The following is a 57,671-nucleotide window of genomic DNA, read 5'->3' as shown; positions in this document are numbered from 1 at the left end:
ATCGGCACTGCGGCAGCCGTTGCGCACGCCGATCAAGCCATCGTCGCGCAAGGTGTAGCTGGCGGTGATGTCGCTGCGACACTTCTTCTGGAACGACACCGGAAGATGCGCGATCTCGTGCCACTGCCCGGCGTAGCGGGAGATGTCCAGTTGCGGCACTGCGCGTACCGGCTGTTGGGCCGCGGCCATCAACGGCAGCAGCAAGGCGAACGACAACAGCAGGCAGGGCAGGCGCATGGCACTCTCCTCGGGATCTGCGCAGGCTAGGCCATGCCGCCTTCCGCGCGGTGTGAACCGAGGCAGGAAAGCGCGGTCGCCGCGCCGGCCCGCAACAAAGTTCATCGCAACGCTTGCTCAAACTGCGCCTGCTCGCTATGATGCGCGTCCTCGCAACGCAGGCAGCATGTTGCGATAGTGGCCGAGTAGCTCAGTTGGTAGAGCAGGGGATTGAAAATCCCCGTGTCGGCGGTTCGATTCCGTCCTCGGCCACCATTTCCACGCCTTCGTTCGCAAGGCGTCCCGGCAATCGCCGGATGTGCACACTCTCTTCCTTGTTTTGTCGATGCCACGTTGCGGCGACTGCTGCGGATGGACTTGTTGCGTTTGCCGGCAGACCTGGCGCCTGCGGCGGCGGTTTTCCACGTGGTCTTCAACTGCGCGTGGCGATACTTCCGGGCATGACGCACAGAACACTTCGACGCACGTTGATTCACGGCTACTGCGGTGAGTTCCGCGTGGAAACGATGGAAAGTCAGGCCCCTGGGCAGACGCAGTGGTCGTCGACGGCGTTTGTGTATCACCGCGACCATCCTTCGCCGATCGCCACGATCGAAGGCGCAGGGCAGGGCGAATACCGCGGCGATGCGCGCGAGCAGGCACTGCGCGTGGGTTCCTGTCTTGCCGAGTTTCTGGACCCGAAGGAATACCGGCTCTGACGACTTGGCGCCCGCTCTGCGGCGCCAGGCTCCGCCGATGCGCATGAGCGGGCGCCAGAAGCGCAAGGCCGATCCGTGCAGGCCGATCGCGCTGTCTGCCGATACGTCTGCACCCGAGTCACGCGGCAGGGACACTTAACCCGCTGCGGGCCACCAGTTGTCCATGTTGCGCCGGTAGACGAACAGGCGCGGCGCCTTGGCCACCTGCGCTGCGGCCTGGCGTTCGCCGGCGACCAACGAAAACCCGATGTCCGCCAGCATGCGCGAGAGCGCGTTGGCGTTGCCGCGGCCCGGATCGCTGATGACGATCTCGCACGAAGGCCTGGCCAGCGCGGGAATGAGGCTGGCCAACATGGTGGCGTGGCGGGTTTCGTACAGCACGTCGCTGGCGATGATCATGTCGAACTGGCCCATGTTCAGCGCGCCGGCGTCCCAGTCGAGCCGGCGATACGGCACCGAGTCCAGGGAGTTGAGTGCGGCGTTGTACGCCAGGAACACCTCTGCCAGCGGGTGATGATCGCTGGCGACCACGTCGGCGCCGCGCCGGCGCAACACCAGGCTGGCCAGCCCCAGGCCGCAGCCGAGTTCGAGAATGCGCCGGCCTTCGATCGGGCGCGTGGCCATTGCTTCGGCCAGTAGCTGGCCGGCAGGCCAGACCTGTCCGAACAGGCTCCACTGCGCCGAGGAGATGCCGGCATCGGCCGCACTCTCGTCCGGATCGGCGTATTGCTGTTTGTCGGCAAGTGCGCGGATGACGTAGGTCAGTTGCCCGAAGGTCAACTCGTGAATCTGGGTCTGGTAGCCCGGCATGGTGGCATCGCATGATTGCCAGAGCCTGCGCTGGCTGGAAAGACGCGCGCAACAGCGCCAGAACGGCCGAATGAAGCGCAAGAGCTGCTTGCTGCCTGCGCATGCTACGGCAAAACGACCGATGCACCTGCCTGCCAGTGCCGGTCCACCGTGCCTGCATTAGCCTGCTTTCAGCAAGCGACGGCGCAGGCAATGGCGCACAGCGACGCGCTTGCAAGCAAGCCGGTGCCTGCCGCTGTGGTCGCCGCATTCCACGGGCAAGGTGCGGCGATGAAGAACTGGATATTCCTGGCAATCGCGATCTGCGCAGAAGTCACCGCCACGGCGGCGCTCAAATCGAGCGAAGCCTTCACGCGCATGTGGCCATCGCTGCTCACCGTGCTGGGCTACGGCATTTCGTTCTATTTTCTGGCGCTGACGCTGCGCGTGATCCCGGTCGGCATCGCCTACGCCATGTGGTCGGGCGCGGGCATCGTATTGATTTCGCTGGTGGCCTGGGCCGTGCACGGACAACGGCTGGATGCGCCGGCGCTGCTGGGCATGGGCCTGATCGTGGCCGGTGCGGTGGTCATCAACGTGTTTTCCAAGGTGGCGCCGCATTAGCGCGTGCTGCCTGCCGCACGCCGGGTTGCATCGGCGGGCGCGGCCGTACGGGAAAGGCTCATGGATGTGAGGAATCAACTCACCGGCCCCAACTAGACTATCACCACGGGAATGGCCCCGCGGAGAACATGCACTTGAACGATCCTGGTAACGGAGAGCTGCGGGCGCCTCATATCAGCGAATCTCGCAGCCTGCCTGTGGAGAAGCATCGCTCGGATATCTTTTTTGCCGCGGTGGAAACCACGCGCATGCCGATGACGGTCACCGACCCGCATCTGCCCGACAATCCGATCGTGTTCGCCAACCGGGCGTTTCTGGAAATGACCGGGTATTCGTCCGAGGAGATCATCGGCAACAACTGCCGTTTCCTGCAGGGCCCGGAAACCGATCCGGCCAGCGTGCAGGACGTGCGCGAGTCCATCGAGCAACGCCGCGAATTCGCCACCGAGGTGCTGAATTACCGCAAGGATGGTTCCTCGTTCTGGAACGCGCTGTTCGTCTCGCCGGTGTTCGACGAGCAAGGCAACCTGGTCTACTTCTTCGGTTCGCAGCTGGACGTGAGTCGTCGCCGCGATGCCGAAGATGCCTTGCGCCAGGCGCAGAAAATGGAAGCGCTGGGGCAGTTGACCGGCGGCATCGCGCACGATTTCAACAATCTGCTGCAGGTGATGTCCGGGCATCTGGAAGTGATCCAGATGATGGTTTCCGGCGATGCCGCCAGGAATGCCGAACGCATCGCCTTCAGCGCCGAACATGCCGCAACGGCCGCGGCCAAGGCGGCCACCCTGACCCAGCAATTGCTGGCGTTTTCGCGCAAGCAGAAATTGCGGGGGCGGGTAGTCAATCTCAATGGCCTGGTGTCGGGCATGAACAACATGGCCGAGCGCACGCTGGGGGGCGGCATCAGCCTGCGGCAGTCGCTGGAAGAGGGGCTGTGGAACTGCCAGATCGACACCACCCAGGCCGAAGTGGCGCTGTTGAACGTGCTGATCAATGCGCGCGATGCGATGGCGCAGTCCGAGCGCAAGGAAGTGACCGTGCAGACCCAGAACGTGGAAATCACCAGCCACGATCTGGCCATGCACCACCAGTTGGCGCCGGGTCGCTATGTGAGCATTGCCGTCAGCGACACGGGCTTGGGCATGCCGCCGGAGGTGGCCAGCCGCGTCATGGAGCCGTTCTTTACCACCAAGGACGAGGGGCAGGGCACAGGCCTGGGTCTGTCGATGGTGTACGGCTTCGTCAAGCAGTCCGGCGGCACCGTGCGCATCTACAGCGAAGTGGGCGAAGGCACCACGGTGCGGTTGTATTTCCCCGCATCCAACGAATTCGAGAACGACCTGCAGGCCGTCAAGAGCCGTGCCATCGACAAGGGCGGCAGCGAAACCATCCTGGTGGTGGAAGACAAGCAGGACGTAGCGGTGGTGGCCAGGATGTTCCTGGAAAACGCCGGTTACCGCATTCTCTCTGCAGCCAGCGGGCGCGAGGCGATCGAGTTACTCGAGCAGCATGCGGAAGTGGATGCGCTGTTCACGGATCTGATCATGCCCGGCGGCATGAATGGCGTGGTGCTGGCCCGCGAGGCGCGGCGCATGCTGCCCAGGATCAAGGTCCTGCTGACCACCGGCTATGCCGATGCCAGCATTCAGCGCACCGACGTGGGCGGCGCGGAGTTCGACGTGGTCAACAAACCGTATACGCAGAAGGAGCTGCTCAAGCGGATCCGCATGCTGCTGGACGGGCCGACCGGCGTCGGTTGAGGCGCACGCATCCGGGCGGTGCGATTCAGGGCGGTGCGATGCCCTGAAGTCGCCTGCAGATGGTCGCTGCGATCGTGTAGCGGCTGCTGCGTTGCAGGCCTGTCCTTCGCTGCGCTCGCTCTGTCCTGTCTGACAACGGCTAAAGCCGCGGCCAGCAGTGCCCGGCCCGAAGGAAGTGTTGCGCAGGATCTGGAGGGCAGATGTGATGCACGCCGATCCCGGTCACAGGCCGCGCCGGTCCGGCAGTGAGCGCAGTGGTCTGTTGGCCGCGCTGAATCCCGACGTGCTTACTCTTCGCTCATCGGCGCGACATAGCCATCCGGCTTGTCGGCGTTGCGTTCGAACAGGAACTTCTGCAACTCGGCTTCGAGAAATGCGCGGTGCTTGGGGTCGCGGGGCGACAGCCGATTTTCGTTGATCAGCATGGTCTGATGCGCCAGCCAGGCCTGCCATGCGCTCTTGCCGATCTGCGCGAACACGCGCTGGCCGAGCTCGCCGGGATACGGCACAAAATCCAGGCCTTCGGTGTCGCATTGCTGGTACTGGCAGAACACGGTGCGGGACATGCGGATTCCTTTGAGTGCGTGCCTAGAGGGCGTCGAGCAGTTTGCGGATCGGCGCCGGCAAGCCCAGCGATGCGAGATCGGCGCGGGCGACCCAGCGCAGGTCGTCATTGTCGCGTACCGCCGGGCGCAGTGCGACCTTGCCGAGGCGCAAGGGCTGCAGATGCAGCCGGTAATGACTGAAGGTGTGCACGATCAGCGGCAGTTCGTCGGCGCGGTCGTAGTTGCCATCGATGTGTTTGTCGAACCATGCGCGCATGCCGCTGTCGGTCTCGGCCTGCGGCAGCGTCCACAGCGAGGCCCAGATGCCGGTCGGTGGGCGGCGCTGCAGCAGGATCTGCCTGTCAGCATTTTCCAGCAGCAAGGCGGTGGCTTCGCGCTCGGGCAACGCCTTGCCGGGCTTGGGCGTGGGCAGTGCCTCCACCAGTCCATCGCGGCGCGCCACGCAATCGTCCTGCAGCGGGCACAGCACGCAGGCCGGTTTGGCGCGTGTGCATAGCGTGGCGCCGAAATCCATCTGCGCCTGGGTGTAGTCGGCCAGGCGGCCGGCCGGCACCTGCGCCACATGCGTCGTCGCCAGTTGCCATAACTGCTTTTCGATCGCCGGCAGGCCGGGGTAGCCGGCAATGCCGTGGAAGCGCGTCAGCACGCGTTTGACGTTGCCGTCCATGATCGCGAAGCGGTCGTTCCAGGCCTGGCTGAGGATCGCGCCGGCGGTGCTGCGGCCGATGCCGGGCAACGCCAGCAAGGCATCGACATCGCGTGGCAGCTCGCCATCGTGCAGGGTGACACATTGCCGGGCTGCGGCATGCAGGTTGCGTGCGCGTGCGTAGTAGCCCAACCCGGCCCAGTGCGCCATCACGGTGTCGTTGTCGGCTGCGGCCAGGTCGGCCAGGGTCGGAAAGCGGGCGACGAACTTGTGGAAATACGGAATGACCACCGCAACCTGGGTCTGCTGCAGCATGATTTCCGACAACCACACCCGGTAAGGCGCGCGCGGATGTTGCCAGGGCAGGTCGTGGCGGCCGTGGCCGTCGAACCAGTGCAGCAGGCGGTCGACGAAGGCGTCAGCGGTGGCAGTGGCGTGATCGGCTGGCATGGGGTCTGCTGGCGAAGGAGGGCGATGACGGCGGGCGGATGACGCCCGGCTGTGCGCGTATGGCGGTAGGCCGATCAGTGCAGCGGAAACGCAAGTCCAACCCGGCATTGGTCGCAGAAGAAGCCTTCATCGCCAGGCCAGTGCGGTGCGGCCGGTGCATGATAATGAACCAGCTCTGCATGGCGCCGCGCCTGCTTGCGCAACGCCGCCGGCAACGGCTGGGCGAACTCCAGCACACGCTTGGCGCGCGACCAGTCGCCGGACACGTCCCGCACCGTGCAGCCTAACTGCAGCGCCTGCGCGCACAGCGCTTGCAGATGCGGGCAGGCCTCTGCCACTCAGCTGCCCAGGGCTTCCGGCAACAACGCATCGACGAAGGCGACCGGGTCGAACACGCGTAGATCTTCCGGGCGCTCTCCGATGCCGGCGAAGCGGATCGGAATGCCGAACTCGCGCGCCAGTGCGAACACCACGCCGCCCTTGGCGGTGCCATCGAGCTTGGTGACGACCAGGCCGGTGACGCCGACCGCGGCATGGAACTGGCGCAGCTGCGAGATGGCGTTCTGACCGGTGGTGCCGTCGATGACCATCAGCACCTCGTGCGGTGCGGCGGCATCGATCTTGCCGAGCACGCGACGGATCTTGCCCAGCTCGTTCATCAGCCCGGTCTGGGTGTGCAGGCGGCCGGCGGTGTCGGCGATCAACACCTCGGTGCCGCGCGCCTTGGCGGCCTGCAGCGCGTCGAACGCCACCGAGGCGGCATCGGCATTCTGCCCCTGCGCGATCACGGCCACGCCGTTGCGATCGCCCCAGGCCTGCAGCTGCGCCACCGCCGCGGCGCGGAAGGTGTCGCCGGCGGCCAGCATCAGGCTGTTGCCGTCGTCCTTGAAGCGCTTGGCCAGCTTGCCGATGGTGGTGGTCTTGCCGACGCCGTTGACGCCGACGGTGAGCACCACGAAGGGCTTGGCCGAGCGGTCGATGACCAACGGTTTGGAAACCGGCTGCAGCAGCGCGATCAGATCGGCGCGCAAGGCCTTGAACATCGCCTGCGCATCGGCGAACTCGCGCGACTTCATGCGCTTGCGCAGCCCTTCGACCAGGGTGGTGGTCGCGCCGATGCCGACGTCGGCGGTGATCAGCGCGGTTTCGATCTCGTCGAGCAGGTCGTCGTCGAGCTTGGGGTTGCGCGAGAACAGACCGCCGAAGCTGCGCGCGAAGCTGCTGTTGCGCAGACGGTCGCGCCAGCCCGGCTTGCCGGCCGGGGCGGCCGGTAGCGCATCGCGCTGGCCGTTGATGCTGTCGTTGTCGGAACTGGCCGGCACTGGGGCGCTGATCACGGCCGGGGCGACGACGTTGGGCGCGGCGGTGGGCAACGGGGCGACGGCCGGTTGCACTGTGGGCGCAGCTGTTGCGGCGGCAGGCGTCACGACAGCGGGTGTCACGACGGTAGGCGTGGCAGCAGGCGTTGCGGTCGACGGTACGACTGCGGGCGCGGCGCCTTGCGCAGGCGTCGGTGCCGGCGTGCCTGCCGGCTGCGCGGGTGCACTGTGTGGCGGCACGACCACCGGCGGCGGTACCACTACCGTGGGTGCGTGCGGCGCGGCAGACGGAAGCGGATCGGGCAGCCCCTGCAAGGCCGCAGGTGCCGGCGTGGCCGGCGGCGTGGGTGCATTGGGGACTGCGGCAATGCTCTGCGCCTGGCCAGTGCGCGCGGCGATGTCCTGGGCAAGCTGGTCGGCCGGTGCCGCGGCCGGCGGCGTTGCGGCTGGCGTCGGCGTTACCGCATCGCTGCGTGCCGGTGCAGCAAGCGCGGGCGACGCTGGTGTGGCCGATGTGCCGGGTTCGGCAGTCGGCATTGCCTCGACCGGCGATGCCGGGGTGGCGGCAGACGGCGCGGTGGGGAATGCGGCTGCCAGTTCTTCCAGGCTATAGCGCGAGGTACGCGCGCTGTCGGGCGTGGTGGGCTTGTTACGGCGGAAAAAGCTGGCCATTGGCAACGCGGTAGGGGAAACCAGAAATTCTACCATCCGGGCCCAGGGTCGCCTTGACGCGACCTTCAGCGCGGCCCTGCCTGTGCCAACTCCTGCGCGTCGCGACAGCGGTGCAACGACCTGCGCAAACCGCATCACCGCAGTATCGCCAATGCTGCCGAATTCGGCATTTGTGCCAGCGGTGTGTCAGCGTGTGTTTGCGCGCCTACAACTGCCCCTTGAGCGCTCGGTAATCGCGCGGGGTCATGCCGACGGTTGCCTTGAACTGGCGCGCGAATGCGCTCTGGTCGGCAAAGCCGCAGCGTTGCCCGATGCTGGCGATGCTGTCGTCGCCGTACAGCAGCCGCATCGCCGATTCGATCCGCAGCTTGGTCAGCAGTTGCTGCGGGGTCACCTGGAACACGCGGCGGAAGTGCCGTTCCAGCTGCGCCACCGACAGGCCGGCCAGGTCGGCCAGGCTCTGCACCCGCAGGTTGTCGCCGAAGTTGGCCTGCATGTGATCCATCACCTGGCTCAGGCGCTCGTACGCCGAGTGCCGGCTGTCGGGCTGGCCCAGATCGCGCGAAATGCCGACCACGCCAATCACTTCATTGGCCTCGCACAGCGGGCGCTTGAAGGTCAGACACCAGCCGGGCAGGCGGTTGGGATACAGATGCACCTCCAGCTGGTTGTCGATGAGCTCGCCACACAGCACGCGGCGGTCCTGCATCATGTAGCTGCCGCCCAGCGGCAGCGGGAACACTTCCAGTGGCGAGCGGCCGATGATTTCGCTGCGCAGTTTGCGTCCGAGCCGGCGCACCAGCGTCAGGTTGCAATGGGTGTAGCGGCCCTCGCTGTCCTTGATGAAGAACACCACGTCCGGTAGCGCATCGAACAGCGTCTGCATTTCCAGCGCGGGAAGGTTGAGGTCCATCGGCGTCATGGTGGCGGTCACGATTGACGGCTGCACGAAAGGCGCGGCCCTGTATTGATCCTAGCGCAAACGCGGGGCTGTGAAGCGGGTTGTCGATTGTGCGGATTTCCGCATTTGCAACTCGCATTGGACGCTAGTCGTCCGCCAGCCGGCAGTGGGAGCATGAGCCATGCACACCATCGACGTCATCGACTCCCATACGGCCGGCGAACCTACCCGCGTGGTCCTCTCCGGCTTCCCCGATCTGGGCGATGGCGATCTGGCGCAATGCCGCGAGCGGTTTGGCCGCGATTTCGACCAGTGGCGCAGCGCGATCGCCTGCGAACCGCGCGGCTCGGACACCATGGTCGGCGCCTTGCTGCTGCCGGCCCGCGACCCCAGCGCCTGCACCGGGGTGATCTTCTTCAACAACGTCGGCTACCTGGGCATGTGCGGGCACGGCACCATCGGCGTGGTGCGCACGCTGGCCGAGCTGGGGCGCATCGCACCGGGCCAGCACCGCATCGAGACGCCGGTCGGCACGGTCGGCGTGGAACTGGCCGAAGACGGCACGGTGTCGGTCGACAATGTCGACAGCTATCGCGTCGCGACTGAGGTGGACGTGGACGTGCCCGGTTACGGGCCGGTGCGTGGCGATGTGGCCTGGGGCGGCAACTGGTTCTTCATCACCGGGCAGGCGCCGTGTGCGCTGGACCTGGCACATCAGCGCGAGCTGACCGCCTATACCGAAGCGATCCGGCTGGCGCTGGAAGCGGCCGGCATCACCGGCGAGGCCGGCGGCGAGATCGACCATATCGAAATCAACGGCAGCGCACCGGACGGCAGCGGCGTGGCGCGCAACTTCGTGCTGTGCCCGGGGCTGGCCTACGACCGTTCGCCGTGCGGCACCGGCACCAGCGCCAAGCTGGCCTGCCTGGCCGCCGACGGCAAGCTGGCCGAAGGCGAGCGCTGGGTACAGCAGGGCATTCTGGGCAGCGCCTTCGAAGGCAGCTATCGCCTGAGCGGGCGCGGCATTGCGCCACGCATCCGCGGGCATGCCTACATCACCGCACGCGCGCAGCTGCTGATCGACCCGGCCGACCCGTTTGCCTGGGGCATCGTGGCCTGATGGACGACGTGCGGCCCGCATCGGAGGGAGTTGGCAGCGCGCCGGCCGCCGATGCGGGGCCGTCGGCAGCGTCCACGCGACGCAGCTACGACCTGATCGTGGTGGGCGCGGGCATCGTCGGCGCGGCCTGCGCCGAGGCGGCCGCGTGCGAAGGGCTGCGCGTGGCGATCGTCGAGCCAGGGCCGATCGGTGGCGGTTCCACCGCGGCGGCGATGGGGCACCTGGTGGCGATGGACGACGACCCGGCCGAGCTGGCGTTGTCGGCGTATTCGCTGCGGCTGTGGGAGCGCTTCGCACAACTGAGCGAGGCCGAGTTCAGCCGCTGCGGCACGCTGTGGGTGGCCCGCGATGCGCGCGAACTGGCGGCGGTGCCGGCCAAGATCGCGCGGCTGGCGGCGGCCGGCCTGCATGCCGACGCCATCGATGCCAGCCAGTTGTATGCACTGGAGCCGCAACTGGTGGCGGGCCTGGCCGGCGGCATGCTGGTGCCGGGTGAGGCCGTGGTGTATCCGCCGCGGGTGGCGCGGCATCTGGTGAGCCTGGCCTGCAAGGCGGGCGCGCAGCTGTTTGCCGGCCGCAAGGTGGAGCAGTTGCAGGCGCATGGGGTGCGTCTGGACGATGGCCAGCTGTTGGCCGGCCCGGTGCTGGTGGCCAGCGGAGTAGCTTTGCCGCAGTTGTTGCCTGAGCTGGCGCTACGCCCGCGCAAGGGCCATCTGGTCATCACCGACCGGCATCCTGGTTTGATCCGGCATCAGCTACTGGAACTGGGCTATGCCGATTCGGCGCATGGCGCCGACGCCACCAGCGTGGCCTTCAATGTGCAGCCGCGGCCGACCGGGCAGATCCTGATCGGCTCCTCGCGCCAGTTCGGTGAGCACGACCGCGCGCTGTCGCTGCCGGTGTTGCAGCAGATGCTGCAGCGCGCATTCGCCTATCTGCCGGTGCTGCGCGAGTTGCAGGCGATCCGGGTGTGGACCGGACTGCGCCCGGCCACGCCGGACGGGCGCCCGTATCTCGGGGCGGTGCCCGGCCGGCGCGATGTGTGGGTAGCCGCCGGTCACGAAGGGCTGGGCGTCACCACGGCGCTGGGGAGCGCCCGGGTGATCGTGGACAGCCTGCTTGGGCGCACCCCGGCCATCGACCCCAGCCCGTACGCTCCGGCGCGCGCCGTGCATGGTGCAGCCGCATGAGCGCGACGGTGCGCCTGCACGTGGATGCGCAAGCGGTCGAGGTGCCGGCCGGCGCCAGCGTGGCCGCTGCGGTGGCGCAGGCGACGCTGCAGTTCCGGCAGTCGTGCAGCGGCCAGCCGCGCGCGCCGTTGTGCGGCATGGGCGTGTGTTTCGAATGCCGGGTGCGCATCGATGGCATCGGCCAGCAACGCGCCTGCCTGGTGGATGCGCGCGACGGCATGCAGGTACGCACCGATGGCTGAGCGCGTGCAGCATTTCGATGTGCTGGTGATCGGCGCCGGCCCGGCCGGCCTGGCGGCAGCGCAGGCAGCGGCCAGTCATGGCGTGCGGGTGGGCGTGGTCGACCTGCAGCCGCGTGCCGGCGGGCAGGTGTGGCGCAACGATGTGCGGCACGGCGCGCCGGCCGATGCGCGCGCGCTGTTGCGGCAGGTGCAGGGCGCTGCGTCGATCACGTTGTTGACGCAAACGCAGATCCTGCTGGCGCAGCCGGGCTGGCTGCTGGCCGATGGCCCGCACGGTTCCCTGCAACTGCATTACGCCGCCCTGGTGCTGGCCACCGGCGCGCGCGAATTGCTGCTGCCGTTTCCGGGCTGGACCTTGCCCGGCGTCACCGGCGCCGGCGCGGCGCAGGCGCTGGCCAAACAGGGCTGGCCGCTGGTCGGCAAGCGCGTGGTGGTCGCCGGCAGCGGCCCGCTGCTGCTGGCCAGTGCGGCCACCTTGCAACGGCATGGCGCGCAGGTGCTCGGCATCCACGAACAGACCTCTCAAGTTGCGTTGCGGCAGTTCGCATTGCAGTTGTGGCGCTGGCCGGGCAAGGCGGCGCAGGCGGTGGCGCTGCGCCTGCAATTGCGCGCGGTGGCGTATCGCGCCGGCAGCTTTGTCGTTGCCGCACACGGCGACACGCAACTGCGTGAAATCGAGATCGAAGGGCCCACCGGCCGCACGCGTGTTGCCTGCGATCAACTGGCGGTGGGCTATGGCCTGGTGCCGAACACCGAGCTCGCACAGCTGCTCGGTTGCCGGCTGGACGCGTACGGCGCGCATCAACAGCTGCATGTGGACGCGCTGCTGCGCACCAGCGTGCGGCAGGTCTTTGCAGCGGGCGAGGCCTGCGGCATCGGCGGGCGTGATTGCGCGCTGATCGAAGGCGCGATGGCCGGGCATATGGCTGCCGACGCGCCGGACGCTGCGCTGCGCCTGCAGCCGCGGCGGCGTGCCGCGCGTGCGTTCGCCGGGGTGCTGCAACAGCAGTTCGCGCTTGATCCACGCATCCGCGCGCTGGCGCAGCCGGACACGCTGGTGTGCCGCTGCGAAGACGTGCCGCTGGGCGCGCTGGACAACTTCGACGATGCACGCGATGCCAAGCTCGCTTCGCGCTGCGGCATGGGCGCCTGCCAGGGCCGCATCTGCGGCACCGCGCTCGCCGAGCTTGGGCGCTGCCCGCCCGCGCTTTCCACCGACGCCGGCCGCCGGCCGCCGTTGTTCCCGGTCCGCCTCGCGGCGCTGGCCGACCCGTTCACTTCCGACTCGCAAGGGAATCATCCATGAGTATTGCTGCGTTCTGGCATGGCGTGCTGCCGGCCATCACCACCCCGTTCACCGCCTCCGGCGAGATCGATCACGACTTCCTCGCCAAGCACGCCAATCAACTGGTGGATGCCGGCTGCACCGCGATCGTGCCGCTGGGCTCGCTGGGCGAAGCGGCCACCTTGAGCGTGGACGACAAGCTGGCCGTGCTCAAGACGCTGGTCGGCGCACTGAACGGCCGCGTGCCGGTGGTGCCGGGCATCGCCAGCCTGGCGACCGGTGAGGCAGTGGCGCTGGCCAAGGCGGCCAAGGACCTCGGTTGCGGCGGGCTGATGGTGTTGCCGCCCTACGTCTACTCCACCGACTGGCGCGAGATGGGCGCGCATGTGCGTGCGGTGATTGCCGCCACCGACCTGCCGGTGATCCTGTACAACAACCCGGTGGCCTACAAGACCGATTTCGGCCCGGCGCAGATCGCCGAGCTGGCCGCCGAATTCCCCAACCTGCAGGCAGTGAAGGAGTCTTCGGGCGACGTGCGCCGCTTCGCCGCGCTGCAAGAGCTGCTGGGCGATCGTCTGGCGCTGCTGGTGGGCATGGACGATGCCATCGTCGAAGGCCTGAGCATGGGCGCCAAGGGCTGGATCGCCGGTCTGGTCAACGCCTACCCGAAGGAATCGGTGCGCCTGTTCGAACTCGCGCGCGACGGCGGCTACCCGGCGGCGAAGGAACTCTACGACTGGTTCCTGCCGCTGCTGCGCCTGGATACCGTGCCCAAGTTCGTGCAGTTGATCAAACTGGTGCAGGAAAAGGTCGGCCTGGGCAGCGAGCGCGTGCGCGCGCCGCGCCTGGTGGTCGACGGTGCCGAGCGCGAGGCCGCGCTCAAGGTCATCGACCACGCCATCGCCACTGCGCCCACACTGTCCTGACGATGAGCTCGCGCTGCACGCCACCGGATGAGCGCCGCGCACGGATGCACGCGCGGACGCGGTGGCCGGCGTAGCGCGAGGTGGGTCGATGAGGATGTCGCATCAGCGCGGCATCCTCGTCGTTTTTTGGTCGGCCGCTGCCGCACAGTGCGCAGGGTCTGTCCTCATGCAACCGAAGGTGCCGCAATGAACGAGACGCTCCAATCCCCGCCCATCCAGCAGGCCGAGGTGTTGCTGGCCGGCCGGTGGCAACCCAGCCGCGCGGCGAGCGCCAGCTTCCGTGCCGCCGACCCGAGCACGGGCGAGGCGATCGGGCCGCAGTTTCCGGTCAGCGGTGCGGAGGATGTCGAAACCGCGGTTGCGGCAGCGCAAGCGATTGCAGCGGAACTTGCCGCGGCACCGGTCGAGAAGATTTCGGCGTTTCTGGACGCCTACGCCGACGCGCTGGATGCCGATGCCGACACCCTGGTGGCGCTTGCCCACGCAGAAACCGCATTGCCGGCGCCCACACGCTTGCGTGGCAACGAGCTGCCGCGCACCAGCGGGCAGTTGCGTCAGGCCGCCCAGGCGGTGCGCAGCTATAGCTGGACCCAACCCATCATCGACACCGCTGCCGATCTGCGTTCGCATCTGGCGCCACTCGGCAAGCCGGTGGTGGTGTTTGGCCCGAACAATTTCCCGTTCGCCTTCAATGCGATTGCCGGCAGCGATTTCGCCTCGGCCATTGCCGCGCGCAACCCGGTGATCGCCAAGGCGCATCCGCTGCATCCGGCCACCAGCCAGCGCATGGCGCAGCTTGCGCACACAGCCTTGCTTGCGGCGGGCCTGCCGGCTGCGACGGTGCAGTTGCTGTATCACTTTGACAACGCCACTGGCCTGCGGCTGGCCGGCGATGCGCGGCTGGGGGCGATCGGCTTCACCGGCAGCCGTGCGGGCGGGCTGGCGCTGAAGGCCGCCGCCGATGCGGCCGGCGTGCCGTTCTATGCCGAGCTGTCCAGCGTCAACCCGGTGTTCCTGCTGCCGGGCGCACTGGCCGAACGCGGCGCGGCGCTGGCGCAGGAATTCTTCTCCTCGTGCACGCTGGGCAGCGGCCAGTTCTGCACCAATCCCGGGGTGGTGGTGGTGCCGCAGGGCGAGGCCGGCGATGCGTTCGTGGCCGCGACCACGGCGCATTTCGAAGCCGCCATACCGATGGTGTTGTTTTCCAGTGCAGGCGTGGAAGGCGTGCAACACGGTGTGGCAGCGCTGCGCGCTGCCGGCGCCGCGCTGCTTGCCGGCGGGCATACCGGCGAAGACGGCTATCGCTACGCGCCGACCTTGTTGAGCGTGGATGCGCAGGCCTTCCTCACCAGCCCGCATGCGTTGCAGACCGAGGCCTTCGGCCCGGTGAGCCTGCTGGTGCGTGCACGCGACGTGGCGCAGATGACGCAGATCGCCGCTGCATTCGAAGGCAACCTCACCGGCACCTTGTACCGCGCGGCCGATGGCAGCGACGATGCGGCTTGGCAGGCCATCGCTCCGGTGCTGCGGGCGCGGGTGGGGCGCTTGATCAACAGCAAGATGCCGACCGGCGTGGCGGTGAGCGCGGCGCAGAATCATGGCGGGCCGTTCCCCAGCACCGGGCACCCGGGCTTCACCGCGGTGGGCATGCCCGGTTCGATCCGCCGCTTCGCCGCCCTGCACAGCTACGACGCGGTGCCGGACGCCTTGCTGCCGGCCGACCTGCGCCAGCGCAATCCGGGTGGCGTGGCGCGCCTGGTCGATGGGCAATGGAGCACCGCCGACCTTGGAGCCGGCGCATGAGCAGCCAGATCGGCGGGCTGTCGCTGGAACAGGCGCGCGCGCAATTGACGCCGTGGACGCAGCGCGCCGCGCCGATCGCCGCGCAGGAATACGCACAGCGCATCGAACGCGCACGCCGCCTGATGCGCGCGCACGGCGTGGATGCGCTGTTGATCGGCGCCGGCACGTCGCTGCGCTATTTCACCGGCGTGCCCTGGGGCGCGAGCGAGCGCCTGGTCGCGCTGCTGCTCACGCTGGACGGCGACCCGGTGCTGATCTGCCCCGCGTTCGAAGAAGGCTCGCTGGATGCGGTGCTGAAGATCGCGGTCGCCAAACATCTGTGGGAAGAACACGAGGACCCGTACGCACTGGTGGTGCAGGTGATGGACGACCGCCACGCGCATGCACTGGCGCTGGATCCAGGCATTGCCTTTGCCGTGCACACCGGCCTGCGCGCGCACCTGGGCACGGCGATCCGCGATGCCGCGGCCATCATCGACGGCTGCCGCATGTGCAAGTCACCGGCCGAGCTGGCGCTGATGCAGCAGGCCTGCGACATGACCTTGCTGGTGCAGCGGCTGGCCGCCGGCATCGCGCAGGAAGGCATCGGCACCGACCAGTTGGTGCGCTTCATCGACGAGGCGCATCGCGCGCTGGGCGCGGACAACGGCTCGACCTTCTGCATCGTGCAGTTCGGCCATGCCACCGCATTCCCGCACGGCATTCCAGGCGTGCAGCACCTGCGCGCAGGCGAGCTGGTGCTGATCGACACCGGCTGCACCGTGCAGGGCTATCACTCCGATATCACCCGCACCTGGATCTACGGCGCGCCCGACGACGCGCAACGGCGCATCTGGGACCTGGAGCAGGCGGCGCAGGCAGCGGCGTTTGCGGCGATCCGCCCCGGGCTCGCCTGCGAAGCGGTGGACCAGGCCGCGCGCAGCGTGCTGGAGGCCGCTGGGCTGGGGCCGGACTACCGCTTGCCAGGATTGCCGCACCGCACCGGCCATGGCTGCGGCCTGGCGATCCACGAAGCGCCGTATCTGGTGCGCGGCAATGCGCAGCCGCTGCAGCCGGGCATGTGCGCCAGCAACGAGCCGATGATCGTGGTGCCCGGTGCGTTCGGGGTGCGCCTGGAAGACCACTTTTACGTCACCGATACCGGCGCGCAGTGGTTTACCCCGCCGTCGCCGGCGATCGACCAACCGTTTGCATGAGCCGTTACAGGCTCACGCACGCGTAGGAGCGCGCCCGGGCGCAACGGGCAGTCCCGATAAAGCCGTCGCGCTCAGGCGCGCTCCTACAGCCGCCATTGCCTCTTGGAGTAACTGCATGAACCACCTGCGTCCCGTCGCCATCGGCCTGCTGGCCGCCGCCTTGTTCACTGCCTGCAAGCCGGCGCCGCCGGCAGCGGAAACGGCGGCTGCAGCCACCGCTGCGCCAACCGGCGAGCAAGCCGCCAAGGCCTTCGATGCGCTGCTGGACAAGCAATGGCAGTACCAGTTGCAGCACAACCCGGAGTTCGCCAGCATCATCGGCGACAAGCGGTACAACGATCGTTGGAGCGACTATTCGCTTCAGGCCGTGCAGGCCGAACGCACGGCCACCGCCGAGCTGCTCACGCAATTCGAAGCGATCGACAGCAAGACGCTGGACGAACAGCGCCAGCTCAGCCTGCAGATGATGCTCGGCCAGTTGCGCGACAAGCTGGAAGGCATCGACCTGAAAACCTATGCGATGCCGCTGGAGCCGATCGGCGGCATCCAGCTGGGGCTGGCCGGTTATGGCGATGCGTTTCCGTTCGAGAACGCCAAGGATTATCAGGACTACATCAAGCGCCTGCAGACCATTCCGACAGTGATCGACCAGGTGATCGCGGTGTCGCGGCAGGGCGCCAAGGAGGGGCTGGTGCAGCCGCGTTATCTGCTGGAGCGCCTGCCCGAGCAGATCGACAAGATCGCCGCGCTGACCGGCGAGCAGAGCCCGTTCGCCTCGCCGCTGAAAAAAGTCGATGCCGCGGTGCCGGCCGAGCAGCGCGCTGCGCTGCGCACGCAGTTGCTGGCCGCGATCGAGCAACAGGTGCGCCCGGCCTACGCCAAGCTGGCCGCGTTCGTGCGCGACGAGTACGCCGCGCAAGGGCGCGCGCAGGAAGGGGTATGGTCGCTGCCCGATGGCGAACGCCGCTATCGCTATGCCATCCACACCCAGACCACCACCGACATGGCGCCGGAGGAGATCCATCAGATCGGCCTGAAGGAAGTGGCGCGCATCGAAGGCGAGATGACGGTGATCGCCAAGGCGCAGGGCTTTGCCGACCTGGCCAGCTTCCGCAAGGCGGTGGACACCGACAAGCGCCACTTCGCCAGCTCCGGCGAGCAGATCCTGCAGCAGTACCGCGATTACATCGCCGCGATGGAACCCGAGTTGCCCAAGCTGTTCGGTCACCTGCCGAAAACGCCGCTGGAAGTGCAGGCGATGCCCGCATTCCGACGCAGCGCGCCCGGCGCCGAATACTGGCAGAGCAATCCGGAAGGCACCAAGCCGGCCATCGTCAAGGTCAACACCAGCGACTTCGCCAGCCGCACGCTGGTCAATATCGAAACCACCGCCTATCACGAGGGCGTGCCGGGCCATCACCTGCAGATCTCGCTTGCGCAGACGTTGCCATTGCCGCCGTTCCGCCAGCAGGCCGGCTACAACGCCTATATCGAAGGCTGGGCGCTGTACGCCGAGCGCCTGGGCAAGGAGATCGGCTTCTTCAAGGACCCGTACAACGATTACGGCCGGCTGTCCGGCGAGCTGTTGCGCGCCAATCGCCTGGTGCTCGACACCGGCGTGCATTACAAGCGCTGGAACCGCCAGCAGATGGTGGATTTCTTCCACGCGCATCCGTCCGATGACGAGCCCAGCATCCAGTCCGAAACCGATCGCTACATCGTCTGGCCGGGCCAGGCGTTGGGCTACAAGTTGGGGCAGCTGCAGATTCTTGCGCTGCGTGCGGAGGCGGAAAAAGAACTCGGCGATCGCTTCGATGTGCGCGCCTTCCACGATGCGGTGCTCGGCGGCGGCGCAATGCCGCTGGCGATGCTGCAGCAGCGCGTGCGCCAGTGGATCGCGCAGGCCAAGGCGGCGCCGGAGGCACGCGGATGAGCACCAACAGCGTCTGGCGCGCGAGCGCATTGAGCGTGCTGATTGCTGCCAGCCTGGGCGGCACGGTGTCGCAAGCACAGGCCGCAGCACCTGCACCCGCAGCAAGCACGCAAGACAGTGCAGCGGCACGCTTCAAGGCGCTGTACACGCGCGAATGGCGCTGGCGGCAGGCGCAGCTGTCCGGTGCGGTGGATGAAGACAACCAGGCCACGCAGGACAGGCAGTCCGACCATCTGCCCAAGGTCGATGTGGCCACGCAAAATCTGCGCACCGCGTACTGGCAACAGACGTTGAAGGAGCTGGATGCGATTCCGGCAGCGCAGTTGCCGGCCGAAGATCAGGTGAGCTACCAGGTGTACCGGCAGCAGTTGCTGGTGCTGCTGGATCAGCAGCACTTCCGCGCCTGGGAAATGCCGTTCAACAGCGACTCGGCGTTCTGGAGCGACCTGGGCTTCAGCGCCGAAGCCAAGCTGCGCACGCGCGAGGACTACCAGCGTTATCTCAAGATGCTGGCCGATATCCCGCGCTATTTCGCCGAGCACACCGACAATATGCGTGCCGGCCTGGCGCGCGGTTTCAGCCAGCCCCGGGTGACCCTGACCGGGCGCGACCAGTCCATCGCCGACGTGGTGCAGGCCAAGGGCGAGGCCAATCCGTTCTACGCACCGTTCAAGCAGATGCCGGCCACGCTGCCTGCCGATGTGCAGGCGCAATTGCGCCTGCAGGCAGTGCAGACCATCGATACGCAGGTGCTGCCGGCCTACGCGAGCTTGCTGGACTTCATCCGCAACGAGTACCAGCCGCGCGCGCGCACCACGCTGGCCGGCGAAGCCTTGCCGGACGGGCAGGCGTATTACCGCGCGCAGATCCGCGAATTCACCACGCTGGAGTTGAGCCCGGAGCAGATCCACCAGATCGGTCTGCAGGAAGTGGCCAAGCTGCGCACGCAGATGGATCAGACCATCGCCGACAGCGGCTTCAAGGCACCGGCCGGGCAGGCGGTGTTTCCGGCCTTCCTGCAGTTCCTGCGCAGCGACCCGCAGTTCTATGCCAAGACGCCGGAACAGTTGCTCAAGCAGGCCGCCTGGATCGCCAAGCGCGTGGACGCCAAGGTGGGCGATTACATCGGCCGGCTGCCGCGCCGACGCTTCGCGATCGAGCCGGTACCGCCGGAGCTGGCGCCGTTCTACACCGGCGGGCGCGGTGGCCCGGGCATCTATCTGGTCAACACCTACAACCTGCCGTCGCGGCCGCTGTACAACCTGACCGCACTGACGCTGCACGAGTCCTCGCCCGGCCACGCGCTGCAGATGCCGCTGGCGGCAGAAGCGCAGGGGCTGCCGGAGTTTCGCCGCTACGCCTACATCTCTGCCTATGGCGAAGGCTGGGCCCTGTATTCGGAGTACCTGGGCCAGGAAATGGGCATGTACGACACGCCCTATGACCGCTTCGGCTATCTCACCTACCAGATGTGGCGCGCCTGCCGCCTGGTGATCGATACCGGCATCCACCACAAGGGCTGGACGCGCGCGCAGGCGCAGGCCTACCTGCGCGACAACACCGCCTTGAGCGAGCACGAAGTCACCACCGAGGTGGACCGCTACATCGCCTGGCCGGGGCAGGCGTTGTCGTATTACCTGGGCGAGCTGAAGATCCTGGAGCTGCGGCGCAAGGCCGAAGCCGCCCTGGGCGAAAAATTCGACCTGCGCCATTTCCACGATGCGGTGCTGCAGACCGGCTCGGTGCCATTGCCGGTGCTGGAGGCGCGCATCGACCGCTTCATCGCCGACGGTGGTGTCTCGCCGTATGCCGCCGAAGATGCTGCCGGGCCGGCGGCAGCAGCGGCCAAGGCCGCTGCCAGCGACTGATCCGGGACATCACCAGCCGACGTTCTTCGCTACACCAACCGCGTATCCACGCTTCGGGGCGACCAATGACCACACACGGTGCGACCACGCAAGGCAAGTTCCACAAGCGACTCAGCCTGACCGACCTGACCTTTATCGGGCTGGGTTCGATCTTCGGCTCGGGCTGGTTGTTCTCTGCCAGCCATGTCTCTGCCATCGCCGGGCCGGCCGGCATCCTATCGTGGATCCTCGGCGGCATCGCGGTGTTGCTGCTCGGCCTGGTGTATTGCGAACTCGGCGCCGCGCTGCCACGCGCCGGTGGCGTGGTGCGCTACCCGGAATATTCGCATGGCGCCTTGCTCGGCTCGTTGACCGGCTTCATCACCCTGATCGCGTTTTCCAGCCTGATCGCGATCGAGGTGGAGGCTGCGCGCCAGTATGCGGCGGCGTGGTTTCCGCTGCTCAACCAACCCGGCGGTAGCCATCCCAGCGTGTGGGGCTGGTTGGTGCAACTGGCCTTGCTGGTGCTGTTCTTCCTGCTCAACTATTTCAGCGTCAAGACCTTCGCGCTGGCCAACAACATCGTCAGCATCTTCAAGTTCCTGGTGCCGATCCTGGTGATCGTGCTGCTGATGAAGCACTTCAACCCGGGCAACCTGAGCGTGCACGGGTTTGCGCCCTCGGGCATGGCCGGGGTGGAGGCGGCGATCTCCGCCGGCGGCATCATCTTTGCCTACCTGGGCCTGACCCCGATCGTGTCGGTGGCCAGCGAGGTGCGCGACCCGCAGCGCAATATCCCGATCGCCCTGATCCTGTCGGTGGCCTTGTCCACGGTGATCTACGTGCTGCTGCAGCTGGCATTCCTTGGCAGCATTCCCGCCACGCAACTGGCACCGGGCTGGAGCGGCATCGACAAGGTGTTTGCGCTGCCGTATCACGACATCGCGCTGGCGTTGGGGATGGCGTGGCTGGCTGCGCTGGTGATCTGCGATGCGATGGTCTCGCCCAGCGGTACCGGCAACATCTACATGAATGCCACCCCGCGCGTGGTGTACGGCTGGGCGCGTAGCGGCGGGTTCTTGCCGGTGCTGACGCGGGTGGATCCGCAATCGGGCATTCCGCGTCCGGCATTGTGGTTGAGCCTGGGCTTGTCGATCTTCTGGACGCTGCCGTTCCCCTCGTGGGAGACCTTGATCGGCGTGGTGTCGGCGGCCCTGGTGCTGAGCTACGCGGTGGCGCCGGTGACGGTGGCGGCGTTGCGCCGCAGTGCGCCGGACTTGCCGCGGCCGTTTCGCGTCCGTGGCCTTGCCGTGCTGGGGCCGCTGTCGTTCATCGTCGCCGCCTTGATCGTCTACTGGTCGACCTGGCCCACCTTGTCGTGGTTGCTCGGCCTGCAGGTGGTCGCGTTCGTGCTGTATGTGCTGTATCGCCTGCCATCGCGCCAGGGCCGGGCACGCCTGCTGCGCCAGGTGCGCGCATCGCTGTGGTTGATCGTGTTCTTCGTGCTGGTGATGGCAGTGTCCTGGGCCGGCACGTTCGGCGGTCACGGCTGGATCGCGCATCCGTTCGACACCTTGAGCGTGGCGGTAATTGCATTCTTCATCTATCACTGGGGCGCGCGTAGCGGCTTGCGCGGCGATGAGCTGGCGTTGGAGGAGGACGATGGCGAGTGAGCTGCGCCGCAGCGCGGGTGCATCGCGCTGGTTGCGTGGCTGCTTGAACGGGGTGGCTGCGTGCATCGTGTTGCTGTCGACGGCGGCACAGGCCGCGCCCAGTGTGGCCGACTACCAACGCGCGCTGGGCTTGCGCGCGCACTGGAGCACGCTGACCGAGAACGTGGCCTGGCCGGCGCAATGGCAGGACAACGGCACGTTTTATTACCGCAAGACGGTGCCGGGCGGATTCGCCTTCGTCCGTATGGATGTCGCCACGCTGCAGAAAACGCCGGCGTTCGATCAGCTGCGCGTGGCGCAGGCATTGAGTGCAGCGACCGGCACACCCTACACCGCGTTGCAGTTGCCGTTCGAGCGCTTTGCCTATGCGCCGGACGGCGAGCGCAGCGACGGGGCGATTCGCTTCGCACTTGGCGAAGCGCCCTGGCGTTGCAGCCTGACGGACGACCGCTGCGCCCGCGATGACGCCGCCACGCAGCAGCGTCCACGCGGCTTCGGTGTGGTGCGCGACCCTGCGGTGCCAGCCGACACCACGCCGCGCCGTTCGCCCGATGGCCGCTGGGAAGCGCTCGCCGATGGCTGGAACCTGCTGCTGCGTCGCGTTGCCGATGGCCAGCTGACCCGGCTCAGCGACGATGGCCGCGCAGACGATTACTTCGACCCGCAAAGCATCGCCTGGTCGCCGGATTCGCAGCGGCTGGCGGTGTATCGCGTGCGTCCCGGGTTGGCCCGCCGCGTCACCCGCGTGGAAGCGGCGCCTGCAGGCGGCGGCCAGCCGCGCGTGCGCACCCAGCTGTACCCCAAGCCCGGCGATGCGGTGGATGTGGAGCGGCCGGTGCTGTTTGCCGTGGACGGCACACGCCGCGAGGTGGACACCGCCTTGTTCGCCAATCCGTATGCGTTGTCGCCGTTGCAGTGGCGCAGCGATGGCCGCAGCGTGAGCTTCGATTACGTGCAACGCGGCTTTCAGCGCATGCGGGTGATCGCGGTGGATGCGCAGAGCGGTCGCGCGCACGTGGCGGTCGGCGAAGATGCGCGCACCTTCGTCTATGCCGACCGCAGCTTCCGGCATGACGTGGATGGGCGCGGCGACGCGTTGCTGTGGATCTCCGAACGCGACGGCTGGCGGCACCTGTACCTGGTCGATGGCCGCAGCGGCAGGTTCAAGCGGCAGCTCACGCGTGGGCCGTGGATCGTGCGCGATGTGCTGCGCGTGGACGACGCGCAGCGGCGCATCTGGTTCACCGCCAGCGGCATGGATGCGGGCAAAGACCCGTACTACCGGCAGCTGTACAGCGTGGATTTCGACGGCCGCCAGTTGACCCGGCTGACCCACAGCGATGCCGATCATGATGTGGCGATCGCCGACGACGGCCGGCATTACGTCGATGTCTATTCGCGACCGGATCTGCCGCCGGTGATGGAACTGCACGCAATCGATGGCCGGCTGCTGCAGCAGGTGGAGCAGGGCAAGATCGACAGATTGCTGGCCGCCGGCTGGCGCGCGCCGGAGACCTTCGTTGCCAAGGGCCGCGATGGCCGCACCGACATCTGGGGCATGGTGGTGCGCCCACGCGATTACGACCCGCACAAAAAGTATCCGGTGATCGAGAACATCTACGCCGGCCCGCACGACTCCTTCGTGCCGAAGACGTTCTGGCCGTTTGGCTATCACTCCGGTGGCGACAAGCAGATCGGCATGCAGGCGCAGGCGGATCTGGGCTTTATCGTGGTGATGATCGACGGCATGGGCACCGCCAACCGCTCCAAGGCCTTTCATGATGTGGCGTGGAAGAACCTGGGCGATTCCGGCTTTGCCGATCGCATCGCCTGGCACCGTGCGTTGGCGGACAGGGACCCTTCCTACGACATCGGCCGGGTCGGCATCTATGGCGCCTCTGCCGGCGGGCAGAGCACGCTGGGCGCGCTCGAACGCCATCCGGACTTCTACAAGGTGGGCGTGGCGTTCGCCGGGTGCTACGACAACCGCATGGACAAGATCAGCTGGAACGAGCAGTGGATGGGCTGGCCGGTGGATGCCGGTTATGCGCAGGCCTCGGGCGTGGTCAATGCGGCCAAGTTGCAGGGCGACCTGCTGCTGATCGTCGGCGAGCAGGACAGCAATGTGGACCCGGCCTCCACCGCGCAGGTGGTCGATGCGCTGATCAAGGCCGGCAAGGACTTCGAGCTGCTCAACGTGCCTGGCGGCGAGCATTCGGTAGGCCGCTCCAGCGGGCCGATCGACTATGTGCAGCGTCGCCAGTACGACTTCTTCGTGCGCCATCTGCGCGACGAACCCACGCCGCATTGGAATTCACTACCGTCGGAGGCGCGATGATGCGTTTGCTTGCCCTGAAGATGCCCCGGCCGCGCGGCCGCATCGCAGCCCTGCTGTGGTCGCTGGCGATGTTGGCCGGTTGCGTGCCATTGCTGGCCAGCGCGGAAGAACTGCCGCGCTTCGTTACCCAGAATGGCCGCCATGCGCTGTTCGTCGATGGCGCGCCATACACCGTGCTGTCCGCGCAGCTGCACAATTCCAGCGCCTGGCCGGCGGTGCTGCCCAAGGCGCTGGACGAGGTGGTCGCGCTGCACGCCAACACGGTGGAAGCGCCGGTGTACTGGGAGCAGTTCGAGCCGGCGCCCGGGCGCTTCGATACCACCAACGTGGATGCCTTGATTGCCGGCGCGCGCAAGCGTGGCCTGCGCGTGGCCCTGCTGTGGTTCGGCAGCTGGAAGAACGGCCAGATGCATTACGTGCCGGAGTGGATCAAGCGCGACGACGCCACCTACCCGCGCATGCGCGATGCCAATGGTGAGCCCGTGGATGTGCTGTCGCCGCATGTGGCCGCCAACGTGCAGGCCGATGTGCGTGCGTTCACCGCATTGATGCAGCACCTGCGCAAGGTCGATGGCGACCGCCACACGGTGATCCTGGTACAGGTGGAAAACGAGCCCGGCGCAATCGGCACGGTGCGCGACCATGGCCCGGCAGGCGAGGCGGCGTTCGCGCAACCGGTGCCCGCCGCGATCGCGCAAAAACTGGGCAAACCGCAGGGCAGCTGGCAGCAGCTGTTCGGTGCCGAAGCGGCCGAAGCCTTCAATGCGCATGCGACGGCGGCGTACATCGAACAGGTGGCCGCGGCCGGCAAGCGCGCCTATCCGCTGCCGCTCTACGTCAACACCTGGCTGCGCTACAAGGGCAAGCGTTACCCGGGCATGGATTATCCGTCCGGCGGTGCGACGGTGAATGTGTTCGCGCTGTGGCGCGCGGCCACGCCGTCGGTCGACTTCATCGGCACCGATATCTACACCAGCGACTACAACGAGTACACCAAGGTCATCGGCCAGTACGCGCGACCGGACAACCCGGCCTGGGTTTCGGAGACCGGCTTCGAGGCGGCCACCGCGCCGTATCTGTTCCATGTGCTGGGGCAGGGCGGGATCGGCTTTTCGGTGTTCGGCATGGATGGCAACCAGGACAGCCAGGCCAACCGCGACGCGATCGCTGCACACGCCGCCAACTTCAAGCTGCTGGCGCCGCTGCAGCGCGTGATCGCCCAGGCCGCCTTCGACGGCCGGCTGCAGGCGGTGGCCGAACAGCCCGGCGCGCCGCAACGCACGCTGCGCTTCGGCGATTGGCAGGCCAAGGTGTCGTTCGGTGCGCCGATGTGGGGCGATGCGCCGGCGATCCTGCCCGGCAACGACGACCACGCCGGCCGGCTGCTGGTGGCGCAGCTGGGGCCGGAGGAGTTCCTGGTCACCGGAATGGCCGCGCGGATTGAATTTTTCCGCGAGGCGGCCGATACCCGTCATGGACAACTGTTGCGGGTGGAGCAGGGGCGGTACGTGGACGGGCGCTGGCAGGTCGAAAGACAGCTCAACGGCGACCAGACCGACTACGGGCTCAACGTCGGTCGTGTGGATGCGGCGGGAGAGGTTCCAGTGGTCTTGCGTGTGCGGGTAGGCACCTATTGAGCCTGCGTGAGGCGGCTGGGCAGCCGTGAGGTGGGCGTGATCGGAATCGGTGGGTGGGACACGTCATTGCGGTTCCTGTGAGCTGATTCCAACCCGTGAGACACGCTCGCCACGCGCCTCGGTGGGCGTAAGAACAACAGCAGTGCGGCGCGATCGCCGGCAACGATTGTGTTGATTGGTTGGTAAACAAACGTCATTGGTTATTTCTCTGTTCTGCACCGGAGCCATCATGAGCATCAGTAGCATCGCCAGTTCCGGAATGCAGGTCGCCGCACTGCGCCAGCAGGTGGCCGCCAGCAATGTGGCGCGTCAGCCGGTGGACGGCAGTCCGCGTCAGGCCGTTGCAGCCAGCACGCAGCTCAATGGTGGAGTGGCAGCCAGCGTGGTCGACGCCAACGCCGATCCATCGGCACCGGCCACCGATCTGGTCGAAGGGCTCTCGGCACGCAACGACTTCCAGGCCAACGCCACTGCGCTGCGGCGCTCCGACGAGATGCTGGGTAGCTTGCTGGATGTGCTGAGCTGAGAGCCTGGATTGACGAAGGCCGGTTGTCGATCTAGTGCATTAGGTGCGCGGCCTTCGCCTTGATGCCGCATCTGGCTGCACCTGAAACCGGATACGTTCAGCATTTTGTGGAGTCAGCGAATTGATGGCTGCTGCTTATGCCGGTATCGATAACTGCAGTTGTCTTGTCTGCGGGTGTTAGGACCGTGCGGGCAGCTCGCAAGCGTAGAGCGGCCGATCTGTTACCTGGCTGCCGGGCCCTTGCCCGCCCACCATCGCGGGACACGCCGTGAATCCGTCCATGGAGGCTCTTACGCGGCATCCATGCCGCGTAAGGTCCCGCGACGGTAGGCGGGCAAGGACCAGTCGAGATGGTCGGCGCGCAAGGTCGCGAGCAGAACATGATGTGTGTTGTTTGGATAGCGTCGCCTCCGATCAGCCTTCTAATGCACCCGAGCAACAAGCAGATTTTTGCCAAATCACCGACCAACTCTCTGATGCGGTGTCCTCGCCGGTTGCGGGACCGTATGGCGGCATGGATGCCGCCGCCGAGCCGCCAGGGAAGGATTTACGGCGTGTCCCACGAGCGGCGAAGGCACCGCGCCCTCGGCCAATCAGGCTTTTGACTTAGAGCGTCACGCTGAGGCCGTTGTACTCACTGCCGCTCACTTTCCGTCGGCACCCAACACCTGCGCCGCATCCACGATATCCACGCCCTGCAGCTGTCCCAACCAGTTGTCGAACCAGGGCTTGTGCATGGCACCGACCACTGCCAGCACCTTCGCACCGGGTTGTTCGGCAAAGCTGGCACGTACATTGGAAACCATGCGCAGGTTGCGGATCTCCCAGCCGGACACGTAGCGATAGCCGTAGCGCTGCGGCGAACCCTCGCTCAGTGCGGCGCGAAAATCCACCGCGATGGCCAGCTGCTGGCTGGCCGGCAGGTTGATCGCGCGATAGAGCTCCAGCAACCTGCCTTGACTTGCCAGCTGGTCCTCGCGCTCACGCATGGCGCGCGCCCGCGGCGCGGCCTTGTCCCAGGCGGCCTGGATCGCCTTGCCGTACGCCGCCGGGTCGGCCAGGTCCACGTTGTCGCCGGTGTGATCGTCGGCCGGATGGACGCGCTGCAGGCCAAGGCGTGCAGCCAGTCGCGCGGCGATCTGGTAACTCTCATTGGGGCGCTGTTCCATGCTGCGCAGTCGCGCCACCAGCGCCGCATCCAGGCCATCGCCGCTGCGCTGTTCGGCCGGCGCAAGCTGCAGCCATTGCACCAGCGCAGATGGTGGCTCGCCCGAGGCCAGAAACAGCGCAGCCAGGTGCCGACGCTGTGCCGGTGTGGGCGCGCTGGGCAAGCTGCGGAGCGCTGCACGGACCTGGCCGAGAGCGGTGGGAACGTCCAGCCCGGTGGCACGCGCTGCCTCGCTGGTGTCGGGGCAATAGGTCGTGGTGTCCTCGGGCAGATACACCGCCGGATGGCGCCGCATCAGGTCGCAGGTTTCGCCCGACAGGTCCTCTGTGGTGATGATGGTCGGCGCGTACGCGGCCAGCCGGTCCATCAGCGGTTGCAGGCGTGCTGCACCGATATCGCTGTCCTTGGGCAACTGCGACAGATGCACGCTGCCAAGCACCAGCACCTGGGTGCGTGGCGCGGCCATCTCGGCATCCAGTTGCGACAGATCCACCTGCGCCTGCGCGATGCAGGGCGCGATCAAGGCCAGCCACAGCCAGCAATGCGCCGGACGTTGCAACCGCCTGGCGGACGCGCTGCCGGCATCGAAAAATCGCGCTGCGGAGCGGGCAATGTGCGCAATGCGCGGTAGGGATGGCTGCATGACGGTCCTTGTGGGTGGGCTTGGGTTGCGTGGCGCTCTGGCGACGATGTCGCCTGCGTCTGTGCAGCCAGTGTGGCTGCCACCGCAGATGCCGGCGTGGCCAGAAAGTCACGTGGCTAAATGGCAGGGGGCGGCAACTGGGCGCTGCGCCGTTGCTGCGATGGCAGCGCAGCAACAGCTGCTTGTGTGCGGATTTCCGCATACGTGCCAGACAGCTGCCACAAGACGCAAGCCGCGCCGTCGCGCAGGATGTGGATGAGATCAACCGAGGGCGCGACGATGGACCGCAGAAGCTTTTTGCGTCAGGGCATGGCGGCAACCGCGGCGGTAGGCGCAGGTGCCGCGCTCGCGCTGCCGGGCACGTCGCACACCCCGGCGCCGTTGCCGCCACCGGCGCTGCCGCGTCTTGAGGCGCTGCCGTCGGCCGCGCATGTGGGCAGCAAGCTGTGCAGTTTTGAACACCTGCAGCAGCAGTGGACCGTCTACGAGCACCTCGACAACCCGCAGGGCCAGCTGACGCTGTGGACCGACAGCGGCATGCTGCGCCTGGACAAACGCACCGAGCCGGCCTATCCCGCCGAGGGCAAGCCGTACTTCGGGATGTCGCTGACCGAGGTGGCGATGGCCGAGGCGGATCTGCTCGCCGACCGCCTGCTGCGCGATGGCGACCCGGACGAGGCGCAGGTGCGCGATGTCGCGCCGCCGCCGGCCTCGCTGCTCGACCCCAAGGACAATGGTGGCCGCTGGCCGTGGACCACCTTCGTCGGCACGCGCGAAAGCCTGGACACCATGCCGATCCTGCCCAACGGCCGCAGCCGCACCTCGCGGCCGGAACACGCCTTCGCCGAGTTGGGCGAAGAGGCGTTGATCAAACGGCGCGAGGAAGGCCTGCTGGGTGGCTGGATGCCGGCGGTACGCAAGGTGATGCGGCACGAAGGCGAGGCCGATAGCTGGTACGACGTGCTGGTGTTCGCCGATGTGCGTGCCAGCGATCGCTTCGTGGTGCAGACCTGGCATCGCACGATGCAGGTGCGCGGCGGCGAGATCGTCGGCGTGCATTACACCCACAGCTATCCCGCGTTTGCACCGTCGCGCAAGCCGGCCACGGCTGAGCAGTTCTACGCGGGATTGATCGATTTCGCCGCGTATTGGCAGCAGGCCCTGGACGGCACGGTGCAGGCGCAGCTGCCCGATGCCAGCTGGAACGACATGGCGCAGTTCGCCTTCGCGCGCGAACTGGTGGTGCGCCCCGGTGGGGACTATCCGAAGTACGGTGCGGTGGAGCGCGACTACTACGGCAACGAGTACGACGGTTTCCAGGACACTTTCACCAGCTCGTTCTACGCCAACCTGGAATGGGGCCGCTTCGCGCAGGCCGCTGCGGTACTGGACAACTACTTCGACGACTTCGTGCAGGACGATGGCCTGCCGAACATGCGCGGGCCGGAGGTCGGGCAGTTCGGGCTGACCCTGTCGCTGCTGGCGCGCTATCTGCGCTATACCGGCGATGCGGCACGGCTGCGCCGCCTGCTGCCCAAGATCGCCGCCACCGCGCAGCTGCTGTGCGAGCTGCACGACCAGGCGCTGGCATTACCGCGCAATGCGCATGGCCATGGCCTGCTGCACGGCTGGAACGAATCCGATGCCTGCCTGTTTCCCGATCCGTCGCTGTGGTGGAAACCGTATTACGCCAATAGCGCGCTGACGATACGCGGCTGGGAAGACATCGCCCAGGTCTGGAGCACGCTCGGTGGCGATGCCGGTCTGGCCACGCAATGGCAGCATCGCGCCAGGCAGTTGCGCGCACGGCTGGAGGCCAGCCTGCGTGCCAACGTGCGCCGCGATCTGTCGCCGCCGTATATCGGCCCGTTGCCGGGCACCAAACTCACGTTTCGCCAATCGCTGTTGCAGGAAAAGCCCAGCGAGCAGCAATGGCCGCACCGCGCGTATGCGGAATTGCTGCAGGCCGATGTGCTGCCCGACGACCTGGCCAACCTGGTGATCGATTGCCTGCGCGGCCATGGCGGTACCAGCATCGGCGTGGTGGCCAACATCGCACCACCGGAGCCGGGCAGCCGCGATCTGCTCGGCTTCATTTCCTACGGCTATGCGCAACAGCTGCTGCGGCTGGATCGCATCGAAGAGTATCTGTTGTTCGTCTATGCGCACCGCTACCAGGTGCATACGCGCGGCAGCTGGACCGCCGGCGAGGTCAGCGGCATCACCGGTGGCATGCCGCTGTTCTGCATCCCCGCGCAGATGACCATCCCGTTGCTGCTGCGCTGGATGCTGGTCAGCGACAACAGCGCAGGCGAGCAGTTGTTCCTTGCGCGTGCGCTGCCGCGCGCATGGCTGGGCAGTGGCGCTGCGATCGGCATCACCGCGGCGCCCACACGCTGGGGCAAGCTCACGCTGACCTTGCGCGCCGACGTGGCGGCACGCCGCATCGATGCCGAGGTGCAACTGCCGGAACGGTCACCCAGGCACACCTGGCTGAGCTTGCGTGTGCCCAAGGGCAGCATGCTCACCCGCGTGCTTGTCGACGGCAAACCGGCACGTGCGCAAGGCCCGCATGCCGATCGTGTGGCATTGCCCGGCAGCACAGCGGCGGTGAAGGTGCAGGCCTGGTACGGGTGATGGCCCATTGGCGCGATGACCGTGCCGACCACGACCACACCATCTCCGCGGATAAACGCATGAAGCCACTGCTGCATCACACCCAGACCTCCAGGCGGCATAGCGTCGCAGCATGGTGCCTGAGCATCGCACTCTGGACGCTCTCGGCAAGCACAGCGGCTGCATCCGTAGCAACCACGCCCGTGCCCACGCCCACACCGGCGCAGTATGCGCAGGCGATCGGTCTGGCCGATCACTATGCGTCGCTGGTCGACAGGCAACCGACGGCGCCGGTATGGATCGATGCGGGGCATTTCCTGTATCGGCGTGCCGTGGCACGTGCCGATCAGGCGCCGGCCATCGAGTACCGCCTGGTGGATGCGGGCAGCGGCCGCAACACGCTGGCCTTCGATCATGCGCGGCTGGCGGCGGCCCTGACCCAGGCCGGTGCGCAAGCCATCGACGCCACGCAACTGCAGCTGGAGGAACCCACCCTGGAGCAGCAGTGCCTGGGCTTCCAGCTGGCGAAGCTGGGCTGGCAGTGCGATCTGGCCCGCTATCGCTGCGCGCATGTGCCCGAACGCGACGTGCAGGCCGAGTCGATGGACATGCGCCTGCCGCTCAAGCAGGGCGAGCGGCAGGCCAAGCTATCGCCGGATGGCCGCTGGCGCGCCTGGGTGGAGCAGGCCAATCTGGTGATCGCGCCGGTCGGTGGTGGCGAGCGCAGTGTGCTCAGCCGCGATGGCAGTGCCGATGACTACTACGCACTCGACAGCGTGGTGTGGTCGCCGGACTCGCAGCATCTGGCTGCGTATCGGGTCAAGGCGCCGCCGCCGCGCATGGTCTATTACATCGAATCGGCGCCGGCCGATCAGTTGCAGCCGAAGTTGCACCAGCAGGTCTATCCCAAGCCCGGCGATGCCTTGCCGGTGATGCAGCCGGTGTTGTTCGACATCGCCACGCGCGCCGCGCATTCGGTGGCGATGACGCTGCTGCCCAATGCTTTCAGCCTGAGCGAGATGGTCTGGTGGAAGGACAGCCGCGGGCTCACCTTCGAATACAACGCGCGCGGGCACCAGCTGTATCGGGTCATCGAAGTGGACGCACGCACGGCTGTCGCGCGCACCCTGATCGAAGAGACCTCGCCCACCTTCATCGAATACTCCGAACTCAGCGGAACGCACGAGGACGGCGGCAAGCATGCGCGGCGTGATCTGGCCGACGGCGCGCAGATCCTGTGGGCCTCCGAGCGCGATGGCTGGGAGCACGTGTATCTGTACGACGGCCACAGCGGTGCGGTGATCCGCCAGGTCACGCAGGGCGACTGGGTGGTGCGCAAGCTCGACTACCTCGACGAGGGCGCAGGCCAGCTGTATTTCACCGCCTCCGGCATGCAGCCCGGCGAGGACCCGTATTACCGCCATGCCTATCGCATCGGTCTGGACGGCACCGGGCTCACTGCATTGACGCCGGCAGCCGCCGATCACCAGGTGAGTTATTCGCCGGACGGCAAATGGTATCTGGACCTGTACTCGCGCGTGGACCTGGGCCCGGTGCTGGAGCTGCGGCGCAGCGCCGACGGCAGCCTGGCACGCACGGTGGAGCGCACCGACCTGAGCCGTCTGCAGGCTGCCGGCTGGCAGCCACCGTTGCCGTTCCACACCACCGGCCGCGACGGCAAGACCGAGATCTGGGGCGTGATCCAGCGCCCCACGCAGATGCAGCCACAGCAGCGTTACCGAGTGATCGAATACATCTACGCCGGCCCGCAGGGGTCCTTCGTGCCCAAGACGTTCACCACCCGCATGTCAGCGCTGACCGCACTGGGATTTGCGGTCGCGCAGATCGATGGCATGGGCACCAACAATCGCTCGCGCGCGTTCCACGATGTGGCCTGGCGCAACCTCAAGGATGCGGGCCTGCCGGATCGCATCGCCTGGCACAAGGCCGTTGCCGCACGGTACCCGTGGTACGTCATCGACGGCGGCGTCGGTGTGTACGGCACCTCGGCCGGTGGCCAGAACGCCTTGGGTGCGCTGCTGTTCCATCCGGAATTCTATGTGGCAGGCGTGGCCAATTCCGGTTGCCACGACAACCGCATGGACAAGATCTGGTGGAACGAGCAATGGATGGGCTGGCCGGTCGGGCCGTGGTACGCCGAATCGTCGAACGTGGAAAACGCTGCGCGTCTGCAAGGACACCTGCTGCTGGTCACCGGCGACATGGACATGAATGTCGATCCGGCCAGCACCTTGCAGGTGGCCGATCGGCTGATCAAGGCGGGTAAGGATTTCGATCTGCTGGTGGTGCCCGGCGGCGATCACGGCGCCGGTGGCGAGTACGGCAAGCGCCGCCTGCTGGATTTCTTCCTGCGCTGGATGCAGCAGGCGCCAACACCGGACTGGAACCACGACCAGCCTGCGACGACGCAGGCGCCGTGATTCCGTAAGGCCAGGTCTGCCGGCCGACCGTTTGACTGCAGTGCCTAGACCACAGCCGCTGAAACAGGGCGGGCAGGGCAGTGCACGCTGATTGCCGTCACCGCGCTGCTGCATGCATGCGCAGTGCTCGATTTCTAGATCGACTTTCATCGCACATGGTTGCAGGCGATACATCGCCTCGGGTGTCCCGTCCATCGCTTTAGGCTTGGTGCCCAGCTGCAGACGTTGCTGCAGAGTGCAACGTCAAGGCAGGCTGGTTCATTTGCGAACCATGCAGTTTTCCGCACGCGCTGTCGCCAAATGCGACAAGACGTAGCGCGTGCGCACAGGCACATTGTGACCAGCTGATGAAACTGGAGCGCATGGGCGCCTCCGGTGCGGAACCAACACCCTTTTTGACAACACGCGCTGCTGCGTGACCCTGCGTGGTCATGCGCGTCGCAGGTTGTCTGCATGTCTGCAGCACAGCGCTGGCGAGAAGTTTCGCTGCGTGCGCGTCTGCCATCCATCTTGCCCTGCGCTGGTGTCCGCCGGCACGGGTGTGTGTTGCCCATCGTTTGTCTGCCATACGAATCAGGAGCCTTGCATGCCGATGCCGCTGTTGCCTTTCTCCCGGACCTCCGGCACGCCCACGCGCCCGGTGCCGAGCATGCTCAGCACCGCATTGCTGCTGGCGCTGTCTGCAGGCGTCAGCGCACCGGTGTCTGCGCAGCAGGCCGGCGGCAGTAGTGACGCGCCGCAAACGCTGGACAGCGTGGTCGTCACCGGCTCGCGTCTGCGCCGCGTGGATACCGAAACCGCCAACCCGGTGGTCACGGTCAGCCAGGAACAGATCGCCGCGACCGGCAAGGCCACGGTCGGCGATCTGCTGCAGGAGCTGCCATCGATCGCCGGCAACGCCACCAATCCGTATACCAACAACGGCGGCGGCACCGGTGCGTCGGCCATTTCGCTGCGTGGTCTGGGCGACAAGCGCACCTTGGTGCTGGTCAACGGTATTCGTCTGGCCTACAACGACGTCAACGCGATTCCGTCCAGTATGATCGAGCGCATCGAAGTGCTCAGCGACGGTGCCTCCGCGGTGTATGGCTCCGACGCTATCGGTGGCGTGGTCAATTTCATCCTGCGCAGCCAGTTCGACGGTGTGCAGTTCAGCAGCGACTTCGGCACCAGCAGCGAAGGCGACGGCAACCGGCGCAACTTCACCCTGACCACCGGCAAGACCTGGGAGCGTGGCAGCCTGATCGGCGGCCTGTCGTACCACAACATCGATCCGGTCTCGGCAGCGGCGCGCGACTATTCCAAGGACGCGCTTGCGTTGACCAACGGGCAACCGGTGAAGCAGGGTTCGTCCGCAACGCCCACCGGCACCGTGAATTTCAACGATGGCTCGGATCAGTCCACGCAGCTTGCGCAAGCCAACGGCTGCGGGCGTGTCACCCTCAACAGCGGCGTGAGCGGTCGCGCCGGCCCGGGCGATTTCCACTGTTACAACGCCAGCGCCGACTCCTACAACTACCAGCCGTTCAACCTGTTGCAGACCCCGCAGAAGCGCACCAATGCGTTTTTGCTGGGCACCTATCGCTTCACTGACAACGTCGAGGGCTACGTCAACACCTGGTTCAGTAAAACCGAATCCGCCTCGATCATTGCGCCGATCCCGATCTTCGCCAACGGCGACAACATCCTGGTGTCGTCGCAGGGTTACTACAACCCGTTCGGCGTGAACTTCGGCACCGATCGCAGCACCGGCACCTCGTACAACGACCTCAACACGCGCGCCACCGTGCTGGGCAATCGCAGCTATCAATACAACACCTACAACTTCCAGATCAGCCCCGGTTTGCGCGGCCGCTTCGGCGACAGTTCCTGGCAGTGGGATGCCACCTTCAACTACGGCAAGGTCAAACAGAAGTCGATCAACAACGGCTTTCTGGACTATGCCGCGTTCAATCAGGCCATTGGCCCCTCGTTCCTGGACAGCGATGGCGTGGTCAAGTGCGGCAGCGCGGGCGCGGCGATCGCCGGCTGCACACCGCTGAACTTCTTCAACCTCAATGACAGCGCCAACCTGTCCGCGCTGCAGGGCATGGTGGTCAACCCCATCGTGACCAGCGTCTACACGGTCAAGCAATTCGAAGCCAATGCCAACGGCTCGCTGTTCGAACTGCCGGCCGGCACGGTCAGCCTGGCGACCGGCGTCTCCTATCGCAAAGAGCGTTCGACCACCGCCTCCGACCCGCTATGGACCGGCGATGAAGACGGCCTGTGCGGGGTGATCGAATTCTGTTCGTCCACCCTGGCCGGCAGTTTCGACGTCAAGGAGGCCTATGCCGAAGCGCTGTTTCCGCTACTGAAGGACTTGCCCGGCATCAACGCCTTGAATATCACGTTGGGCACGCGCTTTTCCGACTTCAGCTCGGTCGGCAGCAAGACCAACAGCAAGATGTCGCTGGAATATCGCCCGATCGAGAACCTGCTGATCCGTGGCACGGTGTCGGAGGTGTTTCGCGCGCCCAACATCAACGAGCTGTACGCCGGCGTGGCCGGCGATGCGGCCACCGTCAACGACCCATGCAATGGCTACACCGGTGGCAATAGCGTGGCCTGCGCCAATGTGCCCACCGACGGCAGCTACCAGCAATCCGATGGCCAGGTGTCGGGCAAGGTGTCCGGCGCAGCAGTGGCCGGGTACCAGCTCAAGCCGGAAACCGGCAAGTCCTACGACGTGGGACTGGTGTACGACCCGCAGTGGATCGATGGGCTGTCGCTGAGCGCGGACTGGTGGCGCATCGATCTGGAAGACACCATCACCACGGTGTCGGCGCAGACCGTGCTCAATCAATGCTTCGCCAACCCGGCCAGCTCCTTTTGCGCGTTGATCCATCGCAACGGCAACGGCACCATCAATTACATCGCCGAACCCACCGTCAACCTGGGCAAGCTGTGGGCCAAGGGCATGGACTTCAACCTGACCTACCGCGCGCCGCCCACCGCGTGGGGCAATCTTAGCGCCGGGCTCAACGGCACCTATCTCACCCGTTACGACGTGCTGCCCGATACCACCGACCCCAGCTCGGTCACCATCCACAACGTCGGCCGCTACACCCAGGCCTACGGCAACTTCCCGCGCTGGCGTGCGCTGGGCACGGTGAACTGGGCGTTGGACGACTGGAGCGCCACCTGGCGCATCCGCTACGTGGGGCACACCGCCATCGGCAATTCGGATCCGGACCAGAGCCTGTCGGCCGATTCCAGCGAGCCGATGGTGGTGCGCAAGATTGGCGCCTACGTCTACAACAACCTGCAGCTGGGCTACAACGTCGAACCGTGGCACACGCGCTTCGAAGTGGGCGTGGACAATATCGCCAACAAACAGCCGCCGTTGTATTACTCCAACAACGTCGGCAACGCCAATACCGATGTGGCCACCTACGATCTGCTCGGTCGGTTCTATTGGGCGCGTGCCACGGTGAAGTTCTGATCGGGCCGGTGTGTCGCGGTGGCGTGCGGCCAGATGCCATCGGTCGTGGGCGTCATGCGTATGCACGCGCGTGTTGTCGCGATTGCATAGGCGGTTGTTGCAACGGCGCGCGCGGTCTGCACGCGCCGACAGGAGCTAAGCTGAGCCCATGACCGAGACGTACCCGAGCGAGTTGCCCAACGACCATGCGCCGAGCCTGTCGCGGCGCCGTTTTCTGGCCTGGAGCAGCCTGGCGGTTGCGGCGGGTTTGCTGCGCTTCCCGGCCCAGGCCAGCGCCGCACAACCCGGCAGCGTCCGTGCAGTGCCGCTGGCGCAGGTGCGGCTCACGCCGTCGTTGTTCCTGGACGCGCTGCACACCAATCGACGTTATCTGATGCGGCTGGAGCCCGACCGGCTGTTGCACAACTTCGTGCTGTACGCCGGCCTCGATCCCAAGGCGCCTGCATACGGCGGCTGGGAGGCGGATACCATCGCCGGGCATACGCTCGGTCACTATCTCAGCGCATTGGCACTGATGCATGCGCAGACCGGCGATGCGCAATGCCGCACGCGCGCCGGGTACCTCGTCGCAGAGCTGGCACGCTGCCAGGCGCATGCAGGCGATGGCTACGTCGCCGGATTCACCCGCAAGACCGCCGCAGGGAAGATCGAAAGCGGCCGCGCGGTGTTCGATGAGCTCAGGCGCGGCAAGATCGACCCGGCGCCGTTCTACCTCAACGGCAGCTGGGCACCGCTGTACACCTGGCACAAGTTGTTTGCCGGCCTGCTCGACGTGCATGCGCATTGCGACAATGCGCAGGCGCTGCAGGTGGCGGTAAGCCTGGCCGGCTATCTGCAAGGCATCTTCGCCGCGCTCGACGACGCGCAGCTGCAGAAGGTGCTGTCGTGCGAATTCGGTGGCCTCAACGAATCCTTCGTCGAGCTGCATGTGCGGACCGGCGATGCGCAATGGCTGGCACTGGCGCAGCGCCTGCACCATCACGCCGTGCTCGATCCCTTGGTCGCCCAACGCGACGAGCTGGTCCATCAGCATTCCAACACCAACATCCCCAAGCTGATCGGCCTGGCACGCGAGTACGAAGTCACCGGCGATGCCGCGTCGGGCGCGGCCGCGCGCTTCTTCTGGCACACCGTCACCGACCACCACACCTACGTGATCGGCGGCAATGGCGACCGCGAGTACTTCCAGCAGCCGGACAGCATTTCGAAGTTTGTCACCGAGCAGACCTGCGAGCACTGCGCCAGCTACAACATGCTCAAGCTCACCCGGCACCTGTACCAATGGGGCCCGCAGGCCGAGTTCTTCGATTACTACGAGCGCACGCTGCTCAACCACGTGATGGCGCAGCAGCATCCGCGCACCGGCATGTTCACTTACATGACACCGATGCTGGCCGGCGAAGCGCGCGCCTGGTCGTCGCCGTTCGACGATTTCTGGTGCTGCGTCGGCAGCGGCATGGAGGCGCATGCCCAGTTCGGCGATTCCATCTACTGGCAGGACGGGCAGGGCGTTTACGTCAATCTCTACGTGCCCTCCAGCGTGCGCGATGCCGCCGGGCTGGACATGACCCTGCGCAGCACGATGCCGGAGCAGGGCAGCGCCTCGCTACGCATCGACGCCGCGCCGGCCGAGCAACGCACGCTCGCACTGCGCGTGCCCGGTTGGGCGCAGTCGCCGAAGTTGCAGCTCAACGGCCAGCCGGTCGATGCCACCGTCAACGAGGGCTACCTGCGCATCGCCCGCGTCTGGCGCGCCGGCGACACGCTCACGCTGTCGTTCGAGATGCCGCTGCGCCTGGAAGCCACGCCGGACGACCCGGCCTGGGTCTCGGTGCTGCGCGGGCCGCTGGTGCTGGCGGCCGACCTGGGCGATGCGGCAAAACCCTGGTCGGGCAAGACCCCGGCATTGATCGGCGGCGATGAGGTCTTGCAGCGCCTGCAGCCGGTGGTGGGCCAGCCCGCATTCGACTACCGCCACGGCGACCAGCTGTGGCGCTTCTCGCCGTTCTACGCGCAGTTCGATCGCCGCAGCGCGCCCTACCTGGAGCATCGCGACGCCGCTGCATGGCAGCAGCATCAAGCCGAGCAGGCCGCAGCAGACGCGAAACAACACGCGCTCGACACGCGCGCACTGGACCGCATTGCCCTGGGCGATGAAGCATCCGAAAAGGCTCATGGCCTGCACAGCGAAAGCTCCTACGCACTGAGCTACCGCCGCCGTGCCGGCCGCGATGCCCGCACCGGCGGCTTCATCGCCTTCACCCTGCGCAACACCGCGAAGGCCCGCATCCTGCGCCTGCGCTACTGGGGCGACGAAACCCGCCGCCGCTTCCGCATCTTCGCCGACGGCGAACTCATCGCCAACGAACGCCTGGACGGCAACCGCGGCCTGGACTTCGTCGATGTGGATTACGCATTGCCGGCAGCAGTGACGGGCCGCGCCAACTTGCAGATCCGTATCGAACCGGAAACCGGCTATTCGGCCGGGCCTGCGTTCGGGTGTTGGGTGTTGGAGTCGGCGTGAGTGCTGTCGCAGTAGATCGTCGATGACGTTGTCCGCGCCCTGATCGTAGCGCGCGCAGGCACCGGGCGTGCCCGACAGAAGAGAGACGCAAAAAAAAGACCGGCGCATGCGCCGGTCTTGGTGTGTCATCAAAGTTTTCGCACGGCTTACGCCGACAACTCCAACAACAACTTGTTCAACCGCTTCACATACCCGGCCGGATCCTTGAGGCTGTCGCCCGCCGCAAGCGCCGCCTGGTCGAACAGCACCCGGCTCAGATCGCCGAAGCGGTCCATGTCGGCTTCCGCATCCAGCTTTTCGATCAGCGGGTGGGCCGGGTTGAATTCGAACACCGGCTTGGACTCCGGCACGGCCTGGCCGCTGGCTTCCAGCAGCTGACGCATCTGCAGGCCCAGGTCGCCCTGGCCGATGGCCAGGATTGCCGGGGAATCGGTCAAGCGGTGCGAGACGCGCACTTCGGCCACGTCGTCGCCCAGGGCGGCCTTGATGCGCGAGGCCAGGCCTTCCTTGGATTTGGCGACTTCTTCCTGTGCCTTCTTGTCTTCTTCTGAATCCAGCTTGCCCAGGTCCAGGTCGCCGCGTGCCACGTCCACGAACGACTTGCCGTCGAACTCGGTGAGATAGCTCATCAGCCACTCGTCGATGCGGTCGGTGAGCAGCAGCACTTCGATGCCCTTCTTGCGGAAGACTTCCAGATGCGGGCTGTCCTTGATCTGCGCGTAGCTTTCGCCGGTGAGGTAGTACAGCTTGTCCTGGCCCTCGGCCAGACGACCCACGTAATCGGCCAGGCCCACGCTCTGCGCGCCGGTGGTGTCATGCGTGGAGGAGAAGCGCAGCAGGCCGGCGATCTTTTCGCGGTTAGCGTAATCCTCGGCCGGGCCTTCCTTCAGCGCCTGGCCGAAGTTGCGCCAGAACGTCGCATAGTCGTCCGGCTTGTCCTTGGCCAGCTTCTCCAGCATGTCCAGCGAGCGCTTGGTCAGCGCCGACTTCATCGAGTCGACCACCGGGCCGGACTGCAGGATCTCGCGCGACACATTGAGCGACAGGTCGGACGAATCCACCACGCCCTTGATGAAACGCAGGTACAGCGGCAGGAACTGCTCGGCCTGGTCCATGATGAAAACGCGCTGCACGTACAGCTTCAGGCCCTTGGCCGAATCGCGGTGATACAGGTCGAACGGGGCGCGGCCGGGCACGAACAGCAGCGAGGTGTACTCCAGCTTGCCTTCGACCTTGTTGTGGCTCCACGCCAGCGGGTTGCCGGCATCATGCGCGACGTGCTTGTAGAACTCCTGGTATTCCTCGTCCTTGATCTCGGACTTGGGCCGCGTCCACAGCGCGCTGGCGCGGTTGACCGCTTCCCACTCCGGCTCGGCGGGCGCGTCGGCCTGTTCGCCGTGGTGCTCCTTGCGCATCTCGATCGGCAGGCCGATGTGGTCGGAGTATTTCTTGAGGATGCCGCGCAGCGTCCAGCCGTCGGCAAAGCCGTCTTCGCCGTCCTTCAGGTGCAGCACGATGCGGGTGCCGCGCTCTGGCTTGTCGACGCTGGCGACCTCGAACTCGCCTTCGCCACGCGAGGACCAGTGCACGCCCTCGTTGGCGGGCAGGCCGGCGCGACGCGAGTACACGTCGACCTGGTCGGCGACGATGAAGGCGCTGTAGAAGCCCACACCGAACTGGCCGATCAGGTTGGCGTCCTTCTTCTGGTCGCCGCTGAGGTGCTTGAGGAAGTCGGCGGTGCCGGACTTGGCGATGGTGCCCAGATGCGAGACCGCATCCTCGCGGCTCATGCCGATGCCGTTGTCGTCGATGGTGACGGTGCGCGCGTCCTTGTCGTAGTCCACGCGGATGCGCAGCTCGCCGCCGCCTTCCAGCAGCTCCGGCTTCACCAGTGCCTCGAAACGCAGCTTGTCGGCGGCGTCGGCGGCATTGGAGACCAGCTCGCGCAGGAAGATTTCCTTGTTCGAGTACAACGAGTGGATCATCAGCTGCAGCAGCTGCTTGACCTCGGTCTGGAAGCCAAGCGTCTGCTTGTCGGTATCAACGGTCATTGGGGTCGTGCTCCATGGTGGCCCAGGCCGCAACGCGGCCGATGGCCTGGGGGATGAGGCCGTGTGGGGATTTTTCAAGGCGGGCGTGCGCCAGATGGCCTGCGTCCGTGCCGGTCGGGGAGGGTGGTTGCGGCGATCGCGGCGGTATCATGGCCGGCCAACCGTCCTGCCTTGAGCCATGTCGCCATTTGCGCTGCCGCCGTCCTGCATCCGTTCGCCCGCACCCGGCGCGTGGCGATGAGGCGCCCCGCACGGCCGGCGCCACGCGGCGCGGAAGGGCAGGTGCGCATCGTCGGCGGGCGCTGGCGCAATACCAAGCTGGCGGTGCCGGACCTGCCCGGCCTGCGCCCGAGCAGTGACCGCGTCCGCGAGACGGTGTTCAACTGGCTGATGCCGCGCCTGCCCGGCGCGCGCGTGCTGGACCTGTTTGCCGGGTCGGGCGCGCTGGGCCTGGAGGCGGTGTCGCGCGGCGCCGCGCACGCGACCCTGATCGAACGCGACCCTGGCCTGGTGCAGCGCTTGCGCCAGCACGTGACCAGGCTGGATGCGGCCGATCAGGTGCAGGTGCTGCAGGAGGATGCGCTGCGCTGGCTGGAGCGTGCGCCGGTGGCGCAGGCCAGCATCGCCTTCGTCGACCCGCCGTTTGCCGCCGGGCTGTGGCCCAGCGTGCTGGAACGCCTGCCCGCGCACCTGAGCGCCGACGCCTGGCTGTACCTGGAAGGCCCGGCCGAGGTCCCGCCGCAGGTGCCGGCCGGCTGGCATCTGCACCGCGAAGGCGCCACCCAGCAGGTGCGCTATGCGCTGTACCGCCGGGCCGCTGCTACACTGAACGGCGATCCGACCCCGGTAGTTTCCGTATGAGCGTGGCCAATAGCCGCACCGCCGTCTATCCCGGTACCTTCGACCCGATCACCAACGGGCATATCGATCTGGTGAACCGTGCCGCGCCGTTGTTCGAGCGCGTGGTGGTCGGCGTGGCCTACAGCCCCTCCAAGGGGCCGGCCTTGCCGCTGGAGCGCCGCGTGGAGCTGGCCCAGGAAGCACTGGCCGCGCATGCCAATGTGGAAGTGCGCGGCTTCGACACGCTGCTGGCCCACTTCGTGCGCGACATGGGCGCCGGGGTGCTGTTGCGCGGCCTGCGCGCGGTGTCCGACTTCGAATACGAGTTCCAGATGGCCAGCATGAACCGCCATCTGATCCCGGAGGTGGAGACGCTGTTCCTCACCCCGGCCGAGCAGTACAGCTTCATCTCGTCCTCGCTGGTGCGCGAAATCGCGCGGCTGGGCGGGGACGTGTCCGGTTTCGTTCCGGCTTCGGTCGTCGAAGCCTTGCGGCAGGTGCGCGAGTCCCGCGCGCAGGCCTGATTCTCTAGCAGTCACATCACCACATGCTTTTCAAAGGGAGGAGTTTCATGAAACACACAATGCGCGCGCTGGTGCTCGCTTCGGTCGCTGCTCTGGCCGTCACCGCCTGCAAGAAGGAAGAGCCGGCACCGACCGCCGCCGCCGCTCCGGCTGCGCTGACCGCGCCGGCCAAGGACGACAACGCCGGCTGGAAGAAGTACCTGCAGGAAGTGGTCGGCCAGAACCTGGGCACCACCACCAACAGCCCGTTCCTGTATTACTTGCCGCCGGAGTCCGATGCCGAGTTCGCCGGCAGCTACGAGCGTCAGCTGGAAAGCGTCAAGACCGCACTCGCGCGTGGCGTGCAGCCGGGCAACATGCTGGCCTTCGGTTCGTCCGCCTCGACCAAGATGGCCGACCTGATCGACGCCGCGTTCAAGGACGTGCCGGCCGATTCGATGAAGGGCGTGCGCGTGCTGTTCATCGGCAATGCGGCCGAGAATGCGCGGGTGCAAGGCATCGTCCAGCCCAAGGGCGTGGAATACACCTTCGTTGAAGCCAAGTAATGCCGTACCAGGCCGGAGGCGCGGGAGGGCGCGTCCGGCCGCTGTGCGGGATCGCAGCATGCTGCTGATCCCGCACGCCGTCGGCGCCGGTCCGCTCGGACCGGTTACCGGCCACATGCATGGCGTTGTCTGTGCATCGCGCTACGCCCCGTGCGTCCGCTTCCAGCAGTACGTTGCGTTCCAGCGCCTGGCGTTGCATCGCGCCGCGCCACATCGCATGGTGGTGCCGATATGTCGCTGAAAATCAACGAGCTCTGCGTCAACTGCGATGTCTGCGAGCCGGCGTGCCCGAACCAGGCCATCTCGATGGGCGAAACCATCTACGTGATCGACCCGGCACGTTGCACCGAGTGCGTGGGCCATTTCGACGAAGCGCAATGCGTGGTGGTGTGCCCGGTCGAATGCATCGACCCGGATCCGGCAATACCGGAAACCCACGATCAACTGCTCGCCAAGCTCATGCAGCTGCAGCGCGACCACCCCGAACTGTACGAACAGGAGCCTCCCGCCCCGTGAGCATCTTTTCCCGACGTTTCTCTTCGCGCGGCCTGTTGCTGCTGGCCCTGGTGCTGGCACCGCCGGCCTGGGCTGCCGATGGCGCCAAGCCTGCAGCAGCCACGACCTCGCCGGTGGCGGGGCACCCGCCCGGTGCGGCGATTGCCAGCGGTCATGCGCTGGCCACCGATGCCGGCCTGCAGATCCTGCGCGAGGGCGGCAATGCGTTCGATGCGGCGATCGCGGTGTCGTCCACGCTGGCGGTGGTCGAGCCGATCAGCTCGGGGCTGGGTGGCGGCGGCTTCTTCCTGCTGCACGATGCCAAGACCGGCAAGGACGTGATGCTGGACGCGCGCGAGACCGCGCCCGAGTCAGCCAGCGAGGCGCAATTCCTGGACAAGCAGGGCGCGCTGGACCGCGACCGCTCGGTCAACGGTCCCTGGTCGGCCGGTATTCCCGGGCTGCCAGCAGCATTGGTGGAGCTGGCCACCAAGCACGGCCGGCTGCCGCTGAAGCAGTCGCTGGCGCCGTCGATCCGCATCGCCAGCGAAGGCTTCCCGGTGTATGCGCGCATGGCCAAGGGCTATGCCTCGCGGCGCGAGGTGATGGAGCGTTATCCCGGCACGCGTGAGGTATATCTGCGCGGCGGCAAGCCGATTGCCGAAGGCGACATCTTCAAGCAGCCCGAGCTGGCGCATACCCTGCAGCTGCTCGGCGACAAGGGCTTCGATGGCTTCTACAAGGGCGAAACCGCCAGGAAACTGCTGGCCGGCGTCAAGCAGGCCGGCGGGCAGTGGAAGGCCGCCGAGCTGTCCGGGTACCGGGTCAAGCAGCGCACGCCGATCCAGTTCGATTACCGCGGCTGGAAGATCACCACCGCACCGCCGCCGTCCTCCGGCGGGATCGCACTCGCCGCCATGCTGCAGATCCTGGAAGGCTGGGAACTGGACACGCTCGACGATGCGCACCGTACCCATCTGGTGGTGGAAGCGATGCGCCGGGCCTACCGCGACCGCACCTTCTTCCTGGGCGACCCGGACTTTGTCGCCGTGCCGCAGCGCGTGCTGACCAGCAAGGATTACGCACAAGGCCTGCGCGCCACGATCAACCCGGACAAGGCCACCCCCAGCGATCTGCTGTCGGGCAACCCGACCCCGCTGGAAGACGACGAGACCACGCACTTTTCCATCATCGATGGCGAAGGCAACCGCGTCGGCGCCACCCAGACCGTCAACCTGCTGTACGGCTCGGGCCTGATCCCCAAGGGCACCGGCGTGCTGCTCAACGACGAGATGGACGACTTCGCGCTCAAGCCGGGCACGCCCAATGCCTTCGGCGTGATGGGCTACGCGGCCAACGCCCCCAAGCCGGGCAAGCGCATGCTCAGCTCGATGACGCCGACCTTCATGGAATCGGCCGACAAGGTCGCGGTGATCGGCACGCCGGGTGGCAGCCGCATCATCACCATGGTGCTGCTCGGCATCCTGGGCTACGACGCCGGCCTGGACGCGCAGCAGGTCAGCGCCTTGCCGCGCTATCACCACCAGTGGCTGCCGGACGTGATCGAGGCCGAGAGCAATGCGTTCTCGCCACAGACCGCCAAGGCGCTGCAGGCGATGGGCCACGCGCTCAAGCTGCCGGGCGATACCGCCGAGGGCGGCCGCGGTTCCAGCCACGTCTGGGGCAACCTGCAGACGGTGGAATGGGACAAGCGCAGCAACGTGCTCACCGGCGGGAGCGACCCGCGCAACCCGGTGGGCAAGGCGCAGGTGCAGCTGGAGGATGCGGCGCGCTGACGGCTAACTGATCGAGATGTGCCTGTCCTCGTCGGCGAGGGCAGGCATGGTCGGAAGGCAGCGGGTGTTGCCTGTCGCATCTGCCGCGCCGTGCCATGGCATGGCCTGCGCGATGCCGCGGTTGGCCGCAGGTGCCCGCCACCATCGATGCAGGCACGCGACCGCAGCGATGCATTTCCACGCGGTTGCCTATGCCTGGATTGGACTTGTCGCCCTGCGCCAATGCAGCGACCATCGCGACATGAACATTTTCCAGACTCTGCTCACCGGCATGGTGATCGCATCGCCCATCGCCGCCTGCGCGGCCGACACCACCGGCGACAAGACCGCAGCGGCAACGGGCGCTGCCATCCACGTCAATCAGCTCGGCTATCTGCCGGGTTCGGCCAAGCTTGCGGTGCTCGGATTGCCGCAAGGCGCGGCGCCCACTGCGGACCGTTTCACGGTCGAGGATGCGCAGGGCCGCCAGGTGCTGGAGGGCAGGCTGCAGGCCGCCGCGCTGTGGACGCCGGCCGGGCAGCAGGCGCGGGTGGCGGATTTCTCCAGCCTGCACGCGCCGGGTACCTACCGGTTGAAGATCGACGGGCAGCCGGCATCCGATCCGTTCCCGATCGCGGCCAGCGCGTATCGGCCCGTGCTCGACGCATCGCTGAAGGCGTTCTATTTCAATCGCGCCAGCACCGCGCTGCCGGCGCAGTTCGCCGGGCCGTATGCGCGCGCGGCCGGGCATCCGGATACGCAGGTGCGTATCCACCCTTCGGCGGCATCGGCCACGCGCCCGGCCGACAGCGTGATCAGTGCGCCCAAGGGCTGGTACGACGCCGGCGACTACAACAAGTACATCGTCAATTCCGGCATCAGCACCTATACCTTGCTGGCCGCCTATGAGCAGTACCCGGCACTGTTCAAGGCGCAGGCCTTGACCATTCCCGACGACGCGCCCGGCGTGCCCGGCATCCTGCAGGAGACCTGGTGGAATCTGGAATGGATGCTGGCCATGCAGGACCCGGCCGACGGTGGCGTGTACCACAAGCTCACCGACAAGCAGTTCGACGGACTGGTGATGCCCGCGCAGGCCACGCAACAACGCTATGTGGTGATGAAGGCCACCGCCGCCACGCTGGATTTCGCCGCAGTGATGGCGGCAGCCAGCCGCGTCTATGCGCCGTTCGACAAGCAGTATCCGGGCGCATCGGCGCGCATGTTGAACGCCGCGCGCAGTGCCTGGGCGTGGGCGCAGCAACACCCGGATGTGATCTATCGCCAGCCCGACGACGTACGCACCGGCGGCTATGACGATGCGAAGGTGGACGACGAATTCGCCTGGGCTGCGGCCGAGCTGTACGTGAGCACGCGCGAGGACGGCTTCTACGACGCAATGATTGCGCGCAACGTACCGGCGAGCGTGCCGGGCTGGAGCAACGTCAGCGGCCTGGCCTGGATGTCGCTGGCCGAACATCGCGACCGGCTCACCCCGCATGCCGATCGCGCACGCATCACCCGTGAGATCAGCGGCCTGGCACAGCGTCTTGCCGATGAGTGGCAGGCCTCGCCCTGGCGTCTGGCGATGAGCGACACCGACTTCGTGTGGGGCAGCAATGCGGTGGTGCTCAACCGCGCGATGATGCTGATGCAGGGCTATCGGCTGACCCGGCAGCGGCCGTATCTGGATGCCGCGCAGTCGCAGCTGGATTACATCCTGGGGCGCAATCCGTTGGGCCTGTCGTTCGTCACGGGTGTGGGGCTGCGCAGCCCGATGCATATCCACCACCGCCCCTCCGAGGCCGACGGCATCGACGCACCGGTCCCCGGCTGGCTGGCCGGTGGTCCGCAACCGGGCCAGCAGGACGCCAAGGACTGCAAGGTGGCGTATCCCTCCAGGCTGCCGGCGCTGTCGTATCTGGACAATACCTGCAGCTATGCCAGCAACGAGGTGGCGATCAACTGGAATGCGCCGCTGGTGTATGTGAGTGCGGCGATCCAGGCATCGACGCAGTAGGGCGGGCGTTTTTTCAACGCGATGCCCGATGCCGCTGCCGTTCCTTCTCCCATCGGGAGAAGGTGGCGCGCAGCGCCGGATAAGGGTGCGCCTCAGGGGAGCTACCAATGCCGGCAATGACAAACGCGTCGCCACGCGCCGTCAGAAGTGACTCCCCGACTGCTTCGCTCGACGGACCTTTACCCCAACCCCCACTGCGCGCCCCGGCCCGCGCTTGCGGCGCGGGCGCTTCAAGGCACGCGCGCCAACGGCGCGCAAGCGGTGTCTTCTCGCCCCGCAGGCAGAGGGGCTTGAAGCCACCGCAGCTCACTCCACCCGCGTTCCGAAGATGCGGTCGCCTGCATCGCCCAGGCCGGGCAGGATGTAGCCCTTGTCGTTGAGGTGGTCGTCGATTGCGGCGGTGTAGACCTCCACGTCCGGATGCACGGCTTCCAGTGCCTTGAGGCCTTCCGGTGCGGCGACCAGGAAGATGCCCTTGATCCGCCGCGCGCCGGCGCGCTTGAGCATGTCGATGGTGGCGATCAGCGTGCCGCCGGTGGCCAGCATCGGGTCCAGGATCAGTGCATCGCGCTCTTCCAGGCGGCCGGTGAGGCGTTCGAAGTAGGGCACCGGCTGCAGGGTTTCTTCGTCGCGCTGCAGGCCGACCACGCTCACGCGCGCGGCCGGGATCAGCGCCAGCACGCCGGGCAGCATGCCCAACCCTGCGCGCAGGATCGGTACCAGGGTGATTTTTGCGCCGGCAATCCGCTGCACGGTCACCGGGCCGGCCCAGCCGGGTTGCACGTGCGATTCGGTGTCCAGATTGGCGGTGGCCTCGTAGGCCAGCAGGGTGCCCAGCTCGGTGACCAGTTCGCGGAAGCCCTTGGTGCTCAAGGCGGCATCGCGCAGCAGACCGATCTTGTGCTGGACGAGGGGGTGACGCACTTCGACGATTTTCATGGGCAGCGACAGGCGGGAGAGACCCACAGTGTGCCGCAGCCGGCGGCAGCGTCGCCACACATTGCGCGTGATCGCGCTTGCATATGTCATGTCAGTGAAACGTCGTAGACATAGTGTGCCCACCCATTCTTAACCGATTGGGGAAGCACCCGTGTTGAACAAGACTCCGCTGTGCCTGGCGATCACGCTGACGTTGGCGGCGGCCGCGTGGAGCCCGCTTGCGCAGGCGGCCGAGGGTGCGGCAGCTGCCACCGGTGCATCCGGCGCGGCGGCCATCGATCTGGAGCGCCTGGAAGTGCGCCCGCAGGTGGAATCGCAGGTGCGCGCAGTCGATCTCAAGCGTGGCTCCGATGCGATCCAGGATGCGGTGGCCTCCGATGCGATGGGCCGTTACCCCGACAAGAATGTTGCAGAATCCTTGCAGCGCCTGCCCGGTGTCAGCGTCACCCGCGATCAGGGCGAAGGCCGCTTCGTGGTGATCCGCGGCCTGGATTCGGCGCTCAACAGCGTCACCATCGACGGCATGACCATGGGCACGCCGGAAGACGGCACGCGCTCGGCACCGCTGGACGTGATTCCGTCCGACTCGACCGAACGGCTGAAGGTGGTCAAGTCGCCGACCCCGGACATGCCGGGCGATTCCATCGGCGGTGCGATCCAGGTCGAGTCCACCTCCGCGTTCGATCGCGATGGCCGCACGCTGCGCGGCTCGGTCGAAGGCAGCCACCAGTCGCTGTCGGGCAAGACCAGCCCGAAGGGCGCGTTCAACTACAGCGATATCTTCGACGGCACCTTCGGCGTCGCAGTGGGCGTGAACTACCAGGACCGCGAATTCGAATCCGACAATACCGAGGTGGCCTACGACAGCTTCGACGGCGGTGCGGCCGACGATCTGTTCGCCGGCGAGGTGCAGCGCCGCAAGTACTTCATCGAGCGCACCCGCATGGGCGCCAACCTCAATCTGGACTGGCGCCCGGACGCGGACAACCGCTATTACCTGCGCACGCTGTACAGCCGCTTCGACGATGCCGAAACGCGCCAGCGCACCATCTTCGGCCTGGCCGATGGGCAGGTCAGCGCCAATGGCGATGGCACCTACGAGGTGGCCGACCTGCCGGCCGATTCCATCTCCAAGCGCGTGCGCTATCGCACCAAGAAGGAGGACACCATGGCCTTGAGCGTGGGCGGTGAAAACCGTCTGAGCGCGGCCACGGTGGATTACAAGCTGGGCTACACCAAGACCACCGAGCGCGTGAACGACGAGATGGAAGCGCGCTTCAACTACGACGGCGACGATCTGTCGGCCACGGTCGACCAGAACAGCGGCATTCCGCGCCTTGGCTTTTCCGATAACGGCTGGCAGAGCAACGACGATTTCGTGTTCGACCGCTTCGTGCTTGCGCCCAAGCGGGTGGACGACAGCGAGCGCAGCGCGCAGATCAACGTGCGCTTCGACGGTGAGCATTCCAGCCTGAAGATGGGTGTGCTCGGCCGCTGGCGCGAGCGCGATGTCAATGTGGACGAAAGCGAGCTGCGTCGCGGGCCGGCGATCGATCTGAGCGACTGGACCACCGCCGCGCCGGAACACCGCGGCGGTACCCTGGGCGAAAGCATCGGCTCGGACGGCATGCGCCGTTACTGGAACACCTCCGGCAATCTGTACAGTGCGCGCCCGCAGGATGTCGGCGGCAATCTGCAGACCTCGCTGCAGGACGACTACAAGGCCACCGAAGACGTGTTCGCCACCTATGTGATGGGCACCTGGGACATCGGTGCGCTGCGCGCGATTGCCGGTGTGCGCGTGGAAAACACCCAGTTCGACGCCACCGGCAACCAGGTCGACGTGGCCGAGAACGGCCGCACCGCCACGGTGACGCCGCGCGAAGCCTCCAGCAGCTACACCAACGTGCTGCCTGGCCTGCATCTGCGCTACGACACCGGCAACGACTGGGTGCTGCGGTTTGCCGCCAACAAGACCTTGTCGCGGCCTGCGTTCGGCGATGTCTCCCCGCGCGTGAGCATCAATCGCGGCGACAACGAGGTGAACGTCGGCAACCCCGATCTCGATCCGTATCGCTCCACCAACCTGGACCTGTCGTTCGAAAAATACATCGGCAGCACCGGCCTGATCTCGCTGGGCGTGTTCAACAAGTCGATCGACGACTACATCGTGCAGACCATCAGCACCAACGATGCCGAGTTCCCCGATCTGCAGGTCACGCGCTCGATCAACGGCGACACTGCCAAGGTGCGTGGCGCCGAATTCAACTGGCAGCAGGCGCTGGACTTCCTGCCCGAAGGCTGGAACGGCCTGCTGGTCGGCGCCAGCGCCACCGTGCTGGACGGCGACTTCGATCCCGGTCTGAGCGATCGCGCCGGTGAGGACTTCACCTTGCCGCGCTCGTCCAAGCGCATCTACAGCGGCCACCTGGGCTACGAAAAATACGGCTTCAGTGCGCGGCTTGCGGCGGTGTACCGCAGCGAGTACCTGGACACCATCGGCGAAAGCCGCGCGTACGATATCTATGTCGCCCCGCATACCCAGCTGGATTTCAGCATGACCTATCAATTCAACAGCCACGTCAGCCTGTATCTGGAAGCGCAGAACCTGCTGGACGAACCGCTGGAGCTGTACCAGGGCGTGCCCTCGCGCACGCTGCAGAACGAAGAATACGGCCGCACCTATGCGCTCGGCCTGAAGGTGGCACTGTGATCGCAACGCGCACGCGGCTCCACACAACGTTACTCCACACCACGCTGCTCGCCAGCGCGCTGGCGCTGACCGCCTGCGCCAGCGCACCGGTCGACCGCGAGGCCGACGAAGCATTGCTGAAAGACCCCTTGCTCAGCGAGGCCAAGGTGGCGCACCAGGTGGTGCCGGAGGCCTTCATCACCGCGCTGACTCCGGCCGACAATCTGGATTCGCCGGCCAGCTGGAGTGCGCCCGATGGCCGCCGCTGGTTGATCGCCACCGCCAAGGCCACGCATGCGCTGGTGGTGTTCGATGGCGATAGCGGCAAACGCCTGCGCGTGGTCGGCGGCAAGGGCAAGGCGCTGGGCAAGCTGGATCGCCCGAACGGGATTTCGGTGGTCGATGATCTGGTGTTCGTGGTCGAGCGCGACAACCGCCGCGTGCAGGTGTTCTCGTTGCCCGACTTCAAGCCGCTGACCAGCTTCGGCCAGGACGAATTGCGCGAACCCTACGGCCTGTGGGTGCGCAAGCACGACGGCGGCTACGAGGTGGTGGTCAGCGACAACTACATGTCGGCGGCCAACAAGGATCTGCCGCCGCCGCTGGCCGAACTCGGTCAACGCTTTCGTCGCTATCAATTGAGCGCTGCGGGGCAGGGCTGGCAGGCGCGCTTGACCCAGAGCTTCGGCGATACCAGCGACGCGGGCGCGATCCGGATCGCCGAGTCGGTGTTCGGCGATGAAGCGCATGCGCGCCTGATGATTGCCGAAGAAGACGTCGCCGTGGGCACGCAGTTGCGCGAATACGGCATGGACGGACGCTACCGCGGCCGCAATGTTGGCGGCGGCCTGTTCAAGGCGCAGGCCGAAGGCATGACGCTGTTAGCGTGCAAGGACGGCAGCGGCTACTGGATCGCCACCGATCAGTTCAAGGACCGCAGCGTGTTCCAGGTATTCGATCGCCAGAGCCTGGCGCATGTCGGTGCCTTCGCTGGCCGGGTGACCGCCAATACCGACGGCGTGTGGCTGGATCAACGCGGCGATGCGCGCTTTCCGGGCGGGGTGTTCTACGCCTTGCACGACGACCAGGCGGTGGCGGCATTCGACTGGCGCGATATCGCGCGCACGCTGCGCCTGAAAGAGTGCGCGCCATGAGCGCGGCACGTGCGGCGCTGTCTGCAGCGCTGTTGCTGGGGGCGATGGCAGGCACGCGGTCGTTTGCCGCCGAGCGCGCCGCCGAACCGAATACCCAGGTGCCGGCGGGTTCCACCCACTATGTTGCCGATGGCTTCCCGGACCGCATCGTCGCCACGCCCGCGCAGGCGGCGGCGACCGGTTTCGCAGTGGCCTGGCGTACCGATGCCAGCGTCGACCAGCCGTGGCTGGAACTGGTGGTTGCCGGCGACTCGCCCGACCTGGGTACGCCGCGCCGCATCCGTGCCAGCACCGCCACGCTGGCCAGCGAAAACGGCAGCTCGCACCACCACCGCGCCGACATCGACGGGCTGAAGCCGGACACGCTGTACGCCTACCGCGTGCAGGGCAACCGTACCTGGGGTGCGTGGAATCATTTCCGCACCGCCGCCAGCCCCGACACACCGCTGACGCTGCTGTACTTCGGCGACACCCAGAACAAGAACCTCAGCCTGGTCTCGCGGGTGATCCGCCAAGCCTGGCGCTCGGCACCGGACGCGCGGCTGGCCCTGTTTGCCGGCGACCTGGTCAGCGGCAAGGACGGCCAGGACGACAACGAATGGGCCGAATGGTTCGAAGCCGGGCGCTGGTTGCTGGAAGGCACCGCAGTGGCACCGGCGCCGGGCAATCACGAATATCACGAAGAGGGCGAGGACACCCCGCAGGCCACGCGCACGCTCGGCAACCACTGGCCGGTGACCTTCGCCCTGCCGCGCAACGGGCCGTCGGCCACCGCGCGCACCAGCTACTGGTTCGACTATCAGGGCGTACGCATCGCCGTGCTGGACGGCACCTCGGTGCTGGATCTGGGCACCGGCCCGGCACAGGCGCAGTGGCTGGACACGGTGCTGGCCGACAACCCGCACCCGTGGTCGATCGTGTTGATCCACCAGCCGTTCTTTTCCCCGCGCGCCGATCGCGAGAACCAGAAGCTGGTCGAGCAGGTGCTGCCGGTGATCCGCCGCCACAAGGTCGATCTGGTGCTGCAGGGCCACGACCACACCTACGGCCGGCGCGGCGATGACGCAGGGCAGGTGACGCCGGTGTTCGTGGTCTCGGTGGCCGGGCCCAAGCAGTACCGGCTCTCGGACATGGCACGCAAGACCATGCGTCCGGTCGGCGAAGACACCCAGCTCTATCAGGTGCTTCGCATCGACAACCAGAAGTTGCGTTACGAGTCGCGCACCGCCACCGGACGTCTCTACGATGCGTTCGAGCTGGAGCGCGGCAGCGATGGCGGCAAGCGGCTGGTGGAACAGGAAGCCGGGCGCATCGCACCGCGCGATTGCCCGCGCAGCGCAAGCCTGAAGGGACGCGCAGACCGTTGCTGGGAGTGAGGCACAGGACAGCAGCTGCGAGACCCGCCGTACCGGATGACGAGGCTGTGAGCGAACTTCGGTTCTGGATTGATGATGCAAATCGGCGGCAGGCGTAACCATTTAAAATTGTGAATTACGTCACACTAATAATGGGACTACTGTTGCGGCTAACCGGAGCTCCATCCGGGTAGCCGGCTTCGGTGCGGTGCTTCGATGGAGGTCTGGTTCCCCCAGCCCCGAGAAGCCCCCATGATCCCCCACGTGTTCCATCTCACTGCGCCGACCAAGCACCTGCTCTGGGAAGAGCGCAAGATCCGGGCCCGCCTGCAGCGGCTGCTGCCGGGCTGGACCTGCCATGTCTGGGACGACGCCGACAACTCCGCACTGATGCGGCGCGCGTTCCCGGAATTCGCCGACCGCTACGAGGCGATACGCTTCGGTGTGATGAAGGCCGACATCGCGCGCTGCGCCTATATGCACAGCTACGGCGGGTTCTATTTCGACACCGACTACAAGCTGCTGCGCACGCTTGGCGCGGACGTACTGGCACAGCAATGCGTGCTGCCGATCGAAGAGGGCGCGCCCGGCAACGAGCAGTTCAAGATCGGCAATGCCGTGTTCGGCTCGGAGGCAGGGCATCCGTTCTGGCGCGCCTTCATCGAGCACATCTTCACCACGCATGCGCCCGAGATGCTGGAAGACCACCGGCAGATTCCGATGATCTCCGGCCCGCGCGGCTTGACGCGTTTCTACAACGCGCACGCCGGCGAGTTTGCCGGCATCGTGTTCCCGGCGCGCGACGCGTTCCATCCGGATCGCACCTGGTTCGGGCTCGGTCACCGTGGCGGCACCGTCGCGGTGGGCTCGCACCTGTGCTGGGCGTCCTGGCGCGGCAAGTCGCCACGCCGGGCCGTGACCAATTACCTGCGCCGCAAGCTGAGCGCCGTGCCGATCTGACCGGGCCGGGCAGCACATCGCCGCGACAGCAAGGGCGCGCGGTGAGCTTCGGGGCGGCCGCGCACCTGTCCGAGGCGCGCAAGTACCGCCTGCGTCGCCTTGGCTTAAAGCGGCTCGCAAAACCATGGCGCTCACCTACAGGTGGGCGCGGCCGGTGCTGGGATTCAGCGTTTACCGCTCGGATACCGAAGTTACTGCGCACCGTCCGCTACCACATGAGGACGGCTCGCCACGTCCTGTCGCTGGCTCTCAGGCGGCCTCGGCCTGGGTCTGGCGCGGACCTTCCTTCAGCGCACGCGCGATCAAGCCGACCAGCAGATCGAGTTCGTCTTCGTCCATCGCAAAGTGCGGGGTGAAGCGCAGCGAATTCTCGCCGCCATGGATGACGTTGACGCCATGATGGCGCAACCACTCTTCGGTGGAACCGGCGCCATAGCACTTGAATTGCGGTGCCAGCTCGCAGGAGAACAGCAAGCCGGTGCCCTGCACCTTGGTGATCAAACCGCCCAGCTCGGACTGCAGTGCTTCCAGCTTGGCGATCGCCTGCGCGCCGCGGGTGCGGATGTTCTCGCGCACCTGCGGGGTGAACAACGCCAGCGTGGCGCAGGCGACATCCAGCGCACGTGGATTGGTGGTCATGGTGTTGCCGTAGGTGCCCTTGCGGTACACCTGCGCGGCGTGTTCGGTCACCGCCAGCACCGACAGCGGGTACTGCGCGGCGTTGAGCGCCTTGGAATAGGTCTCCAGATCCGGCGGGTCGAGCTGCTCGAACCCGGGGTAATCCACTACCGACAGCACGCCGTGCGCGCGCAGGCCGGCCTGGATCGAATCCACCAGCAGCAGGCTGCCATGCAGGCGGGTCAGTTCGCGCGCTGCGGCATAGAACGCGGCCGGCAATGCGCGGCCCGGGTCGCCTTCGCCCATCACCGGCTCCAGGAATACCGCCTCGATGAACCAGTGATTGCGTGCGGCCTCGTCGAAGGCGCGCTGCAGCGCCGCCACGTCGTACGGCGCGATCGCGATCACCGAGTCTTCGTCGCGGTAGCTGGCCAGGTACTTGGTGTAGGTCTTGCGGCTGGAATCGGAATACAGGCCGGGGCGGTCGGTACGGCCATGGAAGCTGCCCTTGACCACCACGCGCTTGATGCTGGCACCAGCGTGACGCGCGCCCGGGTCGGTGTGCAGCTTGGCGTTGGTATCGACGATGCGCGCGGCCAGACCGACCGCTTCGGAGCCGGAGTTGAGACACATGAAGCGCGCGAACGGACAGCCGCCACGGGTATGGCCGATCTCGGCGCGCAGGGCGCGGTCGAGCCGGCGCTGCGCCAGGCTGGGGGTCATTACGTTGGCCATCACCTGCGGACGTGCCATCGCTTCGAGCACCGGCGCGGGGGTGTGGCCGAAGCCGAGCATGCCGTAGCCGCCGGCGTCGTACAGCACCGCGCCCTTCAGCGTGATCACCCAGGGCCCGCGCGCGGCCAGCGCCACGTACGGGGTCACCGCATCGTCGGCATAGAAGTTGATGAAGCCGTCCTGCACCGCACCGATCTGGGCGTCTTCGTCCAGGTCCAGCAGGTCGGCGGCCTCCGCGCGCACCTGCGCGTACTCGGCGGCCGCGGCGTCGATGGCGCGTGCAAGATCCGGGTGGTTGGCGGCCAGACGCACGATGCTGGCATCGTCCAGGCCATCGGTCAGGCGGCGGCCGGCGTGGGCACGCAGCGGGGCGAGCGGGGCGAGGACGGACATGGCGCATCTCCTGCAAGGTGGCGTTCCCTTCCTATTATCGGCAGAAGATCGGCGTTTGGCAGCGTGAATCCGGGCAGGAAGTCGGGTATTTTCGTCGAATCGACGAACCAATTGGGCAAAAGTGAAAATCACTCCCTCCGACGAACGCCTGCTGTCGCTGCTGCGCGAGGACGCGCGCGCCTCCACCGCGCAGATTGCGCGCCGGCTCGGGCTGTCGCGCACCACCGTGCAGAGCCGGATCGAAAAACTCGAACGCGACGGCGTGATCAGCGGCTACACCGTGCGCACCCACGACGCCTACGAACAGGGGCGTATCCGCGCGCATATCCTGATCACCGTGCTGCCCAAGAAGATGCCGGCCGTGGTCAAGGCGCTGCGCGACATCCCGCAGGTACGCCTGCTGCACTCGGTCAGCGGCGCCTACGACCTGATCGCCCTGGGCGTGGTCGGCGGCGTCAACGAGATGGACGTGCTCACCGACGCCATCGGCGCGATCGACGGCGTCGAGCGCACGACGACGTCGATCATTTTGTCAACGAAGTTTGAGCGGTGAGGGGCCGGGATTGGGAATTGGGGATTGGGGATTCGTAAGAGCGGGCCGCTTGCGTCCTAAACGTTCCGGTCCGCGGATCCTGCTCTTACGAATCCCGAATCCCCAATCCCCGCCTCACTGCGAATCCCCAATCCCGAATCTCCAATCCCGGCCGCAGTTACAATATGCGGCTCCTCAGCCATCCGATCCTGCGGCCTTGAAGAAGTCCGATTTCAACTATTCGCTGCCCGACGAGCTGATTGCCCAGGCGCCGTTGGCCGAGCGGGCGGCCAGCCGCTTGCTGGTGGTGCCGCCGTCGCCGCAGGCGCTGGTCGACCGGCAGGTGCGGGATCTGCCCGAGCTGCTGCAGCCGGGCGATCTGCTGATCTTCAACGATACCCGGGTGATCCCGGCGCGGTTGTTCGGGCAAAAGGCCAGTGGCGGGCGGGTGGAAATCCTGATCGAGCGCCTGCTCGGCGAGCGCGAGGCGCGGGTGCAGATCGGCGCCAGCAAGTCGCCCAAGGCCGGCAGCTGGATCGCGCTGGACGCCGGCGGCCAGGCCGAGGTGCTGGGCCGCGACGGCGAGTTCTATCTGCTGCGCTTCGAGATCCCCACGCCGCTGGAGCACTGGCTGCTGGAAGCCGGGCGCCTGCCGCTGCCGCCGTACATCCGCCGCGAGCCGGGAGTGGAAGACCGCGAGCGCTACCAGACCGTGTTCGCGCGCGAGGTCGGTGCGGTCGCCGCGCCCACTGCCGGGCTGCATTTCGACGAGGCATTGCTGGCACGCCT

43 protein-coding genes and 1 tRNA gene (2 of these 44 running past the window's edge) are annotated in these 57,671 nt (G+C 66.8%); 34 read left to right on the top strand and 10 right to left on the bottom strand.

Annotated features, from left to right (window positions below):
* On the bottom strand, window positions 1-237 hold the beginning of the coding sequence (locus tag AC1PLS_RS12710) for a lipocalin family protein (protein ID WP_126966007.1). Its footprint begins 300 nt before the window's first position; the window shows 237 of its 537 coding nt (coding positions 1-237); the start codon lies at window positions 235-237; its stop codon lies beyond the left edge, outside the window.
* Window positions 238-416: 179 nt separating this feature from the next.
* Between AC1PLS_RS12710 and AC1PLS_RS12705 the strand changes: the two genes are divergently transcribed.
* Window positions 417-492, top strand: a tRNA-Phe gene (locus AC1PLS_RS12705).
* A 185-nt stretch (window positions 493-677) separates the two neighbouring features.
* Window positions 678-935 carry a hypothetical protein gene (locus AC1PLS_RS12700; protein WP_046343205.1) on the top strand — a complete coding sequence of 86 codons (258 nt, stop codon included), beginning with the start codon at window positions 678-680 and terminating at the stop codon, window positions 933-935.
* Between the two features lie 135 nt (window positions 936-1,070).
* On the opposite strand, the gene AC1PLS_RS12695 is transcribed toward AC1PLS_RS12700, so the two are convergent.
* Window positions 1,071-1,745: a class I SAM-dependent methyltransferase gene (locus AC1PLS_RS12695; protein WP_104554133.1), complete on the bottom strand. Its 675-nt coding sequence runs from the start codon at window positions 1,743-1,745 to the stop codon at window positions 1,071-1,073.
* Between the two features lie 270 nt (window positions 1,746-2,015).
* Between AC1PLS_RS12695 and AC1PLS_RS12690 the strand changes: the two genes are divergently transcribed.
* The gene (locus AC1PLS_RS12690) at window positions 2,016-2,348 is read left to right on the top strand and encodes an SMR family transporter (RefSeq protein WP_481104496.1); all 333 of its coding nucleotides are present in this window, start codon (window positions 2,016-2,018) and stop codon (window positions 2,346-2,348) included.
* Between the two features lie 134 nt (window positions 2,349-2,482).
* Window positions 2,483-4,108, top strand: coding sequence for a hybrid sensor histidine kinase/response regulator (locus tag AC1PLS_RS12685; protein ID WP_054592577.1), 1,626 nt, complete (start codon window positions 2,483-2,485; stop codon window positions 4,106-4,108).
* Window positions 4,109-4,395: 287 nt separating this feature from the next.
* On the opposite strand, the gene AC1PLS_RS12680 is transcribed toward AC1PLS_RS12685, so the two are convergent.
* The 4 genes from AC1PLS_RS12680 to AC1PLS_RS12665 form a co-directional block, all read right to left on the bottom strand.
* The gene (locus AC1PLS_RS12680; protein WP_016902008.1) at window positions 4,396-4,674 is read right to left on the bottom strand and encodes an oxidative damage protection protein; all 279 of its coding nucleotides are present in this window, start codon (window positions 4,672-4,674) and stop codon (window positions 4,396-4,398) included.
* A 22-nt stretch (window positions 4,675-4,696) separates the two neighbouring features.
* Window positions 4,697-5,770: an A/G-specific adenine glycosylase gene (mutY, locus tag AC1PLS_RS12675; protein WP_054592579.1), complete on the bottom strand. Its 1,074-nt coding sequence runs from the start codon at window positions 5,768-5,770 to the stop codon at window positions 4,697-4,699.
* 338 nt (window positions 5,771-6,108) lie between these two features.
* Window positions 6,109-7,761, bottom strand: a complete 1,653-nt coding sequence (gene ftsY, locus AC1PLS_RS12670) for a signal recognition particle-docking protein FtsY (RefSeq protein WP_481103757.1) — start codon at window positions 7,759-7,761, stop codon at window positions 6,109-6,111.
* Window positions 7,762-7,966: 205 nt separating this feature from the next.
* A complete protein-coding gene (locus AC1PLS_RS12665) occupies window positions 7,967-8,683 on the bottom strand; it encodes an AraC family transcriptional regulator (protein ID WP_024937898.1) in 717 nt (238 codons plus the stop codon).
* Between the two features lie 160 nt (window positions 8,684-8,843).
* On the opposite strand from AC1PLS_RS12665, the gene AC1PLS_RS12660 reads away from it, so the two are divergent.
* The 13 genes from AC1PLS_RS12660 to AC1PLS_RS12600 all read left to right on the top strand — a co-directional run bounded on the left by AC1PLS_RS12660 (window position 8,844) and on the right by AC1PLS_RS12600 (window position 26,378).
* Entirely contained in the window at window positions 8,844-9,782 is a 939-nt protein-coding gene (locus AC1PLS_RS12660; RefSeq protein ID WP_184229439.1) for a proline racemase family protein, read from the top strand.
* Window positions 9,782-10,972 carry an NAD(P)/FAD-dependent oxidoreductase gene (locus AC1PLS_RS12655; protein WP_260300020.1) on the top strand — a complete coding sequence of 397 codons (1,191 nt, stop codon included), beginning with the start codon at window positions 9,782-9,784 and terminating at the stop codon, window positions 10,970-10,972. The genes AC1PLS_RS12660 and AC1PLS_RS12655 overlap by 1 nt, the downstream gene beginning before the upstream one ends.
* On the top strand, window positions 10,969-11,214 hold the full coding sequence (locus AC1PLS_RS12650; RefSeq protein WP_024937895.1) for a 2Fe-2S iron-sulfur cluster-binding protein: 246 nt from the start codon (window positions 10,969-10,971) through the stop codon (window positions 11,212-11,214). Before AC1PLS_RS12655 ends, AC1PLS_RS12650 begins: the two co-directional genes overlap by 4 nt.
* On the top strand, window positions 11,207-12,520 hold the full coding sequence (locus AC1PLS_RS12645) for an FAD-dependent oxidoreductase (protein WP_481103756.1): 1,314 nt from the start codon (window positions 11,207-11,209) through the stop codon (window positions 12,518-12,520). The genes AC1PLS_RS12650 and AC1PLS_RS12645 overlap by 8 nt, the downstream gene beginning before the upstream one ends.
* A complete protein-coding gene (locus AC1PLS_RS12640) occupies window positions 12,517-13,425 on the top strand; it encodes a dihydrodipicolinate synthase family protein (RefSeq protein WP_016901999.1) in 909 nt (302 codons plus the stop codon). Before AC1PLS_RS12645 ends, AC1PLS_RS12640 begins: the two co-directional genes overlap by 4 nt.
* 186 nt (window positions 13,426-13,611) lie before the next feature.
* Window positions 13,612-15,228 (top strand): aldehyde dehydrogenase family protein, encoded by a 1,617-nt coding sequence (locus AC1PLS_RS12635; RefSeq protein WP_481103755.1) that lies wholly within the window; start codon window positions 13,612-13,614, stop codon window positions 15,226-15,228.
* Window positions 15,225-16,424: a M24 family metallopeptidase gene (locus AC1PLS_RS12630; protein WP_126962872.1), complete on the top strand. Its 1,200-nt coding sequence runs from the start codon at window positions 15,225-15,227 to the stop codon at window positions 16,422-16,424. The genes AC1PLS_RS12635 and AC1PLS_RS12630 overlap by 4 nt, the downstream gene beginning before the upstream one ends.
* Window positions 16,425-16,539: 115 nt before the next feature.
* On the top strand, window positions 16,540-18,357 hold the full coding sequence (locus AC1PLS_RS12625; protein ID WP_481103754.1) for a DUF885 domain-containing protein: 1,818 nt from the start codon (window positions 16,540-16,542) through the stop codon (window positions 18,355-18,357).
* The gene (locus AC1PLS_RS12620; RefSeq protein ID WP_481103753.1) at window positions 18,354-20,225 is read left to right on the top strand and encodes a DUF885 domain-containing protein; all 1,872 of its coding nucleotides are present in this window, start codon (window positions 18,354-18,356) and stop codon (window positions 20,223-20,225) included. The genes AC1PLS_RS12625 and AC1PLS_RS12620 overlap by 4 nt, the downstream gene beginning before the upstream one ends.
* 65 nt (window positions 20,226-20,290) lie before the next feature.
* The gene (locus tag AC1PLS_RS12615) at window positions 20,291-21,877 is read left to right on the top strand and encodes an APC family permease (RefSeq protein WP_167764077.1); all 1,587 of its coding nucleotides are present in this window, start codon (window positions 20,291-20,293) and stop codon (window positions 21,875-21,877) included.
* On the top strand, window positions 21,867-24,215 hold the full coding sequence (locus AC1PLS_RS12610) for a S9 family peptidase (RefSeq protein ID WP_481103752.1): 2,349 nt from the start codon (window positions 21,867-21,869) through the stop codon (window positions 24,213-24,215). The genes AC1PLS_RS12615 and AC1PLS_RS12610 overlap by 11 nt, the downstream gene beginning before the upstream one ends.
* Window positions 24,212-25,852 carry a DUF5597 domain-containing protein gene (locus AC1PLS_RS12605; protein WP_481103751.1) on the top strand — a complete coding sequence of 547 codons (1,641 nt, stop codon included), beginning with the start codon at window positions 24,212-24,214 and terminating at the stop codon, window positions 25,850-25,852. Before AC1PLS_RS12610 ends, AC1PLS_RS12605 begins: the two co-directional genes overlap by 4 nt.
* A 229-nt stretch (window positions 25,853-26,081) precedes the next feature.
* The gene (locus tag AC1PLS_RS12600) at window positions 26,082-26,378 is read left to right on the top strand and encodes a flagellar basal body rod protein FlgC (RefSeq protein WP_024940013.1); all 297 of its coding nucleotides are present in this window, start codon (window positions 26,082-26,084) and stop codon (window positions 26,376-26,378) included.
* Between the two features lie 644 nt (window positions 26,379-27,022).
* Here AC1PLS_RS12600 and AC1PLS_RS12595 read toward each other — a convergent pair.
* The gene (locus AC1PLS_RS12595) at window positions 27,023-28,189 is read right to left on the bottom strand and encodes a DUF5694 domain-containing protein (protein WP_481103750.1); all 1,167 of its coding nucleotides are present in this window, start codon (window positions 28,187-28,189) and stop codon (window positions 27,023-27,025) included.
* 279 nt (window positions 28,190-28,468) lie between these two features.
* On the opposite strand from AC1PLS_RS12595, the gene AC1PLS_RS12590 reads away from it, so the two are divergent.
* The 4 genes from AC1PLS_RS12590 to AC1PLS_RS12575 all read left to right on the top strand — a co-directional run bounded on the left by AC1PLS_RS12590 (window position 28,469) and on the right by AC1PLS_RS12575 (window position 39,254).
* Window positions 28,469-30,826, top strand: coding sequence for a glucosidase family protein (locus AC1PLS_RS12590; protein WP_481103749.1), 2,358 nt, complete (start codon window positions 28,469-28,471; stop codon window positions 30,824-30,826).
* A gap of 59 nt (window positions 30,827-30,885) precedes the next feature.
* Window positions 30,886-33,246 (top strand): S9 family peptidase, encoded by a 2,361-nt coding sequence (locus AC1PLS_RS12585; protein WP_481103748.1) that lies wholly within the window; start codon window positions 30,886-30,888, stop codon window positions 33,244-33,246.
* A gap of 586 nt (window positions 33,247-33,832) precedes the next feature.
* Window positions 33,833-36,730, top strand: coding sequence for a TonB-dependent receptor domain-containing protein (locus tag AC1PLS_RS12580; protein ID WP_481103747.1), 2,898 nt, complete (start codon window positions 33,833-33,835; stop codon window positions 36,728-36,730).
* A gap of 148 nt (window positions 36,731-36,878) precedes the next feature.
* Window positions 36,879-39,254, top strand: a complete 2,376-nt coding sequence (locus AC1PLS_RS12575) for a beta-L-arabinofuranosidase domain-containing protein (RefSeq protein ID WP_481103746.1) — start codon at window positions 36,879-36,881, stop codon at window positions 39,252-39,254.
* 146 nt (window positions 39,255-39,400) lie between these two features.
* Here AC1PLS_RS12575 and htpG read toward each other — a convergent pair whose 3' ends face one another.
* A complete protein-coding gene (gene htpG, locus AC1PLS_RS12570) occupies window positions 39,401-41,305 on the bottom strand; it encodes a molecular chaperone HtpG (protein ID WP_184625223.1) in 1,905 nt (634 codons plus the stop codon).
* Between the two features lie 171 nt (window positions 41,306-41,476).
* Here htpG and rsmD point away from each other — a divergent pair, with 171 nt between their 5' ends.
* The 7 genes from rsmD (at window position 41,477) to AC1PLS_RS12535 (ending at window position 47,504) form a co-directional block, all read left to right on the top strand.
* Complete coding sequence (gene rsmD, locus AC1PLS_RS12565) at window positions 41,477-42,166, top strand: 16S rRNA (guanine(966)-N(2))-methyltransferase RsmD (RefSeq protein WP_184431398.1); 690 nt, start codon at window positions 41,477-41,479, stop codon at window positions 42,164-42,166.
* On the top strand, window positions 42,163-42,669 hold the full coding sequence (gene coaD / locus AC1PLS_RS12560; protein WP_016903280.1) for a pantetheine-phosphate adenylyltransferase: 507 nt from the start codon (window positions 42,163-42,165) through the stop codon (window positions 42,667-42,669). Before rsmD ends, coaD begins: the two co-directional genes overlap by 4 nt.
* Before the next feature lie 47 nt (window positions 42,670-42,716).
* Window positions 42,717-43,214 (top strand): hypothetical protein, encoded by a 498-nt coding sequence (locus AC1PLS_RS12555; RefSeq protein WP_039516474.1) that lies wholly within the window; start codon window positions 42,717-42,719, stop codon window positions 43,212-43,214.
* 58 nt (window positions 43,215-43,272) lie between these two features.
* A complete protein-coding gene (locus AC1PLS_RS12550; protein ID WP_184431395.1) occupies window positions 43,273-43,455 on the top strand; it encodes a hypothetical protein in 183 nt (60 codons plus the stop codon).
* The gene (locus AC1PLS_RS12545; RefSeq protein ID WP_003489796.1) at window positions 43,446-43,730 is read left to right on the top strand and encodes a YfhL family 4Fe-4S dicluster ferredoxin; all 285 of its coding nucleotides are present in this window, start codon (window positions 43,446-43,448) and stop codon (window positions 43,728-43,730) included. Before AC1PLS_RS12550 ends, AC1PLS_RS12545 begins: the two co-directional genes overlap by 10 nt.
* Window positions 43,727-45,505 carry a gamma-glutamyltransferase gene (gene ggt / locus AC1PLS_RS12540; protein ID WP_184431393.1) on the top strand — a complete coding sequence of 593 codons (1,779 nt, stop codon included), beginning with the start codon at window positions 43,727-43,729 and terminating at the stop codon, window positions 45,503-45,505. The genes AC1PLS_RS12545 and ggt overlap by 4 nt, the downstream gene beginning before the upstream one ends.
* A 241-nt stretch (window positions 45,506-45,746) precedes the next feature.
* The gene (locus AC1PLS_RS12535; protein ID WP_184431391.1) at window positions 45,747-47,504 is read left to right on the top strand and encodes a glycoside hydrolase family 9 protein; all 1,758 of its coding nucleotides are present in this window, start codon (window positions 45,747-45,749) and stop codon (window positions 47,502-47,504) included.
* A gap of 306 nt (window positions 47,505-47,810) precedes the next feature.
* Here the strand turns inward: AC1PLS_RS12535 and upp are convergent, their stop codons facing one another.
* Window positions 47,811-48,443: a uracil phosphoribosyltransferase gene (gene upp / locus AC1PLS_RS12530; protein WP_024940024.1), complete on the bottom strand. Its 633-nt coding sequence runs from the start codon at window positions 48,441-48,443 to the stop codon at window positions 47,811-47,813.
* 151 nt (window positions 48,444-48,594) lie between these two features.
* Between upp and AC1PLS_RS12525 the strand changes: the two genes are divergently transcribed.
* From AC1PLS_RS12525 to AC1PLS_RS12510, 4 genes are all read left to right on the top strand, one after another.
* Window positions 48,595-51,156: a TonB-dependent receptor gene (locus AC1PLS_RS12525; protein WP_184431389.1), complete on the top strand. Its 2,562-nt coding sequence runs from the start codon at window positions 48,595-48,597 to the stop codon at window positions 51,154-51,156.
* Complete coding sequence (locus tag AC1PLS_RS12520) at window positions 51,153-52,289, top strand: phytase (RefSeq protein ID WP_184431387.1); 1,137 nt, start codon at window positions 51,153-51,155, stop codon at window positions 52,287-52,289. The genes AC1PLS_RS12525 and AC1PLS_RS12520 overlap by 4 nt, the downstream gene beginning before the upstream one ends.
* Complete coding sequence (locus AC1PLS_RS12515) at window positions 52,286-53,665, top strand: purple acid phosphatase family protein (protein ID WP_184431385.1); 1,380 nt, start codon at window positions 52,286-52,288, stop codon at window positions 53,663-53,665. Before AC1PLS_RS12520 ends, AC1PLS_RS12515 begins: the two co-directional genes overlap by 4 nt.
* Window positions 53,666-53,896: 231 nt before the next feature.
* Window positions 53,897-54,604, top strand: a complete 708-nt coding sequence (locus AC1PLS_RS12510) for a glycosyltransferase family 32 protein (protein ID WP_024940028.1) — start codon at window positions 53,897-53,899, stop codon at window positions 54,602-54,604.
* Between the two features lie 249 nt (window positions 54,605-54,853).
* On the opposite strand, the gene AC1PLS_RS12505 is transcribed toward AC1PLS_RS12510, so the two are convergent.
* On the bottom strand, window positions 54,854-56,350 hold the full coding sequence (locus AC1PLS_RS12505) for an aminotransferase class III-fold pyridoxal phosphate-dependent enzyme (protein WP_184431383.1): 1,497 nt from the start codon (window positions 56,348-56,350) through the stop codon (window positions 54,854-54,856).
* A gap of 121 nt (window positions 56,351-56,471) precedes the next feature.
* Here AC1PLS_RS12505 and AC1PLS_RS12500 point away from each other — a divergent pair, with 121 nt between their 5' ends.
* Window positions 56,472-56,903, top strand: a complete 432-nt coding sequence (locus AC1PLS_RS12500) for an Lrp/AsnC family transcriptional regulator (protein ID WP_016903291.1) — start codon at window positions 56,472-56,474, stop codon at window positions 56,901-56,903.
* 196 nt (window positions 56,904-57,099) lie between these two features.
* A protein-coding gene (gene queA / locus AC1PLS_RS12495; protein ID WP_154832196.1) for a tRNA preQ1(34) S-adenosylmethionine ribosyltransferase-isomerase QueA crosses the window boundary here: on the top strand, window positions 57,100-57,671 show its 5' portion. It continues 499 nt past the right edge of the window; 572 of the gene's 1,071 nt are visible here — the first part of the coding sequence; it begins with the start codon at window positions 57,100-57,102; its stop codon lies off the right edge, out of view.

It is taken from the genome of Xanthomonas sp. NCPPB 3218, from assembly GCF_056725185.1.
The sequence above is the reverse complement of the archived record's forward strand: the minus strand, read 5'-3'. Positions and strand labels throughout refer to the sequence as shown.

Coding starts and splice junctions, on each gene's coding strand:
- AC1PLS_RS12700 (WP_046343205.1), top strand. CDS start 678: ATGACGCACAGAACACTTCGACGCACGTTGATTCACGGCTACTGCGGT.
- AC1PLS_RS12695 (WP_104554133.1), bottom strand. CDS start 1,745: ATGCCGGGCTACCAGACCCAGATTCACGAGTTGACCTTCGGGCAACTG.
- AC1PLS_RS12690 (WP_481104496.1), top strand. CDS start 2,016: ATGAAGAACTGGATATTCCTGGCAATCGCGATCTGCGCAGAAGTCACC.
- AC1PLS_RS12680 (WP_016902008.1), bottom strand. CDS start 4,674: ATGTCCCGCACCGTGTTCTGCCAGTACCAGCAATGCGACACCGAAGGC.
- mutY (WP_054592579.1), bottom strand. CDS start 5,770: ATGCCAGCCGATCACGCCACTGCCACCGCTGACGCCTTCGTCGACCGC.
- ftsY (WP_481103757.1), bottom strand. CDS start 7,761: ATGGCCAGCTTTTTCCGCCGTAACAAGCCCACCACGCCCGACAGCGCG.
- AC1PLS_RS12665 (WP_024937898.1), bottom strand. CDS start 8,683: ATGACGCCGATGGACCTCAACCTTCCCGCGCTGGAAATGCAGACGCTG.
- AC1PLS_RS12660 (WP_184229439.1), top strand. CDS start 8,844: ATGCACACCATCGACGTCATCGACTCCCATACGGCCGGCGAACCTACC.
- AC1PLS_RS12655 (WP_260300020.1), top strand. CDS start 9,782: ATGGACGACGTGCGGCCCGCATCGGAGGGAGTTGGCAGCGCGCCGGCC.
- AC1PLS_RS12650 (WP_024937895.1), top strand. CDS start 10,969: ATGAGCGCGACGGTGCGCCTGCACGTGGATGCGCAAGCGGTCGAGGTG.
- AC1PLS_RS12645 (WP_481103756.1), top strand. CDS start 11,207: ATGGCTGAGCGCGTGCAGCATTTCGATGTGCTGGTGATCGGCGCCGGC.
- AC1PLS_RS12640 (WP_016901999.1), top strand. CDS start 12,517: ATGAGTATTGCTGCGTTCTGGCATGGCGTGCTGCCGGCCATCACCACC.
- AC1PLS_RS12635 (WP_481103755.1), top strand. CDS start 13,612: ATGAACGAGACGCTCCAATCCCCGCCCATCCAGCAGGCCGAGGTGTTG.
- AC1PLS_RS12630 (WP_126962872.1), top strand. CDS start 15,225: ATGAGCAGCCAGATCGGCGGGCTGTCGCTGGAACAGGCGCGCGCGCAA.
- AC1PLS_RS12625 (WP_481103754.1), top strand. CDS start 16,540: ATGAACCACCTGCGTCCCGTCGCCATCGGCCTGCTGGCCGCCGCCTTG.
- AC1PLS_RS12620 (WP_481103753.1), top strand. CDS start 18,354: ATGAGCACCAACAGCGTCTGGCGCGCGAGCGCATTGAGCGTGCTGATT.
- AC1PLS_RS12615 (WP_167764077.1), top strand. CDS start 20,291: ATGACCACACACGGTGCGACCACGCAAGGCAAGTTCCACAAGCGACTC.
- AC1PLS_RS12610 (WP_481103752.1), top strand. CDS start 21,867: ATGGCGAGTGAGCTGCGCCGCAGCGCGGGTGCATCGCGCTGGTTGCGT.
- AC1PLS_RS12605 (WP_481103751.1), top strand. CDS start 24,212: ATGATGCGTTTGCTTGCCCTGAAGATGCCCCGGCCGCGCGGCCGCATC.
- AC1PLS_RS12600 (WP_024940013.1), top strand. CDS start 26,082: ATGAGCATCAGTAGCATCGCCAGTTCCGGAATGCAGGTCGCCGCACTG.
- AC1PLS_RS12595 (WP_481103750.1), bottom strand. CDS start 28,189: ATGCAGCCATCCCTACCGCGCATTGCGCACATTGCCCGCTCCGCAGCG.
- AC1PLS_RS12590 (WP_481103749.1), top strand. CDS start 28,469: ATGGACCGCAGAAGCTTTTTGCGTCAGGGCATGGCGGCAACCGCGGCG.
- AC1PLS_RS12585 (WP_481103748.1), top strand. CDS start 30,886: ATGAAGCCACTGCTGCATCACACCCAGACCTCCAGGCGGCATAGCGTC.
- AC1PLS_RS12580 (WP_481103747.1), top strand. CDS start 33,833: ATGCCGATGCCGCTGTTGCCTTTCTCCCGGACCTCCGGCACGCCCACG.
- AC1PLS_RS12575 (WP_481103746.1), top strand. CDS start 36,879: ATGACCGAGACGTACCCGAGCGAGTTGCCCAACGACCATGCGCCGAGC.
- htpG (WP_184625223.1), bottom strand. CDS start 41,305: ATGACCGTTGATACCGACAAGCAGACGCTTGGCTTCCAGACCGAGGTC.
- coaD (WP_016903280.1), top strand. CDS start 42,163: ATGAGCGTGGCCAATAGCCGCACCGCCGTCTATCCCGGTACCTTCGAC.
- AC1PLS_RS12555 (WP_039516474.1), top strand. CDS start 42,717: ATGAAACACACAATGCGCGCGCTGGTGCTCGCTTCGGTCGCTGCTCTG.
- AC1PLS_RS12550 (WP_184431395.1), top strand. CDS start 43,273: ATGCTGCTGATCCCGCACGCCGTCGGCGCCGGTCCGCTCGGACCGGTT.
- AC1PLS_RS12545 (WP_003489796.1), top strand. CDS start 43,446: ATGTCGCTGAAAATCAACGAGCTCTGCGTCAACTGCGATGTCTGCGAG.
- AC1PLS_RS12535 (WP_184431391.1), top strand. CDS start 45,747: ATGAACATTTTCCAGACTCTGCTCACCGGCATGGTGATCGCATCGCCC.
- upp (WP_024940024.1), bottom strand. CDS start 48,443: ATGAAAATCGTCGAAGTGCGTCACCCCCTCGTCCAGCACAAGATCGGT.
- AC1PLS_RS12515 (WP_184431385.1), top strand. CDS start 52,286: ATGAGCGCGGCACGTGCGGCGCTGTCTGCAGCGCTGTTGCTGGGGGCG.
- AC1PLS_RS12510 (WP_024940028.1), top strand. CDS start 53,897: ATGATCCCCCACGTGTTCCATCTCACTGCGCCGACCAAGCACCTGCTC.
- AC1PLS_RS12505 (WP_184431383.1), bottom strand. CDS start 56,350: ATGTCCGTCCTCGCCCCGCTCGCCCCGCTGCGTGCCCACGCCGGCCGC.